This is a genomic window from Nocardioides zeae, assembly GCF_010686755.1.
GTDB classification, from domain to species: Bacteria; Actinomycetota; Actinomycetes; order Propionibacteriales; family Nocardioidaceae; genus Nocardioides; species Nocardioides zeae.
This window is the reverse complement of the sequence record NZ_JAAGXA010000004.1, coordinates 1-54,755: the sequence shown is the minus strand read 5'-3', so window position 1 is coordinate 54,755 and position 54,755 is coordinate 1. Positions and strand designations below refer to the sequence as shown.

Annotated in this window: 57 protein-coding genes and 1 tRNA gene (1 of these 58 running past the window's edge); 29 read left to right on the top strand and 29 right to left on the bottom strand. The window is 74.7% G+C overall.

Annotation, left to right across the window (positions count from 1 at the left end):
- The 3 genes in view from G3T38_RS06940 to G3T38_RS06930 are tightly spaced (at most 6 nt apart) and all read right to left on the bottom strand, a layout consistent with a single transcriptional unit that may run on beyond the window.
- Positions 1-392: the 5' end (the start) of a PP2C family protein-serine/threonine phosphatase gene (locus tag G3T38_RS06940; RefSeq protein ID WP_338037505.1), read on the bottom strand. It extends 1,249 nt beyond the left edge of the window; the window shows 392 of its 1,641 coding nt (coding positions 1-392); the start codon lies at positions 390-392; its stop codon lies off the left edge, out of view.
- Positions 393-398: 6 nt separating this feature from the next.
- Positions 399-872, bottom strand: a complete 474-nt coding sequence (locus tag G3T38_RS06935) for an FHA domain-containing protein FhaB/FipA (protein ID WP_163771386.1) — start codon at positions 870-872, stop codon at positions 399-401.
- Complete coding sequence (locus G3T38_RS06930; protein WP_163771385.1) at positions 869-1,588, bottom strand: FhaA domain-containing protein; 720 nt, start codon at positions 1,586-1,588, stop codon at positions 869-871. The genes G3T38_RS06935 and G3T38_RS06930 overlap by 4 nt, the downstream gene beginning before the upstream one ends.
- Before the next feature lie 222 nt (positions 1,589-1,810).
- On the opposite strand from G3T38_RS06930, the gene G3T38_RS06925 reads away from it, so the two are divergent.
- Positions 1,811-1,894 (top strand) — tRNA-Leu (locus tag G3T38_RS06925).
- Positions 1,895-1,999: 105 nt separating this feature from the next.
- Here G3T38_RS06925 and G3T38_RS06920 read toward each other — a convergent pair.
- The 6 genes from G3T38_RS06920 to G3T38_RS06895 all read right to left on the bottom strand — a co-directional run bounded on the left by G3T38_RS06920 (position 2,000) and on the right by G3T38_RS06895 (position 8,189).
- Entirely contained in the window at positions 2,000-2,920 is a 921-nt protein-coding gene (locus tag G3T38_RS06920) for an aldo/keto reductase (protein ID WP_163771384.1), read from the bottom strand.
- 86 nt (positions 2,921-3,006) lie between these two features.
- Positions 3,007-4,191 (bottom strand): hypothetical protein, encoded by a 1,185-nt coding sequence (locus tag G3T38_RS06915; protein ID WP_163771383.1) that lies wholly within the window; start codon positions 4,189-4,191, stop codon positions 3,007-3,009.
- Entirely contained in the window at positions 4,188-5,720 is a 1,533-nt protein-coding gene (locus tag G3T38_RS06910) for a WXG100 family type VII secretion target (protein ID WP_163771382.1), read from the bottom strand. The genes G3T38_RS06915 and G3T38_RS06910 overlap by 4 nt, the downstream gene beginning before the upstream one ends.
- A complete protein-coding gene (locus G3T38_RS06905; protein WP_163771381.1) occupies positions 5,717-6,004 on the bottom strand; it encodes a hypothetical protein in 288 nt (95 codons plus the stop codon). The genes G3T38_RS06910 and G3T38_RS06905 overlap by 4 nt, the downstream gene beginning before the upstream one ends.
- Positions 6,005-6,078: 74 nt before the next feature.
- Positions 6,079-6,708 (bottom strand): hypothetical protein, encoded by a 630-nt coding sequence (locus G3T38_RS06900; RefSeq protein WP_338037504.1) that lies wholly within the window; start codon positions 6,706-6,708, stop codon positions 6,079-6,081.
- 158 nt (positions 6,709-6,866) lie between these two features.
- Positions 6,867-8,189 carry a glutaminase gene (locus G3T38_RS06895; protein ID WP_163771379.1) on the bottom strand — a complete coding sequence of 441 codons (1,323 nt, stop codon included), beginning with the start codon at positions 8,187-8,189 and terminating at the stop codon, positions 6,867-6,869.
- A 96-nt stretch (positions 8,190-8,285) separates the two neighbouring features.
- Between G3T38_RS06895 and G3T38_RS22530 the strand changes: the two genes are divergently transcribed.
- Genes G3T38_RS22530 through G3T38_RS06875 form a run of 4 tightly spaced genes read left to right on the top strand, consistent with a single transcriptional unit; the run spans position 8,286 to position 11,842 of the window.
- Positions 8,286-10,370, top strand: a complete 2,085-nt coding sequence (locus tag G3T38_RS22530; RefSeq protein WP_163771378.1) for an ATP-binding protein — start codon at positions 8,286-8,288, stop codon at positions 10,368-10,370.
- A gap of 1 nt (position 10,371) precedes the next feature.
- Positions 10,372-10,899, top strand: coding sequence for a pyruvoyl-dependent arginine decarboxylase (locus G3T38_RS06885; protein WP_206675811.1), 528 nt, complete (start codon positions 10,372-10,374; stop codon positions 10,897-10,899).
- A complete protein-coding gene (locus tag G3T38_RS06880; protein WP_163771377.1) occupies positions 10,896-11,468 on the top strand; it encodes a hypothetical protein in 573 nt (190 codons plus the stop codon). Before G3T38_RS06885 ends, G3T38_RS06880 begins: the two co-directional genes overlap by 4 nt.
- Positions 11,465-11,842, top strand: coding sequence for a response regulator (locus tag G3T38_RS06875; RefSeq protein WP_163771376.1), 378 nt, complete (start codon positions 11,465-11,467; stop codon positions 11,840-11,842). Before G3T38_RS06880 ends, G3T38_RS06875 begins: the two co-directional genes overlap by 4 nt.
- A gap of 23 nt (positions 11,843-11,865) precedes the next feature.
- Here G3T38_RS06875 and G3T38_RS06870 read toward each other — a convergent pair whose 3' ends face one another.
- Together G3T38_RS06870 and G3T38_RS06865 are read right to left on the bottom strand one after the other, a co-directional pair.
- Positions 11,866-12,468, bottom strand: coding sequence for a maleylpyruvate isomerase N-terminal domain-containing protein (locus tag G3T38_RS06870; RefSeq protein WP_163771375.1), 603 nt, complete (start codon positions 12,466-12,468; stop codon positions 11,866-11,868).
- Positions 12,465-13,466, bottom strand: coding sequence for a sigma-70 family RNA polymerase sigma factor (locus tag G3T38_RS06865; protein ID WP_338037503.1), 1,002 nt, complete (start codon positions 13,464-13,466; stop codon positions 12,465-12,467). Before G3T38_RS06865 ends, G3T38_RS06870 begins: the two co-directional genes overlap by 4 nt.
- Before the next feature lie 154 nt (positions 13,467-13,620).
- On the opposite strand from G3T38_RS06865, the gene G3T38_RS06860 reads away from it, so the two are divergent.
- Positions 13,621-14,037 carry a VOC family protein gene (locus G3T38_RS06860; RefSeq protein ID WP_163771373.1) on the top strand — a complete coding sequence of 139 codons (417 nt, stop codon included), beginning with the start codon at positions 13,621-13,623 and terminating at the stop codon, positions 14,035-14,037.
- 30 nt (positions 14,038-14,067) lie between these two features.
- Positions 14,068-14,241 (top strand): hypothetical protein, encoded by a 174-nt coding sequence (locus G3T38_RS20870; RefSeq protein WP_174267726.1) that lies wholly within the window; start codon positions 14,068-14,070, stop codon positions 14,239-14,241.
- On the opposite strand, the gene G3T38_RS06855 is transcribed toward G3T38_RS20870, so the two are convergent.
- Positions 14,238-14,951, bottom strand: coding sequence for a pirin family protein (locus tag G3T38_RS06855; protein ID WP_163771372.1), 714 nt, complete (start codon positions 14,949-14,951; stop codon positions 14,238-14,240). The genes G3T38_RS20870 and G3T38_RS06855 overlap by 4 nt on opposite strands.
- A 51-nt stretch (positions 14,952-15,002) precedes the next feature.
- On the opposite strand from G3T38_RS06855, the gene G3T38_RS06850 reads away from it, so the two are divergent.
- Together G3T38_RS06850 and G3T38_RS06845 are read left to right on the top strand one after the other, a co-directional pair.
- Entirely contained in the window at positions 15,003-15,356 is a 354-nt protein-coding gene (locus tag G3T38_RS06850) for an ArsR/SmtB family transcription factor (RefSeq protein WP_163771371.1), read from the top strand.
- Positions 15,353-16,453, top strand: a complete 1,101-nt coding sequence (locus tag G3T38_RS06845) for a cation diffusion facilitator family transporter (RefSeq protein WP_163771370.1) — start codon at positions 15,353-15,355, stop codon at positions 16,451-16,453. The genes G3T38_RS06850 and G3T38_RS06845 overlap by 4 nt, the downstream gene beginning before the upstream one ends.
- Positions 16,454-16,515: 62 nt before the next feature.
- Here the strand turns inward: G3T38_RS06845 and G3T38_RS06840 are convergent, their stop codons facing one another.
- Positions 16,516-16,857: a winged helix-turn-helix transcriptional regulator gene (locus tag G3T38_RS06840; RefSeq protein ID WP_163771369.1), complete on the bottom strand. Its 342-nt coding sequence runs from the start codon at positions 16,855-16,857 to the stop codon at positions 16,516-16,518.
- A gap of 133 nt (positions 16,858-16,990) precedes the next feature.
- Between G3T38_RS06840 and G3T38_RS06835 the strand changes: the two genes are divergently transcribed.
- The 3 genes from G3T38_RS06835 (at position 16,991) to G3T38_RS06825 (ending at position 19,688) form a co-directional block, all read left to right on the top strand.
- Positions 16,991-17,839: an SDR family oxidoreductase gene (locus G3T38_RS06835; protein WP_163771368.1), complete on the top strand. Its 849-nt coding sequence runs from the start codon at positions 16,991-16,993 to the stop codon at positions 17,837-17,839.
- Positions 17,840-17,919: 80 nt separating this feature from the next.
- Positions 17,920-18,885 carry an ATP-binding cassette domain-containing protein gene (locus G3T38_RS06830; protein WP_163771367.1) on the top strand — a complete coding sequence of 322 codons (966 nt, stop codon included), beginning with the start codon at positions 17,920-17,922 and terminating at the stop codon, positions 18,883-18,885.
- On the top strand, positions 18,882-19,688 hold the full coding sequence (locus tag G3T38_RS06825) for an ABC transporter permease (protein ID WP_163771366.1): 807 nt from the start codon (positions 18,882-18,884) through the stop codon (positions 19,686-19,688). Before G3T38_RS06830 ends, G3T38_RS06825 begins: the two co-directional genes overlap by 4 nt.
- 86 nt (positions 19,689-19,774) lie before the next feature.
- On the opposite strand, the gene G3T38_RS06820 is transcribed toward G3T38_RS06825, so the two are convergent.
- A complete protein-coding gene (locus tag G3T38_RS06820) occupies positions 19,775-21,454 on the bottom strand; it encodes a cation:proton antiporter (protein WP_163771365.1) in 1,680 nt (559 codons plus the stop codon).
- A gap of 162 nt (positions 21,455-21,616) precedes the next feature.
- Here G3T38_RS06820 and G3T38_RS06815 point away from each other — a divergent pair, with 162 nt between their 5' ends.
- From G3T38_RS06815 to G3T38_RS06795, 5 genes are all read left to right on the top strand, one after another.
- Positions 21,617-22,369: a sulfite exporter TauE/SafE family protein gene (locus G3T38_RS06815; protein WP_338037502.1), complete on the top strand. Its 753-nt coding sequence runs from the start codon at positions 21,617-21,619 to the stop codon at positions 22,367-22,369.
- A gap of 86 nt (positions 22,370-22,455) precedes the next feature.
- Positions 22,456-23,181 carry a GAP family protein gene (locus G3T38_RS06810; protein WP_163771363.1) on the top strand — a complete coding sequence of 242 codons (726 nt, stop codon included), beginning with the start codon at positions 22,456-22,458 and terminating at the stop codon, positions 23,179-23,181.
- 42 nt (positions 23,182-23,223) lie between these two features.
- A complete protein-coding gene (locus tag G3T38_RS06805) occupies positions 23,224-23,559 on the top strand; it encodes a hypothetical protein (protein WP_163771362.1) in 336 nt (111 codons plus the stop codon).
- A complete protein-coding gene (locus G3T38_RS06800; protein WP_163771361.1) occupies positions 23,556-24,566 on the top strand; it encodes a hypothetical protein in 1,011 nt (336 codons plus the stop codon). Before G3T38_RS06805 ends, G3T38_RS06800 begins: the two co-directional genes overlap by 4 nt.
- Entirely contained in the window at positions 24,563-25,012 is a 450-nt protein-coding gene (locus G3T38_RS06795; protein ID WP_163771360.1) for a hypothetical protein, read from the top strand. Before G3T38_RS06800 ends, G3T38_RS06795 begins: the two co-directional genes overlap by 4 nt.
- On the opposite strand, the gene G3T38_RS06790 is transcribed toward G3T38_RS06795, so the two are convergent.
- A complete protein-coding gene (locus tag G3T38_RS06790; RefSeq protein WP_163771359.1) occupies positions 24,970-25,608 on the bottom strand; it encodes a hypothetical protein in 639 nt (212 codons plus the stop codon). The two genes, G3T38_RS06795 and G3T38_RS06790, sit on opposite strands and share 43 nt — an antisense overlap.
- A gap of 72 nt (positions 25,609-25,680) precedes the next feature.
- On the opposite strand from G3T38_RS06790, the gene G3T38_RS06785 reads away from it, so the two are divergent.
- Entirely contained in the window at positions 25,681-26,142 is a 462-nt protein-coding gene (locus G3T38_RS06785) for a PGPGW domain-containing protein (RefSeq protein WP_163771358.1), read from the top strand.
- A gap of 48 nt (positions 26,143-26,190) precedes the next feature.
- On the opposite strand, the gene G3T38_RS06780 is transcribed toward G3T38_RS06785, so the two are convergent.
- From G3T38_RS06780 to G3T38_RS06765, 4 genes are all read right to left on the bottom strand, one after another.
- On the bottom strand, positions 26,191-26,457 hold the full coding sequence (locus G3T38_RS06780; RefSeq protein ID WP_163771357.1) for a hypothetical protein: 267 nt from the start codon (positions 26,455-26,457) through the stop codon (positions 26,191-26,193).
- Positions 26,454-27,320 carry a hypothetical protein gene (locus tag G3T38_RS06775; protein WP_163771356.1) on the bottom strand — a complete coding sequence of 289 codons (867 nt, stop codon included), beginning with the start codon at positions 27,318-27,320 and terminating at the stop codon, positions 26,454-26,456. Before G3T38_RS06775 ends, G3T38_RS06780 begins: the two co-directional genes overlap by 4 nt.
- On the bottom strand, positions 27,317-28,204 hold the full coding sequence (locus G3T38_RS06770; protein WP_163771355.1) for a hypothetical protein: 888 nt from the start codon (positions 28,202-28,204) through the stop codon (positions 27,317-27,319). The genes G3T38_RS06775 and G3T38_RS06770 overlap by 4 nt, the downstream gene beginning before the upstream one ends.
- Positions 28,205-28,285: 81 nt before the next feature.
- Positions 28,286-28,945 carry a TetR/AcrR family transcriptional regulator gene (locus G3T38_RS06765; RefSeq protein WP_241728594.1) on the bottom strand — a complete coding sequence of 220 codons (660 nt, stop codon included), beginning with the start codon at positions 28,943-28,945 and terminating at the stop codon, positions 28,286-28,288.
- Between the two features lie 45 nt (positions 28,946-28,990).
- Here G3T38_RS06765 and G3T38_RS06760 point away from each other — a divergent pair, with 45 nt between their 5' ends.
- Positions 28,991-30,220 (top strand): oxygenase MpaB family protein, encoded by a 1,230-nt coding sequence (locus G3T38_RS06760; protein WP_163771354.1) that lies wholly within the window; start codon positions 28,991-28,993, stop codon positions 30,218-30,220.
- Between the two features lie 61 nt (positions 30,221-30,281).
- On the opposite strand, the gene G3T38_RS06755 is transcribed toward G3T38_RS06760, so the two are convergent.
- The gene (locus G3T38_RS06755; protein ID WP_206675810.1) at positions 30,282-30,764 is read right to left on the bottom strand and encodes a VOC family protein; all 483 of its coding nucleotides are present in this window, start codon (positions 30,762-30,764) and stop codon (positions 30,282-30,284) included.
- 91 nt (positions 30,765-30,855) lie between these two features.
- On the opposite strand from G3T38_RS06755, the gene G3T38_RS06750 reads away from it, so the two are divergent.
- Both G3T38_RS06750 and G3T38_RS06745 read left to right on the top strand, forming a co-directional pair.
- A complete protein-coding gene (locus G3T38_RS06750; RefSeq protein ID WP_163771353.1) occupies positions 30,856-31,215 on the top strand; it encodes an MmcQ/YjbR family DNA-binding protein in 360 nt (119 codons plus the stop codon).
- Positions 31,216-31,359: 144 nt separating this feature from the next.
- Positions 31,360-32,304: a hypothetical protein gene (locus tag G3T38_RS06745; RefSeq protein ID WP_163771352.1), complete on the top strand. Its 945-nt coding sequence runs from the start codon at positions 31,360-31,362 to the stop codon at positions 32,302-32,304.
- 12 nt (positions 32,305-32,316) lie between these two features.
- Here G3T38_RS06745 and G3T38_RS06740 read toward each other — a convergent pair whose 3' ends face one another.
- Positions 32,317-33,279, bottom strand: coding sequence for a PfkB family carbohydrate kinase (locus G3T38_RS06740; protein ID WP_163771351.1), 963 nt, complete (start codon positions 33,277-33,279; stop codon positions 32,317-32,319).
- 134 nt (positions 33,280-33,413) lie between these two features.
- On the opposite strand from G3T38_RS06740, the gene G3T38_RS06735 reads away from it, so the two are divergent.
- The 3 genes from G3T38_RS06735 to G3T38_RS06725 all read left to right on the top strand — a co-directional run bounded on the left by G3T38_RS06735 (position 33,414) and on the right by G3T38_RS06725 (position 38,856).
- Positions 33,414-34,235, top strand: a complete 822-nt coding sequence (locus G3T38_RS06735) for a PP2C family protein-serine/threonine phosphatase (RefSeq protein WP_163771350.1) — start codon at positions 33,414-33,416, stop codon at positions 34,233-34,235.
- A 168-nt stretch (positions 34,236-34,403) separates the two neighbouring features.
- Positions 34,404-34,877 (top strand): neocarzinostatin apoprotein domain-containing protein, encoded by a 474-nt coding sequence (locus tag G3T38_RS06730; protein ID WP_163771349.1) that lies wholly within the window; start codon positions 34,404-34,406, stop codon positions 34,875-34,877.
- A gap of 88 nt (positions 34,878-34,965) precedes the next feature.
- Positions 34,966-38,856, top strand: coding sequence for an HtaA domain-containing protein (locus tag G3T38_RS06725; RefSeq protein ID WP_163771348.1), 3,891 nt, complete (start codon positions 34,966-34,968; stop codon positions 38,854-38,856).
- A gap of 7 nt (positions 38,857-38,863) precedes the next feature.
- Here the strand turns inward: G3T38_RS06725 and G3T38_RS06720 are convergent, their stop codons facing one another.
- Positions 38,864-39,901, bottom strand: a complete 1,038-nt coding sequence (locus G3T38_RS06720; RefSeq protein WP_163771347.1) for an alpha/beta hydrolase — start codon at positions 39,899-39,901, stop codon at positions 38,864-38,866.
- Between the two features lie 127 nt (positions 39,902-40,028).
- Positions 40,029-41,363, bottom strand: coding sequence for a threonine ammonia-lyase IlvA (gene ilvA / locus G3T38_RS06715; RefSeq protein ID WP_338037501.1), 1,335 nt, complete (start codon positions 41,361-41,363; stop codon positions 40,029-40,031).
- A 57-nt stretch (positions 41,364-41,420) separates the two neighbouring features.
- Between ilvA and G3T38_RS06710 the strand changes: the two genes are divergently transcribed.
- The gene (locus G3T38_RS06710; RefSeq protein ID WP_163771346.1) at positions 41,421-41,789 is read left to right on the top strand and encodes a hypothetical protein; all 369 of its coding nucleotides are present in this window, start codon (positions 41,421-41,423) and stop codon (positions 41,787-41,789) included.
- Complete coding sequence (locus tag G3T38_RS06705; protein ID WP_163771345.1) at positions 41,782-42,210, top strand: hypothetical protein; 429 nt, start codon at positions 41,782-41,784, stop codon at positions 42,208-42,210. Before G3T38_RS06710 ends, G3T38_RS06705 begins: the two co-directional genes overlap by 8 nt.
- Positions 42,211-42,382: 172 nt before the next feature.
- Here the strand turns inward: G3T38_RS06705 and G3T38_RS06700 are convergent, their stop codons facing one another.
- The 3 genes from G3T38_RS06700 to G3T38_RS06690 form a co-directional block, all read right to left on the bottom strand.
- Positions 42,383-43,339: a hypothetical protein gene (locus G3T38_RS06700; protein ID WP_163771344.1), complete on the bottom strand. Its 957-nt coding sequence runs from the start codon at positions 43,337-43,339 to the stop codon at positions 42,383-42,385.
- A gap of 128 nt (positions 43,340-43,467) precedes the next feature.
- Positions 43,468-48,006, bottom strand: coding sequence for a DUF5979 domain-containing protein (locus tag G3T38_RS06695; protein ID WP_163771343.1), 4,539 nt, complete (start codon positions 48,004-48,006; stop codon positions 43,468-43,470).
- 167 nt (positions 48,007-48,173) lie between these two features.
- Positions 48,174-50,075, bottom strand: a complete 1,902-nt coding sequence (locus G3T38_RS06690) for a penicillin-binding transpeptidase domain-containing protein (protein WP_163771342.1) — start codon at positions 50,073-50,075, stop codon at positions 48,174-48,176.
- Between the two features lie 58 nt (positions 50,076-50,133).
- On the opposite strand from G3T38_RS06690, the gene G3T38_RS06685 reads away from it, so the two are divergent.
- Entirely contained in the window at positions 50,134-51,315 is a 1,182-nt protein-coding gene (locus tag G3T38_RS06685) for a phosphotransferase family protein (RefSeq protein ID WP_163771341.1), read from the top strand.
- Positions 51,315-52,007 (top strand): histidine phosphatase family protein, encoded by a 693-nt coding sequence (locus tag G3T38_RS06680; RefSeq protein ID WP_163771340.1) that lies wholly within the window; start codon positions 51,315-51,317, stop codon positions 52,005-52,007. Before G3T38_RS06685 ends, G3T38_RS06680 begins: the two co-directional genes overlap by 1 nt.
- Before the next feature lie 140 nt (positions 52,008-52,147).
- Here G3T38_RS06680 and G3T38_RS06675 read toward each other — a convergent pair whose 3' ends face one another.
- Positions 52,148-52,897 carry an SDR family oxidoreductase gene (locus G3T38_RS06675; protein WP_163771339.1) on the bottom strand — a complete coding sequence of 250 codons (750 nt, stop codon included), beginning with the start codon at positions 52,895-52,897 and terminating at the stop codon, positions 52,148-52,150.
- 24 nt (positions 52,898-52,921) lie between these two features.
- Positions 52,922-53,155 carry a hypothetical protein gene (locus G3T38_RS06670; protein ID WP_163771338.1) on the bottom strand — a complete coding sequence of 78 codons (234 nt, stop codon included), beginning with the start codon at positions 53,153-53,155 and terminating at the stop codon, positions 52,922-52,924.
- 135 nt (positions 53,156-53,290) lie between these two features.
- On the opposite strand from G3T38_RS06670, the gene G3T38_RS06665 reads away from it, so the two are divergent.
- Positions 53,291-54,499, top strand: a complete 1,209-nt coding sequence (locus G3T38_RS06665; protein ID WP_163771337.1) for an FAD-dependent monooxygenase — start codon at positions 53,291-53,293, stop codon at positions 54,497-54,499.
- On the opposite strand, the gene G3T38_RS06660 is transcribed toward G3T38_RS06665, so the two are convergent.
- Positions 54,496-54,755, bottom strand: a 260-nt coding sequence (locus G3T38_RS06660) for an integrase core domain-containing protein (RefSeq protein ID WP_163771336.1), incomplete at its 5' end; no start/stop codon positions are given. The genes G3T38_RS06665 and G3T38_RS06660 overlap by 4 nt on opposite strands.

Here is a 54,755-nt window from a genome sequence, read left to right as displayed (position 1 = left end):
CGCAGCTGGCCGATGGCCGTGCTGGAGGCGACGTCGCCGCGGGCCGCGCCGCCGACACCGTCGCAGACGGCGAGGAGGTGGGGGCCGGCGTACCCGGAGTCCTGGTTGTCCTTGCGGACCCGCCCCACGTCGGAGACCGCGGAGAAGTCGAGGTGGAGGCCCACGCGGTCGCCGGGGACCGCCGGGACCTCGCCGGTGGTCTCGTTGGGCCCGATCTCCGTGTAGTCGATCGGCTCCTCGGCCTCCGGCTCGGCGGCGACGACGGGACGGGGCGCGGTGTCGTCGGGCGCCGGGGCGAAGGCCTGGTCCTCGGGCTGGTCCTCGGGGCGGATCGTCGGCACCTCGCGGGTGCTGTCGTCCTGCTCGTCGGGCCCGTCGGGAGTGCGCGTCACGGCTGCCTACTTCCTCAGCTCGAGAATGGTCTTGCCGATCCGCACCTGGGCGCCGAGCGTGAGGGTGGTCGGCTGCGAGATGCGGGCGGTGCCGACGTAGGTGCCGTTGGTGGACCCCAGGTCCTCGACGAACCACTGGTCGCCCGACTGCGCGATCCGGGCGTGGCGCGTCGAGACGTAGTCGTCGTCGAGCCGGATGGCCGCGTCGTTGCCGCGGCCGATGAGGATGGGGCGACCGTCGAGCTCGGCCCGCGCCCCCGCGTTCACGCCCTGCACGACGATGACGTGGGTGGGCGCCCCCCGTCGCCGCGGCGGCGGCTGCTTCGGCGCCTTGCCCTTCGGTCCGGACTTCGTCTTCGCCGTCGCCGGCACGCGGGTGCCGAACATGTCGGCGCGCACCACCGAGACCGCGGCCAGCACGAAGATCCAGAGGATCGCCAGGTAGCCGCACCGCAGCAGGAACAGGGTCAGCTCGCTCATCGGGCTCCCTCCGCCACCAGACGCACCGTCATCGTCGTGTTGCCGATCCGCACCACCGAGCCGTCGTCCAGCGGCGACTGCGCCACCTTCTGGCCGTCGACCAGCATGCCGTTGGTCGACCCGAGGTCCACCACCGACACCTGGAGGGGCCCGCCGTGCTGGCTGCTGCCCACCCGGAACTCGATGTGGCGACGGCTCACGCCCGGGTCGTTGATGCGCACGTCGGCGTCGGTGCCACGCCCCACCACCGCACCGGGCGGGGTGAGGGGGTGCCGGGTGCCGTTGATCTCGAGGTACGCCGTCGCGCGACCCACCTGCGTGTTCGTCGCGTTGCTCGTGACCTTCGCCTGGGCGCGGCTCCGCACGCGGAGGCGCCCGGTGGGCAGGTCCTCGGCGACCTCGAAGCTGATCTGCACCGGCCCCGGGAACACGTAGGACTGCGCGTCGGCGTGGTCGCGGAGGCTGTCGGCCATCTCCTGCGACAGCGTCGTCGCGTAGGGGCCCAGCCGGTCCAGGTCGGTGCGCGAGAGCTCGACGTGGAAGTCGTTGGGCACGAGACGCCGGTCGCGGCTCAGGATCTGGGCGTTGTTGTCGACCTCGCGCTGCAGCGCCGCCGAGATCTCGACGGGCTGGACGGCGCTGCGGAAGGCACGGGCGAACACGCCGGAGATCATGGACTCCAGACGGCTCTCGAAACGCTGGAAGCCTCCGCTCATCACCCACCTCCTCCACCACGCCCGTCGGGCGGGACCACTCGTCGTCCGTCGGTCTGCTCGCGGCGTGCGGGCACGCAGCCGCCCCCGCGCTCGGTGGCGGGTGGTGCCGATCGTAACCATGGCGGGGTGGCGACGACGTCTCCCACGGCGGTGGGGCCTGATCGGGCCGTGTGCTCGGTTTGGGGATCGGTGGGGGCCTGGGATACCTTTCACCGGCATCACGCGCGAGTGGCGGAATAGGCAGACGCGCACGGTTCAGGTCCGTGTGCCCGAAAGGGCGTGGGGGTTCAACTCCCCCCTCGCGCACGTGAGACGAAGGGCCCCGGTCGACGACCGGGGCCCTTCGTGCTTCCCGCTCCGGCGGGTCGTGGCCCCAGCGCCACGGAAAACGGCGCGCTGGGGCCACGAGCCTCAGACGGTGAGGGCGGCGACCTCGTCCGCGCTCAGCTCGAGCGTCATCGCCTCGACCAGGGCGGGCAGCTGCTCGACGCTGCGGGCGCTCGCGATCGGCGCGGAGACGACCGGCTGGGCCCGCAGCCAGGCCAGCGCGACGGCGGTCGGCGTGACGCCGTGGGCCGCGGCGATCTCCCGCTGGGCGGCGAGGACCCGGTCGGCGCCGGGCTTCTCGGCGTACCCGGCCGCGGTGCCGGCGCGCGGGGAGTCGACGGTGGCTCCGGGGGTGTACTTGCCGGTGAGGAAGCCGCTGGCCAGGGCGGAGTACGGCGACTCGCTGATCCCCAGGTCCGCGAGCGTCGGCACGAGCTCGGCCTCGATCTCGCGGGCGAGGAGGTTCCAGCGGTCCTGGCTCACGGTGAATGCGGTGACGCCCTGGTCGGCGGCGACGGCCACCGCGGACCGGAGCCGGGCGGGCGCGAAGTTCGAGGCGCCGAGGTGGAGCGCCTTGCCCTCGGCGACGAGGGCGCCGAAGGCCGCGACGTACTCCTCCTGCGGGACCGACTCGTCGTCCACGTGCGCGTAGTAGAGGTCCACACGGTCCGTGCGGAGCCGCTCGAGCGACTCCTCGAGCGCGCGGCGGACGTTGGCGGGGGCGAGCCCCTCGCGGCCGTCGCCCTGGCCGACCTTCGTGGCGATGACGACCTGGTCGCGCACGCCGCGGTCGGCCACCCAGTCGCCGATGATCCGCTCGGAGTCGCCGATGGAGCGGCCGTCGACCCACTGGGGGTACATGTCGGCCGTGTCGATCGAGCGCCCGCCGGCCTCCAGCCAGGCGTCGAGCACCGCGAACGAGGCGTCGCGGTCGGCGGTCCAGCCGAAGACGTTGCCGCCGAGGGTCAGCGGGCCGAGGTCGAGGGCGTCGTGCGAGGAGGACACAGGTTGCTCCTGGGGTCGTCGGGATCGTCCGTACCCAGTGCCCAACACGCAGCGGCCCAGCGTGTTCCCGACGACGCGGATCCGCCTCAGGACGTCGCCGGCCAGAGCCGCATCGGCAGCACGGCGGGGGTGCCCTCGCGCACCGGGCCGGTGCCCCCGCACGCTGCCGGGTCGACGGCGGGCAGGTCGGCCAGGCCCGCGACGTACGCCTCCCCGGCCTCCCACCCGTCCACCGGCAGCACGACGTCGGCGCGCACGTCGGGGGTCGCGCCGAGCGCGGTGAGGGTGAGGGTGGCCGTGCCGGCCGCCGAGGTACGGCGCAGCGACGCCGCCGCCGGAGCCGCGGGGTCGCTCGGGTCGCACGTCACGTAGGTCGGCTCCCAGCCGTCGCCGGCGGTCGCGACCTCGGCCAGCACGGAGCGGAGCCGCTCGGCGGCGGTGGCACCGGTGACCTCGGGGAGCACCGCGGTGACCTGGGGGGCGTCGCGCTCCCAGTCGCGGTCGCTCGACCGCGGCAGCTCCAGCGGCGCGTCGAGCCCGGCCACCCAGCCGTCGGCGGCGACGTCCGCGACGAGGGCGCGGGTCGCGTCGGAGGCCTCGGTGCGTGGCCACTCCGGGCGCTCGACATCGGGGTCGCCCTCCGCCTCGTCGCCGTCGAGGATGCCGCTGTCCTCGCCGGGCGGGTCCACGAAGGGGCCGGCGGGCGGGACGCCGGTGGCGGGCGCCGAGGACTCCGTCGCGCCCGTCGTGTCCCCGCCGAGGCACGTGTCCGCCGGCGCGACCGCCCGCGGGGGAGCGGGCCACGAGCCGTCGCGGTGGTGGGGCACGAGCACCTCGACGGTCACCGTCGTGCCGGCGCCGTCCTCCCGTGCCTGCACCAGCGCCGAGCGCACGGTGTCGAGCTCGGACGGCTCGCCGTCCACGAGACCGGCGACGAGGTAGGCGGTCCCGGCGGTGCAGTCCACCGCGTGGAGGGTCCACCCGGCGGCCAGGCCCCCGGCGACCTCCGCGGCGAGCGCGGTGGTGAGGTCCGGCGTACCCCACGACGTCAGTCGCGTGCCCACGAGGCGCTCGGCGGCGTCGGGGCCGGACGTGGGGGCCGCCGTGCCGACGATCGTCGGCGCCACCCACGGGTCCTGCCACACGGCGACGGCGCGGTCGAGGTCGGTGGCGTCGGGGTACGTCGCGCCCGAGCCCCACGAGCAGCCCGCCAGCGCGCCCGTGAGGAGCAGGAGCCCGCCGGCCGCGGCGGCGCCGGTGCGAGGCCTCATCCGGTCGGGACCACGCCGAACCAGGCCTGGTCCCAGCCCGCCACGTCGAGCTCGCCGTCGGCGAACCGCTGGCGGGTGACCGTGTAGGTGTCGCCCGAGGCGGGGTCGTAGAGCTCGAGGGCGTCGCCGTCGGTGCCGGTGACGAGCACGATGTGCCGGGCGATGTGGTCGTCGCCGACGTAGAACGGCACGGCGTGGCCGTCCTCGCTGGCGTGCTGGATCGCGTCGTAGGTGGAGTCGGGGCGGTCCGGGTCGACGATGTCCACGCCGTACTCCGCCCCCGGCACCCCCGAGCCGTCACCGGCGTTCATCTCGTTGGCGAGGTTCCACGGCCAGGTCCCGATCTGCTGCGGGTAGGGCAGCTGGGGGTTGCCGTCGCGGTCGAGGAGGCCGTTGGTGCGGTCGTGCATCGCCAGCGCCTCGTCGGCGAAGCGGTCGGCCGGGCTGCGTCCGTCGGTCTCCCCCGTGGCGGGGTCGTAGCCGGTCTGCATCCACAGGGCGTACGCCGGGTCGTTGAGCATCCGCGACATCACCAGCGTCGAGGAGCCGCACGTCGTGCTGTCGGGCTGCTGGTACGGCGACGTGTACTGGCCCGTCGTCGGGTCGTAGGTGCGCGTGGCGTTCGCGAGCGGGTCGAGCGCCTCGATCTCCTCGCGCGACATCGTCGCCAGCTGCTCGACGTAGTTCGCCAGGGTCGTGCCGCTCATCCCGCTCGCGACGGCCTGGAGGATGTGGGCGCGCTCGAGGTCGCTGTCGGCGGCGGCGAGCGCGGCGTCCACCGCTGCCCGCTCCTGCGGGGTGAGCGCGGCGTACGCGTCGTCGTACGCCTCCAGCGTGTAGCCCCCCAGCGGGCCGCGGTCGTCGTCCCAGGCGTTGACCACGTCGACCGGGCTGACCCCCGACGGCAGGTGCGCGGGGAGCTCGATGCCGTCGACCGCCGTGCGGATCACCTGGTCGGCGGTCGTGAGCGCTGCCGCGGCGTCCTCGTAGGCGCCGACGAGGTCCTCCACCGCCGCGACCACGTCGCCGACGATGCCGCGCAGCAGGTCGACCAGGCCCCAGGGCGTCAGGTTGCCCCAGCTGATCGACAGGTGCGGGGTCAGTCGCGCCCGGGCGTCCGCGTGCTTCGCCCGCGCCTCGCCCATCGCCTCGCCGAGGGTGACGAGGGCGGGGTCGATCGCGGCCGTCGCCTCCGCGATCGTCGCGATCCGCTGGCGCGCCTCGCGCACGGACGAGCGGAAGGCGCTCGCGGACTCGCCCTCCCACGCGGTGGCGGGTACGGCGCCGGGCACGGCCTCGAGGTCGTCGACGGCGCCGTCGGTGCGCTGGTCGACCTGGCGCCACGCGGCGCGGGCGTCCTCGACGGCGTCGGGCGACGGGTCGGGCGGGTTGACTGCCACGTTCACGGCGCTCGCGACGAGGTCGACGATCTCGCCGGCGAGGTCCCACGGCGGCCAGAAGTCGATGTCCTGCAGACGGGCGAGGATGCTGCGGAGTTCCGCGACGACGTCGCCGAAGAAGTCGCTCATCCCTCGGCCCCCAGCTCGTTGAACGTGCCGGCCGACGCGCCGTCCGTGGCCTGGAAGTCGGCGATGCAGCTCTCGACGTTGCGGTCGAACTCCGCCAGCACCGCCGATGCCGTCGCCAGCGCGCCGTCGACCTGGGCCGCCGCGAACTCCAGCGTGGGCGCGAACGGCCCGGTGCTCGCGCCCGCCGCCGCACCGGTGTGGGCGCGCGCCTGGTCGATCTCGTCCTTCGCGGCCGTGCCGTGCTGCCAGCCGGCGCGCACCGCGGCCGGATCCATCGTGGTCATGCCCTACCCCCGAGAGTGAGACGTGGCCACCGTGGTGCCCGGGGAGCGGGGCAGGTCAAACCTGGGTCGTCGGATCAGACCAGGACGGCGATCTCCGTGCCCAGGGTCGCGCCCTGCTGCAGGTCGAGGTGGTCGCCCGACCAGAACTTGCCGGGGTCGTAGTAGTTCGTCGGGCGCTCGCCGTCGAGGAGCCCCATGGCCTGGTACGTCGCGGCCACCACCTCGGCGCAGTAGGTCTCCTCCACCCGGGCCGCCCGCCGCAGTCGGCCGCGTGCCCAGCGGCCGGCCAGCGCCGCCGTGGCGGGGAACGGGGTGCCGTCGAGCCGCGCGATGGTGCGCAGCACCGCCGCCTCCATCTCGGGCGTCACGCCGCTCTCGCCCGCCCCCGGCACGTCGAGCTGGCGGAGCCAGGCGTGCTGCTCGTAGCGGCCGCACCACTGCTCGACCGCCTCCCGCAGGTCGTGGAGCTGGACCCCGCGGTGGTGGCTGCCCGTCCACACGTCGAGGAGGCCCTTGCCGAGCTCGGCGTGCCACATGAGGGGCGGCATGTCCTCGAGCACGACGGCCATGCCGACGTGGTTGACCGGGGCGTTGGTGACCGCCCGGATCGCGCGGTCCGCGCCCGAACGGCCCCGGAAGAGCCACAGGTCGCCCGTGCGCGTGAGGTCGACCGCGCCCCGGAGGGTGAGGCTGTAGGCGTCCACGGGTCGCATCCTTGCAGGCGGAGTCGTCCGGCCCCGGTGTAACGCGGTGTCCGGGCTACTGGAGCAGTGGTCGACCACCGCACCAGTAGCACGAACACCGCGTTACACGAGGAGGGGCGGCACGGGAGGGGCCGGTTTGCCCAACGGGGCCGGACTGCCTACCGGCGCCGCCGCACCCGCGCCTGGATCCCGTCCCCCACGTCGACGAGGGGATCGTCGGCGGCCGACTCGGCGCCGTCGGGGCGGCCGTCGCCGTCGGCGTCGCCCTCGCCCGGGCCGGAGTCCCCGTCGGGGAAGGCGGCGAGCATGCCGTCGGGGTCGACGAACTCGACGTGGTGGCCGTCGAGGCTCAACCGACGGGCGCCCTCGAGCAGCATCCGCCGCCCGACGTCGCGCACCTCGTGGACCCGCGTCAGGTCGAGCACGACGGCCGACTCGCTCGGGGCCTCGTCGGCGAGCTCGCGGAGCAAGCGCTCCATGCCGACGAAGTCGACCGACCCCTGCAGCTCGAACACCTCGCCGTGGCCCTCGCCCGTGGGGAGGGGAGCCCGCTCGCGCACCAGGGAGCGGGCGGGGGGCGGCACCTCCATGAGGTGCATCCCCATGTCGGCCGAGAGCCGCTCGAAGACCTGCACGCCGCGGACCGAGTTGCCGTGCTTGTCGAGCCGCGGGGAGAGCACGGCGAGCCCGGCCCGCCCCGGCAGCGAGCCGATGAGCCCGCCGGAGACCCCCGACTTCGCGGGGATGCCGACGGTGGTGAACCAGTCGCCGGCGGCGTCGTACATCCCGCAGGTCGCCATCACGCTCAGCACCTGGCGGGCCACCCACCGGGGCACGACCTCCTCGCCCGTCACCGGCTGGGTGCCGCCGTTGGCCAGCGTCGCGGCCATCGCGGCCAGGTCGGTGACGTCGACGAGCAGCGAGCACTGCTCCGTGTAGCCCGCGACGACCTGCTGCGGGTCGTCCTCGACGATGCCGTGGTTGCGCAGCATGTAGGCGATGGCGCGGTTGCGGTCGGCGGTGGCGAGCTCGGAGGAGCTCACCGCCTCGTCCACCTCGAGCTCGCGGCCGGCGAAGGCGGCGAACCCGCGCCGTACCCGGTCCATGCCCACCAGTGCGTGCACGGTGATCGCACCCGCGTTGATCATCGGGTTGAGCGGGCGGCCGGAGTCCTCCTCGAGGGACATCTCGTTGAAGGCCTCCCCCGAGGGCTCGACGCCGACCTTCTCCAGCACGGCGTCGAGGCCGAGGTCGGCGAGGGCCAGCGCGTAGGCGAAGGGCTTCGAGATGGACTGGATGGAGAACCGCACGGCACCGTCGCCCACGGTGTAGCCCGTGCCGTCGACGGTGCACAGACCCAGCGCGAGCCGATCGGGATCGGCGGAGGCGAGCTCCGGGATGTAGGCGGCCAGCTCGCCGCTGGAGTCGGTGCCGCAGACCTCCAGCACCTCGGTCAGGTAGTCCGGCAACGGGGTGCGCACACCCCCACTCCATCACGCGGGTGCGTCCCCCGTGTCACCATGTGCCCACGGGGCGGGACTGAGGGGCGGCCGGCTGTGGGCATTTCTCGTGGGCACGTGGCGGGTCTCGTCGCGCTGGGTGCCTTCGCCCTGACCGCCGTGGTCATGCTGAGCACCGGTGATCCCCACCCGAGCATCGCCACCGTCTTCCTGCTGGCCGCCGGCGTCGCCGCCGCGATCGGCTGTGCCCTCCGGGCGTCCAGGAGCACCGGTCCCCGGCGTCGAGCCTGGACGATGCTGGCCGTCGCCGCCACGACCGCTGCCGCCGGCAACGGCGTCGTGGCGTTGCTGGTCGGCGGCTCCCTCGGCGGGCCCGCGGTCGACGCCACCGTCGGCATCGCCCTCCTCATCGCCATCGCCGGCATCCTCCGCTTCCCCCAGGAGACGCTCTCCCGCGTCGAGGCGACGACGCGGATCCTCGACGGGGTGGTCGGCGGCTGCGCCGCCCTCATCATCGCCAGCGCGCTCGTCTACTCCCAGCTCCTCGCCTCCACCGAGGGCGGCGGGCTGGAGCGCGCCGTCGTGCTCGTGATCCCGGTGCTCGACGTCATCGTCGTGACCGCGGCGGCGAGCCAGCTGCTCCGCGCCGGCGAGGCGGACCGTCCGGCGCTCGCGCTGCTGATGGTCGGCTTCTTCGGCTACGCCACCGGCGACCTGCACTACGCGGTGCTCGACGCGGAGGGCGCCTACACCTTCGGGACCTGGACCGACCTGGGGTGGATCCTCGGCTACCTGATGATCGCGGTCGCCACCGCGGTCCCCGGCCGGGCCGGGCGCGGCGGGCGGCGCCAGCGGCCCGGCGGCATCGCCAGCACCGGAGCGGTCTTCGCCATCATCCTCTTCGCCGGCGTCATCCAGATCGTCGCCGGCGTCCCCCGCGACGTCCGCACCGGCACGGGCCTGCTCTGGCTCCTGCTCGTGGTGGCCGCGGCGGCGCGACAGATGCTCCTCATCAGCGAGAACCACTCGCTCCGCCGCGGGCTCGAGCGCACGGTCGACGCCCAGACCGCCGACCTCCGCCACCTCCTGCGCGAGCGCAGCGCCCTCATCGACAGCGTCGGCGACGGCATCTACGCGGTGGACCGGGAGGGTCGGATCACGCTGATGAACCGCTCGGCGCGCGACATGCTCCGGCTGGGGGGCGAGCTCGACCGCACCACCCACGCGCACACGCTGTTCCACACCGACCTCGAGGGCACCGCCGACCCCCTCGCGGCCTGCTACATCACCGAGGCCATCCAGCTCGGGAGGACGACGGCGTCGGAGGACGACGTCTACGTGCGGGGCGACGCCGCGCGTCTCGAGGTCGAGATCACCGCCAGTCCGATCCTCGAGGACGACGGGTCCGTGAGCGGCGCCGTCGTGGCCTTCCGCGACGCGACGCAGCGTCGTGAGGTGGAGCGGATGAAGCGCCAGTTCCTCTCGGTGGTGGGCCACGAGCTGCGCACCCCGCTCACCGCGATCCAGGGCAGCCTGCAGATGCTGGACGACGGGGTCGCCGGACCGCTCCCCGTGCCCGGACCGCGCCTGCTCCGCATGGCCAGCGAGAACTCCGAGCGTCTCGGCCGGCTCGTCAACGACATCCTCGACGTCGAGCGCCTGAGCTCCGGCCAGATGCCGATGCAGATCGTCCCGCACCGGGTCGACGCCCTGATCGCCGACGGGCTCGGCGCTGTCGACGCACTCGCCGACGCCCGCTGCATCAGGATCTCCTCGGCGTCGGACGACTCGGTCGTGGTCGCCGACGCGGGCCGCTTCGGCCAGGTGGTCACCAACCTCGTGGGCAACGCGTTGAAGTTCTCGGAGCCCGGCACCGAGGTCAGGATCACGGCCGACGGGACCGGCGACGAGGTCGTGGTGGGCGTCCACGACCAGGGTCGGGGCATCCCCGACGACCAGATCGAGGCGATCTTCGAGCGCTTCCGCCAGGTCGACTCCTCCGACATACGCCGCGAGGGCGGCATGGGGCTCGGGCTCGCCATCACCCGCGAGATCGTCCACCAGATGAACGGCCGGATCTGGGTCACCAGCGAGGTCGGGGTCGGCACCAGCTTCTGGTTTACCCTCCCTCGGGCCGCCGGCACCGGTGCCGACGGCAGCGACGCAGCGCCGGCTGCGTCGAGCACGAGCACCGAGGAGTGAAGTGAGTCCCCACGACGACGCCCCCCCAGCCCCGAGCCGAGAGGGAGCGCCCCTGGTCATCTCGGTCCGGTCGGCGACCGGCACCGGCCAGACCCCGCTGTCGGCCTTCGACGACGCGCTGCACGCCGCGGGCGTGGGCGACCTCAACCTGATCCCGCTCTCGTCGGTCGTGCCGCCGAGCGCGGAGATCCGCCGCGGTGACCACAGCCCGTTCGCGGCCACGCACGGCGACCGGCTCTACTGCGTGCTGTCCGTGGCCCACGCCGAGCTGCGCGGCGCGTCCGCGTGGGCCGGCATCGGGTGGACCCACGCGGGTGCGGAGGGCGGCTACTTCGTCGAGCACCACGGCGGGAGCAAGGAGTCCGTCGAGGAGCTCATCCGCCTGACGCTCACCGATATGGCGAAGCGTCGCGGGATCCCCCTGGAGGAGATCCACCAGGAGATCGTGGGCGTGCACTGCGACGACCTCCCCGTCTGCGCGGTCGTGGTCGCGGCGTACGAGGCGCGGGGCTGGGGCGCGGCGTGGTGAGCGGGGCGGGACGGGTCGCCGTGCGGGTCGAGCGCCGCTCGGCGCTGGGTGCCTCGCCGGAGGAGGTGGCGCGGCTCTACGGCCTCTACGAGGCGGCGTTCGGGCCGCTGCGCGTGCGGGCCGCGGCCCGCCACGTGCTCACCCACGAGGAGTTCGCCGAGGAGATGGCGGACGAGCGGGTCGACAAGTACGTCGCGCTCGACCCCGACGGCGCCATCGTGGGCATCTCCACCTTCACCAACCAGCTCGACGCGATCGTCTGGATCAGCCCCGAGTTCTACGCCGCCCGGTTCCCCGAGGAGTCCGCGCGCGACGCGGTCTACTACCTGGGCTTCACGCTGGTCGACCCGCGCTTCCACCGGCACCGCGCCTTCGAGTCCATGGTCGAGACGATCGTGGAGCGGCTGCGGGCCGAGAGGGCCGTCTGCGTCTGGGACATGTGCTCGTTCAACCGCGACGAGCTCCAGCTGGAGGCGGGTATCGTGGCGATACTCGACCGGTCCGGAGGCGCGACGATGAGCACGCTCGACACGCAGACGTACGTCGCGGCGGACTTCCAGGGTCGATGACCTCCCCCCTCGCGCTCGTCGTGGACGACGACGACGACATCCGCCTGCTCGTGGAGCTGGCGCTGACGTCGTTCGCCGGGTGGCGGGTCGTCACCGCGACCGACGGGCGCGAGGCCGTCGCGGCGGCCCGGGAGCACCGGCCGTCCGTCGTGCTGATGGACGTGATGATGCCGGAGATGGACGGCCTGGCCGCCGCGGCGACGCTCCTCGCCGACCCGACGACCGCCGACATCCCCATCGTGCTGGTGACGGCGAAGCTGAACGTGCCCGGCGAGCCGGCCCCCTGGGAGCACCTCGCCGTGGCGGGCGTCATCGCCAAGCCGTTCGACCCGATCGGGCTCGCCGACCAGGTGCGTGCGCTCGTCGGCTGGTAGCCGAGGACTGTCGGCGGCGAGGCCTAGGGCCGCCGGCCGAGGAACCCGACGAGCCGGGCGCCGTACGACGCGGTCGGCGCCTGCGGCAGCGGGGCGCCGAACCGGTGGGGGCGGTCGTGCGGCGCGACGACGGCGCCGGCGATCGGGAGCAGCGCCCGCGCGAGGTCCTCGGGCGGCAGGGGGCGCCGAGCGTCGACGGCAGCGTCGACGGCAGCGTCGACGGTGGCCGCGACGTCCCAGCCGTGCACGGTGATCTCGAGGGCCGCCGTGGCGACGAGCGTGCCCGCCGCCAGGTGCGCCGACCCCGTGCGCACGGCGGGGAGGGTCGGTCGTGACCACGAGCCCAGCAGGGCGCAGGCCTTCGCCTGCAGCACGGGCACGAGCGGCACCGGGTGCTCCGGCGACCGTGCCGGCGGCAGGGGCACGACGAAACCCGCGGCGGCCTCGCTGAACGCGTCGAGGCCGTCCTCCATGTGGGCGAGCAGCTGCTGGAGCGTCCACCCGGCGCACGGCGTCGGGAGCGCGAGGTGGTGCGGCTCGACGGTCGCGAGCCGGCCGCCGGTCCACGCCAGCGCACGCTCCAGCAGGGCGACCTCGACCGGGACGGCCAGGTCGCCGACGGTCACGGCGTGCCCGCGGTGCCTGCGGTGCCCGACGTGCTCGGGTCGTGGTCGGCCGGCAGCCGTGGCGGGAGCCCGAAGGTCGCGAACAGCCGGGTGTCGAAGAAGGCGCTGACGTGGCGCACGCGGTCCCCGTCGAGGTCGAGCACCTGCAGGTGGAAGGGCTCGAAGTGGCCGGCGGGGGTGCGCATGTACAGACCGAAGGCCGGCGCGCCGTTGGCGTCGGTGCGCACCATCGGCATGTCGTAACCGCCGCCCGGGCACTTCGTGCCGATGAGCTCGGCGATGACGTCCGCGCCGACGTACCAGCCGGTGAAGGGAGGCATCTCCCAGCTCGCCTCGGTGGTGAGGAGGTCGACGATCTCGGTGAGGTCCTTGCGCCAGAACGCGTCGACGTAGCGGTCGAGGAGCCGCTGCTGGGCGGGGTTGAGGTCCTCGGCCACCGTCTCGTCGGTGAGGCCCTGCTGGTGCATCTGGGCGTGCGCGCGCTGGAGGGCCGAGTTCACCGCGGCCACGGAGGTCTCGAGCGCGGCGGCGGTCTCCTTCGCGCTCCAGCGGAGCACGTCGCGGAGGATGAGCACGGCCCGCTGGCGGGCCGGGAGGTGCTGCAGCGCAGCGACGAACGCGAGACGGATCGAGTCCCGCTCGGCGACGACGACCGCCGCGTCCGGCACGGGCTCCAGCCACGGCACCTCGGGGTCGGCGTCGAGCTCGCCGACCGTGGCGTCGGGGGTGCCCAGCGCGCTGGGCAGCGGCCGCTTGGGCTTGTTCTCCAGGTTGGTGAGGCAGACGTTCGTCGCGATCCGGTAGAGCCAGGTGCGCACCGAGCTGCGGCCCTCGAAGCTGCGCGACGCCTTCCAGGCGCGGAGGAAGGTCTCCTGCACCAGGTCCTCCGCCTCGTGGGTCGACCCGCTCATCCGGTAGCAGTGCGCGAGCAGCTCACGGCGGTAGCGCGCGGTCAGGGCGTCGAAGTCGTCGAGCTCCGTGGTCAGGTCGGTGGTCACCGGGCACTCCTGGGGGTGGGGCAGGGAGGGGCGACCATCATGACCCCGCCGGGGCCCGGAACTCATCGGTCCGGGGTCGATGAGTTCGCGCCGGCCGCCCGGTCGGAGCACACGACCGGCCCACGAGGGGCCGCACCACGAGGGGACCCCCACCATGACCACCACGCCGCAGGCCACCGAGCGGATGCTCTTCGTCAACCTCCCGGTGTCCGACCCGGCCGCCACCCGTGCGTTCTGGAGCGACCTGGGCTTCACGATCAACGAGGCGTTCAGCGACGACCGGGCCGTGTCGGTGCAGCTCAACTCGCTGACGTCCGTGATGTTCCTCGAGCACACCTACTTCCACTCGTTCCACGGCACCACCGCGCCCGTTAGCGGCACCGGGGCGCTCTACTGCCTCTCCGCCGGCAGCGCCGACGACGTCCGCGCCCTCGTCGAGCAGGCGCTCGCGCTCGGGGGCTCGCCGGCGGGCGAGCCGCAGGAGAACGGCCCGATGGTCGGCTGGTCGTTCCGCGACCTCGACGGCCAGATCTGGGAGGTCATGTGGATGGACCCCGCGGCGCTGGGCTGACCTGCCCCTCCCGCCGGGCACACTGGGTCCGTGAAGCTCTGGAAGGTGCTCGGTCTCGCCGGTCTCGCCGGCGTCACCGCGACCGGCGTCGTCATTGCCCGCGACCAACGCGCCCGCGCGCAGCTCACGCCCGACGAGGTGCGGGCCCGGCTGCACGAGCGGCTGGAGTCCGCCGAGTCCTCCGGGGCGGACCAGTCCGGCTAGCGAGCGGCTCCGAAGGACCACACGGCGAGCTCCGTCCGGTCGTCCTGGGGTACGACGACGAGCTCGCCCGCGTCCCGCAGTCGCCAGGCATCTCCCTCCCCGAGACCTGGCGCTGCGGGCGTGTCGAGGGCCCCACGCGCGACGTACAGGTGCAGGAGGGGGGCGTCGGGCAGCCGGAGGGGTACGCCGCGGCGCGGCCGCGCGATCCACAGGGTGGCTCCCCGGGTGCCGACCGGCGGCGCGTCGGGCCCGCCCGCGACGGGCACGAGCCCGGCGGCGAGGTCGGCGGGGTCGACGGTGGCGCGGGAGGTGCGCGGTCGGGCGCCGCGCTCGTCGGGACGCACCCACACCTGGAGGAAGCGGGTCGGTCCGGCGGCGGGGTCGACGAGCTCGCTGTGCCGGATGCCGCTGCCTGCGCTGGTGACCTGGACGGTGCCGGGGCCGAGCGTCGCGCTGCTGCGGGCCGGGTCGCCCGTGTCGGTGTGCGTGAGGGCGCCGTCGAGGACCCAGGTGACGATCTCGACGTCGGTGTGCGGGTGGTCGGGGTAGCCACCACCGGGTGCCACGCGGTCGTCGTTGTGGACGACCAGCGGGCCGAACCCGAGGTTGGCCGGGTCGTAGTGCGCCCCGAACGAGAAGGCGTGGGCCGTCGTGCGGTCGTCGGTGACGGTGCGGAAGGCGTCGGCGCCGCGTCGTACCTCGGCAGGCATGGGGCCACCGTAGGGGTTGGTGCGGGAGCATCCACGGCTTAGCATATGCGCATGCGTGCAGATAGGGCGGTGGCGGCGGAGCCCGCCGACGACGAGGTCGACCTGGCCGTCGAGATCTTCCGGCTGCTGGCCGACGCCACCCGGGTGCGGCTGCTGTCGACGTTGCGCGACGGCGAGCTCAGCGTCAACGACCTGGCCGAGCGCGTCGCCAAGCCACAGGCGGCGGTCTCGCAGCACCTCGCGAAGCTGCGGATGGGGCGGATGGTGACGACGCGGCGGCAGGGCAACCAGGTGTTCTACCGCCTGGCGAACGACCACGTCCGCACCCTCGTCGTCGATGCGCTGCACCACGCCGAGCACGCCGCCGGCGGCGTCCCCGCGCACCACGCTGGGGGCGCGCGGTGAGCGCGGGCCACGGCCACGGGCACGGCCACGGCCACGGGCACGGGCGGGCCCGTCCCGGGTGGCGGGCCCGGGTCGCCCACGTGCTCCGACCGCACAGCCACGACCCCGCGGACTCCCTCGACGCGGCGCTCGAGGCCAGTGCCGTCGGGATCCGCACGCTCAAGATCAGCCTCGTCGTGCTGCTGGTGACGGCGCTGGCGCAGGCGGTGGTGGTCGCGTTCACGGGATCGGTGGCGCTGCTGGCCGACACGGTCCACAACTTCTCCGACGCGTTGACCGCGGTGCCGCTGTGGATTGCCTTCGTGCTCGGGCGGCGGGCACCGACGCGGCGGTTCACCTACGGGTTCGGCCGTGCGGAGGACCTCGCGGGGCTCTTCGTGGTCGCGATGATCGCGCTCTCGGCGGTGGTCGCCGGCTGGCAGAGCATCGACCGGTTGCTGCACCCCCGCGCCGTCGAGGCGCCGCTGGCCGTGGCGGCGGCGGGCCTCATCGGGTTCGTGGGGAACGAGGCGGTGGCGGTCTACCGGATCCGCACCGGCCGACGCATCGGCTCCGCCGCGCTCGTCGCCGACGGCCACCACGCGCGCACCGACGGGTTCACGTCGCTCGCCGTGCTCGTCGGTGCCGTCGGCGTCGTGCTCGGCGTGCCCGCCGCGGACCCCGTCGTCGGGCTCGTCATCACGGCGATGATCCTCGTCGTGCTCGTGGGCGCGGCCCGCGACGTGCTGGGCCGGCTCCTCGACGCCGTCGACCCGGAGCTGACCGACGCGGCGCTGCGGTCGCTGACCGCGGTGGAGGGGGTGCGGGGCGTGGAGGACCTCCGCCTGCGCTGGACCGGCCACCGGCTCCGGGCCGAGGTGGCGGTGCTCGCCGACCCCGGCCTCGACCTCGCGGCCGCGCACGACCTGGCCCACGAGGCGCAGCACGCGCTGCTCCACGGCGTGCCGAAGCTCGTCGCGGCGACGGTGCACGTGGGCCCGGTGGCGGGGGAGCGCGATCCGCACGCCGGCGTCGCGCACCACCCGACCCCCGCGGGGCTGCCGGGGCTTCCGGGGCGCGGCACATTTCCCGGTCGACCGGGGAACACGTCACTTTGACCATCAAATCTGATGGTCAAAGTGACACTTTCCCCGGTCGACCGGGGAAAGTGTCGGCCCCCTCAGGCCCCCCGCACGCGGCCCTGGGCCCAGAGGGCGAGGGGGGCGAGCAGGGCGGCGGCGTCGCGGCCGGCGTCGGTGAGCGAGTACTCCACGTGGGGCGGCACGACGGGCCGGGCCTCGCGCAGCACGAGCCCGTCGACCTCGAGCGTCTGCAGCGTCTGGATCAGCATCTTCTCGCTGACCCCGGGGATGGCGCGCTTGAGCTCGCTCCAGCGCAGCGTGCGACCGTCGAGCTGCAGCAGCACCAGCAGCCCCCACTTGCTCGTCACGTGCTCGACGAGCTGGCGCATCTCGGGGCAGCCGGTGTCGAGGGTGGAGAGCCGGACGCCGGTGGTGGTCATGCCCTCCATCTTACTCGCAGGTGGGTACCCCACTTCAAAGTCAGTACCACCCCGTGGGAAGGGTTTCTCCCACGGACCCGTTGAGCCCGTCGAACAGCGCCGCACGAGGCGGCGCACGACGAGGAGGAACGACATGGCGATCGTGGTGACGGCGGCGAGCGGACAGCTCGGACGCCTGGTGGTGGAGAAGCTCCTGGAGCGCGGCGTGCCGGCGGGCGACGTGCTGGCGACCGCCCGCGACACGGCGAAGCTGACGGACCTGGCGGACCGCGGCGTACGCACCGCCCGGCTCGACTACGACGACGTCGACGCGTCGGTGCTCTCCGCGGGAGACGTGCTGCTGCTCGTCTCCTCGAGCGCGGTCGGCCAGCGGGCGCGGCAGCACGGCAACGTCGTGGAGGCGGCGAAGGCCGCCGGCGTGGCGCGGGTCGTCTACACCTCGGTGACCAACGTGGACAGCGCGACGCTCGTCGTCGCCCCCGAGCACAAGACGACCGAGGAGCTCCTCGTCGCCAGCGGCCTGCCGTGGACCTTCCTCCGCAACGGCTGGTACACCGAGAACTACCTCTCCGCCTTCGGCCAGGCCGCCCAGAGCGGCCAGGTCGCCGCGGCGGCGGGCGACGGTCGGGTCTCCAGCGTCGAGCGGGCCGAGCTCGCCGAGGCGGCCGCGGTGGTGCTCTCCACCGAGGGCCACGACGGCGCGGCCTACGAGCTGGTCGGCCAGGAGGCGTGGACCCACGCCGAGCTCGCCGCCGTCTTCGCGGACGTGCTGGGTCGCGAGGTCGCGTACGCCGCGCTCCCCGCCGACACCTACCGCGAGATCCTCGTGGGTGCCGGGCTCGACGAGGGCACGATCGGGTTCGTGCTGGCCGCGGACCAGAACATCGCGGACGGCGAGCTGGGCCGCACCAGCGACGACCTCGCCACGCTGCTGGGCCGTGCTCCCCGCACCATCGCGCAGACGGTGCCGACCTGGGCCTGATCCACCGATGAATCAGGACTGTCACCGGGGTCTGTGATCCTGACGTCCACGTGTGGTGGGCGCCCAGGGGAAGGACCGCGATGGCAGAGATGATCCGAGCAGAGGGCCTGGAGAAGAGGTACGGCGAGGTCCGAGCCCTCGCGGGGCTCGACCTCGCCGTGCCCGAGGGCACGGTGCTGGGCCTCCTCGGCCCCAACGGGGCGGGGAAGACGACGGCGGTGCGCATCATCGCGACGCTGCTGAAGCCCGACGGCGGCCGTGCCGAGGTCGCGGGCGTCGACGTGGTCGGCGACCCCGACGGGGTGCGGCGCCGGATCGGTCTCTCGGGGCAGTACGCCGCGGTCGACGAGCACCTGACCGGGTTCGAGAACCTCGAGATGGTGGGCCGGCTCTACGGGCTGGGCCGCGCCAAGGCCCGCGAGCGCGCGCGGGAGCTGCTGGAGCGGTTCTCGCTGGCCGACGCCGGGGACCGGCCCTCGAAGACCTACTCCGGCGGCATGCGCCGTCGCCTCGACCTGGCCGGGGCGCTCGTCGCGTCCCCGCCGGTGCTCATCCTCGACGAGCCGACGACGGGCCTCGACCCGCGCAGCCGCCTCGAGATGTGGGACGTCATCCGCGAGCTGGTCGGAGCGGGTTCGACGCTGCTGCTGACGACGCAGTACCTCGAGGAGGCCGACCGGCTGGCCGACGACATCGTCGTCATCGACCACGGCCGGGCGATCGCCCGGGGCACCGCCGACGACCTCAAGGCCCAGGTGGGCGGCGAGCGCATCGAGGCGGTGCTGCGGGAGCGCGGCGACGCCGAGCGTGCCCGCGCCATCCTGGCCGAGGTCGCGATGGGCGGCGCCGAGGTGCAGACCGACGACACGGGCCGCACCCTCACGGCGGCCGTCGACGACGGGGTGCCCGCCCTGCGGCGCGTGCTCGACGCCTTCGAGGGCTCCTCGATCGCGCTGCTCGACGTCGGTCTCCGCCGACCCACCCTCGACGACGTGTTCCTGTCGCTCACCGGCGCGGTGACCGACGAGAAGGAGGCCGGCCGATGAGCTCCCTCGCCCGCACCGCCAGCGACGGCTGGGTGGTCACCAAGCGCAACCTGATCAAGATCAAGCGGGTGCCCGAGGTGCTCGTCTTCGTGCTGGTCAGCCCGATCATGTTCATCCTGCTGTTCGCGTTCGTCTTCGAGGGCGCGATCGGCGCGGAGGGCGGGGTGGGCTACCGCGAGTTCCTCATCGGCGGCATCTTCGCCCAGACGGTCGTCTTCGGCGCGACGTTCACCGGCGCGGGCCTGGCCGAGGACATGCAGAAGGGCATCATCGACCGCTTCCGCTCGCTCCCGATGTCGCCGTCGGCCGTGCTCATCGGACGCACCACGTCGGACGTCGTCTACAACGTGCTGTCGCTGATCATCATGGCGCTCACCGGACTGCTCATCGGGTGGCGCATCCGGGAGGGTGCGGTCGACGCGTTCCTCGGGTTCGCGCTGCTGCTGCTGTTCGCCTACGCGATCAGCTGGGTGATGGCCTACATCGGCCTGCTGGTGCCGAGCGTCGAGGTCATCAACAACGCGTCGTTCATCGTCATCATGCCGTTGACGTTCGTGTCGAACGCGTTCGTGCCGCTCGAGAGCTTCAGCGGGGTGCTCCGCACCCTCGTCGAGTGGAACCCCGTCTCGACGCTCACCCAGGCCTGCCGCGAGCTGTTCGGCAACTACGACCCCTCGGTCCCCGTCGGTGACGCCTGGTCGATGCAGCACCCGGCGCTCTACACGCTGATCTGGGTCGGCCTCATCCTCGTGGTGTTCGTGCCGCTGAGCGTGCGGCAGTACCGGTTGTCGGCGGCGCGCTGAGGCTCAGCCCTCGGCGTTCGCACCGCGTGCCCCGGGACGTCATGCGATCCGGTGGTCGGGGGCGCCGCCACGCAGACGTCCCGGGATCAGACGTCCTCGACCGGGCGGCGGCGGAGCTCGATGCTGATCTGGTCGGCGTCGAGCACCGCCATCACGTCGCGCACCGCCGACGAGGCGAAGGCACCCTCGCGGGCGAGGTCGAGCAGCACACCCCGCTGGGCGTCGATGACGTTGGCGCGGTCGACGGGGCCATCGCCGGCCGTCTCCGCGTCCCGCCGGATCCGCTCGGCGGTCGCCTGGAGCACCTCGACCAGCTGGGCGCGGTCGCGGTCCAGGGCGGCCTCGTCGACGGCGGCGGGTCGCACGCGCCGTACGACCCACCCGATCGTCGCGCCCTGTCCCACGAGCGAGCCCGCCGCGACGAGGAACCCGAGGAACACGAGCAGCGAGCGGTCCGGGGTCTCGGGCGGCAGGGTCTGCGCGGCGGCCAGCGTGACCGCGCCGCGCAGGCCCGCCCAGACGACGACGGCGCCCTCGCGGGGGCCGAGCGGCTCGGCGATCAGGTAGTCGATGTCGGCGAGCCGGCGCCGTACGCGCACCCCGAAGCGCTCGACGCGCTCCGGCTCGAGGCGGAGCCGCTCGACCCGGGACGCCCCGCGCAGCCCCCGGGCGTGCTTCGTCGCCCGAGCCGTGAGGGCCGCGGCGAACCGGTCGGGGTCCTCGGCCAGCTCCCGCATCCGGTCGACGCGATCCCGCACGGCCGCGCCCCGCCTCGCCCGTCGCGACAGCGCCAGCAGGAGCGGCGCCACGAAGGCGGCGCGCACCAGCAGCACGATCACGAGGGCGGCGGCCGCGACCGCCACGGTGCGGCCGAGGTGGTGGTCGTCCTCGTCGAGGTCGACGAGCAGCCCGAACAGCTCCAGCCCCATCACCAGGAAGATCGCCCCCTCGAGCAGCAGCTCGACGGTGCGCCACACCTCGGCGTCGGAGAGCCGGTGCTGCGGGCTGAGCACCCGCGGCGCCCCCCGTCCCGTGACGAGCCCGGCGACCACCGCGGCGACCAGGCCGGACGCTCCGAGGTGCTCGGCGGGCAGGGCGGCGAGGAACGGTACGGCGAGGGAGAGCGCCGTGTTGACCGACGCCTGGACGGTGCGGGACCGCAGCCACAGGTTGGCCCGTCCCACCACGATGCCGATGGCGACCGCCACCACGACGGCGACGGCGAAGTCGCGCACGAGGCCGCCGATGCTCCACCCGGTGGCGGCTGCGGCGACCGACGCGCGGAGCAGCACGAGCGCCGTGGCGTCGTTGAGCAGCCCCTCGCCCTCGAGGATCGCGACCACCCGCGGACTGATCCCGAACCGCTTGACGATGGACGTCGCGACCGCGTCGGTCGGGCTCATGATGGCGCCGAGGGCGACCCCCCACGCGAAGCTGAGCCCCGGCACGACCAGCGTGAAGAACCAGCCGAGCACGAGGGCGCTGGCCAGCACGAGCACGACGGACAGCCCGCTGATCGCGCGCAGCTCGCGCCGGAACTCGATGGCCGGCATGTTGACCGCCGCCGAGTAGAGCAGCGGCGGCAGCACCCCCGCGAGGATCCACTCCGGCTCGACCGCCACGGCGGGCACGAAGGGCATCAGCCCGACGACACCGCCGGCGGCCAGCAGCAGGAGGGGTGCCGCGACACCGAGCCGGTTGCTGACCATGGTGACGAGCGCGATCGCCACGACCGCGAGCACGACGAGCGTGAGGGCCTGGTCCATGGGCCTGATTGTGCGCCCCCCGTCTCGTGTAACGCGGTGTCCGGGTTACTGGTGCGGTGGTCGACCACCTCCATGGAAGCCCGGACACCGCGTTACACCGGGCGGGGCCGCCGTGGCACGATCGCCCGAGCCCTCCGGGGAGGCTCGACGGGACGGGTGGACGTGGACGCGCTGTGGGTGTTGCTCGCCGGCTTCGGCGCCGGCGTGCTGACGGCGACCGTCGGCGTCGCCTCGCTGCTGAGCTTCCCGGTGCTGGTCGCCCTCGGTCTGCCGCCGGTCACCGCGAACGTCAGCACCACGATCGGGCTGGTCCCGGCCGGGCTCGGCGCGGCGGCCGGGTTCCGCGACGAGCTCCGCGCCCACCCGCGGCTCACGGCCCAGCTCCTCGGCCTCACCGCCGTGGCCGGGATCGCGGGCGCCGCGCTGCTCGTCCTCCTGCCCGCGGGGGTGTTCGAGGCGATCGTGCCGTGGCTGATCCTCGGCACGTGCGCGCTCGTCGCCCTCCAGCCACGCATCGCTGCCTGGCTCCGCGCGCGCCGCGGCGAGGACCGGGAGGCCCGGCTCCGGCTCACCCCGCTGGTGGTCGGCTGCGTGCTGCTGGTGGGGGTGTACGGCGGGTACTTCGGCGCCGGCGCCGGCGTCATGATGCTCGCCGTGCTCGCGCTCTCGCTCGACATCGAGTTCCACGTCGCGGGCGCGCTCCGCACCCTGACCGTGATGGCCGCGAACATCACCGCCGGCGTCGTCTTCGCCCTCGTCGCCGACGTCGACTGGGGTGTCGTCGGACTGCTGGCGGTGGGCTCCGTCGTGGGCGGCTACACCGGGGCGCGGATCGCGAAGCGCCTCCCCGTGGCGTGGCTCCGCGCCGCGATCGTCGTGGCCGGCACCGCCTCTGCGCTCGCGATGCTGCGCTGACGCCGACCCCGGTCCCGACCGAAGAAGCCCCGGTGCCGACCATCGGCTGATCCGCGCCGTACCCGTGCCTCCCTAGCGTCAGCCGCGTGGACCCCGTCACCCTCGCCGCACTGGCCGGCCTCGCCCTGGTCGACAGCACGAGCCTCGGCACGCTCGTGCTGCCGCTGCTCCTCCTGCTGGCGCCGCGGGTCGACGTGCGTCGGTACGCCGCGTACCTCGCCGTCGTCGGCGGTCTCTACGCCGCCGTCGGCGTGGCGCTCGTGCTCGGCGCGGGCGTGCTGCGCGACGTCGTGCTCGACCTGGGGGACGTGACGTGGCTGCGCTGGGCCCAGCTCGTCGTGGGTGTGGCCCTGCTGGCGGCGGGCGCGGTGGGCGACAAGGTCCTGGCGTGGTGGCGGCGCCGCACCGGGCACGGCGAGCCCGGGCAGCCCGGGAACCGTGCCGGCACGTGGGCGGAGCGCCTGGTGGGCCCGGACGCGTCGTACCGCGCCGTCGTCGGCGTCGCGCTGGCCGCCGTGCTCGTCGAGGTGGCGAGCATGCTGCCCTTCCTCGCGGCGGTCGGGCTGATCACCGCGGCGGACCTCCCCGTGGTGGGCACCGTCGGCGTCGTGGCGGCGTACGCCCTGGTGATGGTGGCGCCGGCCCTCCTGCTGCTCGGGGTGCGGCTCGCCCTCCGGGACCGCGTCGAGGCGCCGCTCGCGCGTCTCGCCGCCTGGCTGCGTCGCGTCACCGACGGGGCGGTCTATTGGGTGCTCGCCATCGTGGGTCTCCTGCTGGCCGGGGACGCCGCCGGGGCGCTCAGGCTCACCTGAGCGAGGTTTCGGAGCGGCTCGGGGCCGGAACATTGCTTCGCCATGGGCCAGATCCAGATCGCGGCGGACCACATCGCGGCGTTCCACGAGTACCTGCTCACCGTCTCCAACCAGACGATGGAGATCAGCAGCTACGTGTGGGACAACGTCGTCCTCAACGAGGAGGCCTTCGGGGAGGGGCTGCTCGCCCCGATCCGGGAGGCGATCCGGGAGCACGTCTACCCGCCGTTCGCTGACGGCCTGTCCGACGAGCGCGTGAAGCTGAGCGCCGTGCGGGACAACCTCTGGGAGGTCGGCGCGGCGCTCGACGAGCTCGACGGCGAGGTCGCGGACTACTTCGCGAGCACCGCCTCTTTCCAGGACAACGAGCCGGCATGAGCGTCCAGTACCCGGTCCCGAACGAGATGTCGGCGGTGCTCACCGCGCCGACGCCGGGCGAGGTCGAGCTGGAGATCGACAAGGACGACGACCGGTTCGACACGCTCAACGAGGCGATCGAGAAGGCGACGGAGTTCTACAGCAAGGCCCAGGAGCTCGTCTCGAAGCTCGGTTTCTACGACGGGGAGCCGATCGAGCCGACGAACGCCGTCGACCTCTTCATCACGCCGTTCTCCGGCGACTGGAACCAGCTGATCGCCTGCGGCGACGCGATGAGCAAGGCGGGCGCGGCGCTCCAGGACGTGGGCCAGAACCTCCTCGCCGGCATGGGGCAGCTCTTCATGGCGAGCTCCGCCGGGGACGGGGCCTGGGAGGGGGCAGCGGCCGACGCCTTCTACGCCCACATGGGCATCCACGTCGCGCTCTTCGAGGGCGCCGGGCTCGTGGTCGCCCAGGGCAAGGTCGTCTTCGACGGCATCTCGGAGGTGGCGCAGCACGTCGCCGGGCTCGTGGTCGAGCTCATCGACACGGCGCTCGACCTCGCCGTCTGGCTCCTCGAGAAGCTGGTGCGCTACGCCCGGCCGTGGATCGGCTGGGTCCAGCTCGGCTGGGACGTCGCCACCGACGGCTGGGACGCCGTGCAGGACGTCATCGACGGCATCACCGACCTCGCGGCCACGGTGCAGGCCGTCTTCGACCTCCACGACGCGGTGAGGTCGTGGGTCGAGACGGTGCCCGGCCAGTTCGACGTGTTCGCCCAGATCTGGGACCTCCTGGCGCAGATCCCCAACCTGGGATCGACGCCGATCCTCACCGGCCTGGAGGCGGTCAACATCGCCCAGGGGGCGGCGGCGGACCAGACGGACCTGAACGAGAAGCGCCAGGAGGCCGAGCAGCAGGCGGCCGACGCGCAGCAGACGCTGGACGAGCTGGCCGACGACGTCGAGGCACCCGGCGTCAGCCCCGAGATCCAGGACGTGGACGTCCCCGAGGTGGAGGACCGATGACCGAGGACGTCGAGGCGCTGCTGGCGAGCCTGCGGGCCAGCCGCGAGGACCCCCGACTGGCGATGGACGGCGTGCGGGAACGGATGCGCGCCGTACGCTCCCGGCACGCCGAGCGGGTCCGCAACGACCCCGACGGCCTGCCCGCGGCGATCGTCGAGGCGCTCGTCGCGGCGTCGGGTCCCGAGGCCCCCGTCGAGCTCCAGCGTGTACGGCGCCTGGTCGACGACGGTCTCCTCACCTGGCAGGCGCAGTACGCCGATCCCGAGGGCACCGCGGGCGTCGAGGGCCGCGCGCTCGTGCGCCGGGCCCAGCAGCGCGGCACCTTCGGCGTGCCCGCGACCGAGGAGGAGCTGCAGGAGCAGCAGCCACGGGGCTACCGGCCCCCGGAGGACCGGCCCCGCGATCAGGGCAGCCAGAGGAGCGGCGCGCCGCGGTCGAACCCGTAGGCCGTGCCGCTGCGCGCCCACGCGGCGACCACGGTCGCGTCGGCGGGCGCGACGGCGGTGACGCACACGTCAACTGTGGTGCCGGGCTCCTCGACCGGGCCGAGGCCCGGGTCGTCACAACCGATCTCGGTGTCGACGCCGGCGTCGGCCTTGCCGACGGCCGTGCCGTCGACGGCGCCGCCCAGCCAGGGCCCGACGGTGAGCCGCTCCTCGCCGTCCCAGCTCTCCACGGTGAGCGTCGCGTCGATGCGGTGGACCACGTCGCCGTCGTCGGCCCAGCTCGGCACCGGTGCCTCGCTCGGCTCGATCGCGGTGACGGTCACGCGCACGACGGCGGAACCGTCCCCGTTCGACCGGTCGAGCGGCACGAGGGCCGTGTCGCCGAGCCCGAGCACGCTCCCGGGCGCCGTCGTGCCGTCCGCCGCGGTCGCGGACGTCGGCGCGGGCAGCGGCAGGGCGCTCGTGCTGCTGCCGGCGTCGCCCGCACCGGGGTCGGCGTCCGGGTCGGCGTCGGGGTCGGAGCTGCACGCCGCGAGCGGCGCGAGGAGGACCACGGCGGCCGCGGTGGCGACGGAGCGACGGAGCGAGGTGCGCATGGTCGGCGAGGTTAGCCGGGCCCGGAGCGCGGAACGCCCTCCCCGTTCCCGGGTGTCTGGCAGGCTGCACCCGTGCGCGGAGCAGGCAAGCGGATCGCCCTCGAGATCGTCGGATGGACCCTCGTGGTCGCCGGCATCGCAGCCCTCGTGCTGCCCGGACCCGGTCTCCTCATGCTGTTCGGCGGGCTCGCCGTGCTCTCGCAGCAGTACGAGTGGGCCGAGCGTCGCCTCGCCCCCATCGAGCGTGCGGCGATGCGCACGGCCGCCGAGGGGGTCGAGACGTGGTTCCGCGTCGCGATGTCGACGCTGGGAGCGCTCTGCCTCACCGCCCTGGGCGTGCTGTGGATCGTGCAGCCGCCGGCGCCGGGCTGGTGGCCGGTCCGTGACTCGTGGTGGCTGTTCGGCGGCGTCGGCACCGGCATCACCCTCATCGCCTCGTCGGCGATCGCCCTCGGGCTGATCGTCTACAGCCTCCGGCGCTTCGGTCGCCCCGGGCACAAGATCGACCCCGGCCCGACGCCCGCCCAGCCCTGAGCCGTGGCCCCTGCGGGCCGCTTTCCGTAGCGCTGGGGCCACGACCGCTCAGGCGCTGACGGACTCCTGCGCCCGCACGTTCTCGGTCGCGACGGCCGCGGCCTGCTCGAGCGCGGTCGCCGCGGTGCGGAGGGACGCGACGTACGCCCCGTCCCACTCCTGCACGAAGCGCTCCCGGTCGGGGCCCTGCCAGGCCGCCTGCTGCAGGCGGGAGGTGAGCGTCGCCTCGAGCGTCCGGATCCGTTCGGCGACGGCGGTCATCCGGGTGCCGAGCGCCGCCACCTGCTCGGTGTCCATGCCGTGGAAGCTGCTCATCGCGCGTCTCCGCTCTCGGGGCTCGTGGGTGCGGCGTCCGCCGCCAGGGCGCGTACGTCGCGGCGCACCTGCTCGACGTCGACGGGGGCGATCCGGACCTGCCCGCTGCCCGCCGCGGTGCGCGCCACCCAGCACCCGCGCGGCCCGGTGAAGAGGCCGAGGAGCTCGCGGCCGTCGGTCGCGCCGGACCGCAGCACGGTCACGTCGGCGCGCAGGTGGGCCGCGCCCAGCTGGGCCATGAGCGCCGGGGGCGTGACGGCCACCGCGGCCGGACCGGCGACGTCGCCCGCCGGGACCGAGAGCGTGACCGGGTCGCCCGCCGTACCGCTCGCCGCCTCGGGGTGCAGGACCGCACCGACGAGGAGCTCGCCGAGGTCCGCCGCGCGACCGAGGGAGAACCGGTGCTGGCCGTCGGTGCCGACCTGCTCGACGAGCACGAACTCGGCGACGACGTGGGCGTAGAGGAAGTCCTGCACCGCGGCGCCCGTGCGGGCCGCCGCGACGACCGTGCTCGCCGCCCGGCGCAGCGTCAGCACGGAGAGCACGTCCTGCCGGACGAGCAGGTCGAGCTCGACGCGGTCGCCCTGCAGCTCCGGCGCGCCGTCGCCGCCGGGGGACGAGACGATGCCGCGGGCCAGCAGCCCGCGCAGCGCCGTCGCGAGCGCCTGGTCGCGGACGGCGCCGGCGAGGTCCGCGAGGTAGGGCGTCACCGCCGGCCCGTCCGCGTGGCCGAGCACGGCCAGCTCCTCGTCGGTGAGGGTGACGACCGGCTTCGCGAGGTCGGCCGGCGCGTCCGTCCCCGGCTCCGCGGTCACGGCGGTGCTCACGTCGGTGCTCACGTCGGTGGTCACGTCGGTGGTCACGAGCCCACCGCCGCTGACCGGCCGAACCCGAGGAAGCCACGGGCCCAGTCGCGGGCCGCGTCGAGCGCCCGGCCCGCCTGGTCGGACGCCCAGGTGGAGACGCCCTCGGCGGCACGCGTGACGAACTGCCCGATCGCGGCCCGGTTGTCGTAGACGTAGTTGCCGGCGCTCCACACGCCGTAGGCCGCGACCCCGATCGCCGCCGCCGTCGCGATCGGCGCCGCGAGGGCCGTGCCGCCGACGAGGAGCGTCACGGCGCCGACCGCGCCGACGCCCCCGACGATGCGCCCCACGGTGTCGCGCCACCCCTCGTAGCCCGTGCCGGCCACCGCCTGCCACGCCCCCTGCAGTGCGGTGAGGGGCAGCGAGATGCGCGACAGCATCCCCATGATGCCGGTCTTGCGCGTCGCGAGGAGGGCCTCGATCGCGTCGCGCACCTTCTCGAAGCGGGTCAGCGCACCGAAGCCGGTCGCCGGGTGGCGCAGCGCGTCGAAGAACCCGCGCAGCTGCAGGAGGCCCTTGCCGGCGCCCCAGATCTTCTTGAGCGCGTTGGCCGTCGCGATCCCGCCGGGCACGAGGGAGAGCCAGCCGTAGCCCTGCGGGGCCGTCGAGTCCGCGCTGCTGACGCCCTCCTGCTCGTCCGCGTTGCGGCCGACGATGCGCCCGGCCGTGTCGAGCGCGGCCGCGACGTCGGTGATGCTGCTCTGGGCGAGGGTGCCCCACTCGTCCTTGCAGCGGCGGGCGTCCGGGCCCTGCCAGCTCTCGGCCGCCGCGATCGCGCCGGACAGCTCCGACGACAGGTCCCGCAGCTCCCCGGCCCCCGCCTCGAGGTCGACCGCGAGCGCGCGGAGCTCCTCGACGTCGGCCCCGACGAACGTCGACATCGCCCGCACCTCCTCCTCGGTCGGCGACGGACCCCACGGTCGCCGCGCGATCCCGAACCTAGGCGCGCCACACGGGCGGCGTCACCCGGAGGTTTCCGGCGCGACCGCGACGTACCGGACGCCCATGGCGACCACCTCGTCCAGCAGCTCCTCCCGGGTGAGGGGCGGATTGGGGTCGAGCACGAACCGCACCGTCAGGAACTCCATGGTCAGCACGGCGACCCAGGCCATGCGGGCGGCGCGCGGGCGGTCGGCGGCCGGGAGGCGGACGGCGAGGTACGCCGCGAGCACGTCCCGCACGCGACGCTCGAGCAGCTCCCGGCTCGCCAGGTTGCGGGCGCCGGGCAGGTCCTCCCACACGAGCCGCAGCAGCGCCACGTCGGCGGAGAGCGCGGTGAGGAGGGCGTCGGCGGCGGAGCGGACCATCGCCGGCCCGGTGGCGTCGAGGCGGTCGAGGAGCACGCGGGTGACGTCCTCGCTGACCTGCTCGATCCACCGCTGGGTGAGGACGTCGACGAGGACGGCCTTGTCGGGGAAGTACTGGTAGAGCGAGCCGGGGCTCACGTCGGCGCGGGCGGCGACCCGGTTGGTGGAGAACGCGTCGTACCCGTCCTCGGTGAGCACGACGCGAGCCGCCGCGACGATCCGCTCGACCATCGCGCGCGAGCGCTGCTGGCGCGGCTGTCTGCGCAGGCCAGCGATGGGGCGCTGGGTCGACGCGGTCCGCGGCACGGATTCCATGACGCGAATTGTAAGCGAGTGATGACTCGCGTCAGGCTGGTGCGCATGAGCGCATCCCTCCAGCCCGAGGTCACCGGGCCCGCCGCGCCCCCGTCCCGCTTCCGCGCCGCCGAGGCCCGCGGCCGCCGGCTCGGCCGCACGCTGCGGGCCGTCGCCCGCGTGCGGGAGGTCGACGAGGACCTCATGGCCCGGATCGGCACCGGCTTCCGCCAGCAGGACGAGGTCGGGGCCCGGCTCGCCGCGGCGCTGCGGCTCCCCGCGGGCGACCCGCGTCGGGTGACCCACCGCCAGCTCCGGGTCGCCCTCGCGGACGGCGTCGGCGCCGTACCGGACGCGCCGGAGGCGCTGCGCACCTTCCTCGCCCACGTCGAGGCGACCCCCGCCTGGGTCGACCCCGCGCTCGTCGAGGAGGGCGCGCGGGTCTACCGCCGGCTCGGGCAGAACGCCGCCGACGTGCTCCTGCAGCTGTCGCTGATCGGCGGCTACCGCTTCGGCGGGCCGCCCGACCTCCTCGTCGCCACCGGCGGTCTCGTCGGCGACTCCACCCGCCGCCGGCTCGCCGAGACGCAGACGTGGACGGCCGCGCTCTCGCGACCGGGCGCGCTGCAGCGGGACGCCGACGGACGCTGGGGCGAGGGCTGGCGCCTCACCGTGCACGTCCGCGCCATGCACGCGCTGGTCAACGCGGGTTTCACGGACTCCTGGGACGTCGAGCAGTGGGGCCTCCCCATCAACCAGGCCGACCAGGCGGGCACGCTCGGTCTCTTCGACGGCGTCGTGCTCCTCGGGGCCCGGGCGCTCGGCGTACCGGTGACGCCGGCGGAGTCGCGCGCGGTCATGCACCTGTGGAAGTACGTCGGGTGGCTGCTCGGCGTCGACGAGCAGTGGCTGGTCGACGACGAGCGGGAGCGGCACCGGATCAACTACCACGTGCTCCTCGCCCAGGGCGACGTCACGCCCGCCGGCGCGCGGCTGTCGCAGGACATCGTCGCGATGCTGCGCACGCTGCCGCACGGGCGGTGGAAGGCGGAGCGCACGCTGAGCATGCTGTCGTTGTTCCTCGGAGCCGAGTCGATGCGCGACCTCGGGCTGCCCTGGCGCCCGCCGTGGGCGCACGCCTACGTGCTGGGGCTGAACACGTGGCGGTACCGGATCGACCGACGGCTCCCCGGCGGTCGGGCGCGGCTCGACCGGTGGGGCGACGCGGTGGTGGAGCGGGTGATGGCGGACTACTTCGGCACCGACGCCCCCGCCGTCGGCGCGTTGCCCGGGTGAGGTCGGTGCGGGGGAGGTCCGCAACTTTCCCCGGTCGACCGGGGAAAGTGCCGCCGCCCCCTCAGGCCCCCGGCTCGTCGCCGGAGGCGATGTTGAACATCCAGGCGATGCCGAAGGGGTCGGTGACCTGGCCGAACCAGGCGCCCCACACCTGCTTCGCCAGCGGTACGTCGACGGTCCCGGCCGCGCTGAACGCGTCGTACCAGCCGCGCAGCCGCGCCTCGTCCTCCACGTCGCCGTTGAGGGCGATCGCGAAGTCGGTGCCGTGGACGACCTCGTTGTCGGGGCCGCCGTCGGACGCCATGAGGCGGATGCCGTCGTCGGTGTGGAGGAACGCGTGCATGACGCCGTCGGGCATCGGCCCCTCCATGCCCATGTCGCCGAACGTCATCACGTCGAGGGTGCCGCCGAGGATCGACCGGTAGAGCTCCATGGCCGCGCGGGTCTCGCCGTCGAAGATCAGGTAGGTGTTCATGTGGGTCGTCACGGTGCGCTCCGGGGTCGAGAGCGGCCGCTGGTCGGCCGCGTCGGGGGAGCAGACCACGTCGCTCGCCGGAAGTCATCGGTCCGGCGGAGGACCTGAGGCGAACTTGTCGGTACCCCGCTCTGTCGGTGCCCTGTGGCAGCGTGCCGCCATGGCCCGCCGCCCCGACGTCCCGCCCGCGCTGCTCGAGCTCCTGCGCCCGGTGCTCGCGAGGTTCCCGGAGTGCGTCGAGGAGGACGCGTGGACGGGCGTGCGCTGGCGCGTCGCGGGGCGCACGGTGGCGCACGTCTTCGGGGGCGAGGACCAGCTGTTCCGCATCACGTTCCGCGCCGAGCCCGACGAGGTGATGGCGTTCCGCCACCTGGGGGAGCCGTACTTCGTGGTCGGGGGCAACGCCGTGGGCCTCGTCGTCGACGACGCCACCGACCCCGACGAGCTCGCCGAGCTGCTGACCGACTCCTACTGCCTGCAGGCCCCCGAGCGGCTCGCTGCGCGTGTGACGCGCCCCTGACGTCGAGAGCCCCGCTTCCTCGCCGCAGGGCCTCCCGCCGGGTGGTCTGGACCGCCTCGACGTCGACGGAGCCGACCTCGTCCCCCAGCCGTCCGACATCGGACCGGGTCAGTTGACCCGGCGCCCCACGACCTGGAGGAACCGATGAAGTCCGTCCCGTCCCCCGTCCGTCTCGTCGTCGCCCTCGTGATGACGAGCCTCGCCGCGACCGGGCTCGGTGCCTGCGCCGACAGCGAGCCCCACCGCGACGACGCGAAGCTGCCCGCCGTGGACGGAGATGCATCAGCGGTGTGTCCCGGCGGGACGCGCACCGATGGCGGCCTCATCACGTGTGCGGACCTCTTCGAGGACGGCGCGCCTCTCCGCCTGCCGGCCGACCCGAGCGACGCCGCGCGCTTCGGGGCCGTGGTGCGCGGGGGCGGCGGGCTGTGGACGCGGGAAGGCGTGGTGCCGCTCTCCGAGGCGGTCGCGGCCAGTGTGGTCGCGGAGAACACGACCGCTTCCGAGATCACTGCTGACGGCATGCCCTACGCGTCGCAGATCTACGGTGCGCTGATCGAGGGCGGCGAGGTCGTCGCGCTCCGTCCCGTGGTGCGCGTGTCCGAGGACACCATCGTCGCGCACACGTTCGCCGGCGCCGTGCTGGAGGGCACGATCACCCGGTTCGTCGACGGGGGCTACGACCAGGCGGATCCGCTGCCGGTCCGCATCGAGGTCGCTGACCAGGCGAACGACGGCACCGTCGAGGCCACCATCGTCAACGCGGACCGTGCGATCCGGTCGAGCACGGGGACGTGCTTTCCGGCGCTGTCCGGCGACGCGGCCAGCAATCCGCTCCGCGCACCGTTCACGGCCGAGATCGGTCTCGAGCGCTACCCGTCCATGCACGCCGACTTCGACGACGAGATGCTCCTGACCTGGGACGAGAGCACGAGCAACATGGGTGCTGCCTTCTACCCGAGCATGGCCACGCTCATGGGCGCCGACCCGCTGGGCGACCAGTGGGAGGTCGACATCCACGGCACCCCGACGGCGGGCCCGTCGCTCCGCCTCGTCAGGGTCGAGGGGGGCGGTGGAGCCTGCAGCTGACGGCGTGGGCGCTCAGGCCACACCCTCCGGCACGACCCGCCGCGACGCGACGAGCGCGGGCGACAGGGCGGGGTTGACGCTGCTGGCCGTCTCCGTGGTGAGGGCGGCGGCGGCAGCCCCGGACCGCACGGCGTCCACGAGGGGCACGCCGCGCACCAGGTCGGCGAGGGTGGCGCCCACGAGGGCGTCGCCGACGCCGTTGGTGTCGACGACGGAGGCCGGCACCACAGGGGTGCGCACGCGCACGTCGGCGTGGCCGACGACCTGGCCGGCGGGCCCGAGCGTCAGCACGACGGCGCGCACACCGGTGGCGAGGAGGGCCTCCACCACCGCGTCCGGGTCGGTGTCCCCGGCGCCGGGCGGGAGGCCGCGACCGCGGTCCGCGAGCAGCGCCCGCGCCTCCTCGACGTTGGTGAACAGCACGTCGATCGCCCCCAGGTCGGCCGGCAGCCGCGGGGCCTTCGACGTGGCGACGGTGTCGACGGCGAGGCGGAAGCCGCGGGTGCGGCGCGCCGTCGCCAGGCGGGTCTGCGTGGCGCTGGGGAGCGTCGCGTCGGCGAAGACCCACGCGCCGGGGTCGACGCGCGACAGCGGCTCGGCGACCCGGTCGGGGGTGATCTCGTCGAAGGCCCGCAGGTCGTTCGCGCCGACGACGAGCTCGCCGTCGGGGCCGCGCACCGCGGCGGACGTCGCCGTGGTCTGCCCGGCCAGCGGACGCACCGCCCAGCGGTCCACGCCGAGGCGGTCGAGGTCGTCGAGGAGGGCCCGGCCGGGGACGTCGTCGCCGACGACGGACACGAGGGCCGCGCGGGTGCCGAGCCGGCTGAGGTTCTCCGCGACGTTGCGTGCGACCCCGCCGAACGAGGTGGCGCCCGTGGCCGCGTTCGACGTGCCGAGGACGACGGGTCCGCCGAGGCGGTACGACCGGTCGACCACGGCGCCACCGATGCACGTCACGTGGGGCGAGGGGGTCACGTCGAGGACGGTACGACGCGACGGGCCCCCATAGCACGCCGAGGGCGCCAGGAGTGCCATGCGTCACACGCGCGGGGCGCCGTGGGGCCGTCGTCACGCACCCGGGCTCACCCGCGCGTGTCACGATGGACGGCATGCTGCGTTTCGTCGGTACGGGGGCGAGCCACGTCGGGCTCGTGCGGGACCACAACGAGGACGCCGCCTTCTCCTCGCCGTACCTCGCGCTCGTCGCGGACGGCGTCGGCGGGGCGGCGGCCGGGGAGGTCGCGTCGGCGACCGCGGCCTACGTCGTGGCCGCGACGACCCGCGCCCACCCCGAGCAGGACCCCGTCGTCGTGCTGGGCGACGCGATCCGCCGGGCCGTCGTCGACCTGCACCGCGGTGTCGCGCTCGACCCCGAGCGGCGCGGGATGGCCACGACGCTCACCGCCCTCGCCACGGACGGGCACCGTGTCGTGCTCGCCCACATCGGCGACTCGCGGGCCTACCTGCTGCGCGACGGCCAGCTCTCCCGCGTCTCCCACGACCACACGCTCGTGCAGGCCCTCGTCGACTCGGGCGACATCACGGCCGAGTCGGTGCGCCACCACCCGATGCGCAACGTGGTGATGCGGTCCCTCCACGCCGGCGCCGGCGACGAGGCCGACCTGCAGCCCGACATCCACGTGCTCGACGCGCGTTCGGGCGACCGCTTCCTCGTGTGCAGCGACGGGCTCACCGACATGGTCGAGGACCGCGCCGTCGCCCACATCGTCAGCACCCGTGACGCGGAGACCGCCACGCGCGACCTCGTGCAGGCGGCGCTCGACGGCGGCGGTCGGGACAACGTCACCGTGCTCGTGGTCGACCTGCTCGACGACCCCCAGACCGTCCGCCTCTCCGGTGACGGCCAGCTCCTCGGTGCGTTGCGCGACCCGCGCAACGTCGTCGACCCGGGCACGCTGCAGCGCCCCTGAGGTCGGGCGGCGCTGCCGCCGACCAGATCGTGGACCCCCCTTGCGGGTGAGCTGCGTCGTGCGCCAAGGTGCGCTTGCTCAGGTAAGCCTTACCTAACTCACAGGCTGCGGTCATCGGGTCCGCACACCTGGGTCGCGGCAACCGCCGCCATCCCACGGAGGTCCACCATGCGTCCATCTCCCCGTGCCAGCGTCCGTCGCGGCGCCCTGCTCACCGGCGCCGCCGGCCTCGCCCTCGGCGCCAGCCTCATGGCCGCGCCGGCGCAGGCCGCCACCGTCGTCGCCACGACGCCGACGACGGGCCTGGCCACCTCGGACACGGTCACCGTCACGGTCACGTTCGACCCGGCCACCGAGGCGCGCTACTCCATCGCGCAGTGCGACAAGAACGACCTGCCGCTCGGGCGGTCGTGCAAGGCCGCCGGGGCGGTGAGCACGACCGTCCCCGCGTCGGGCACCGTGACCCGCACGCTCGCGGTCGAGCAGTTCTTCACGAACACGAGCTTCGTGCCGGGTCTCTCGCCGAGCTCGCCCGACACCGACTGCGGCTCCATCGGTCCCGACGACTGCGTCATCGTCGTGCAGACCTACACCGCGGCGTACCTGCCGGTCGGCACGACGTACGTCGACCTCGCGTTCTGATCCACCGCGACGGGTGCCCGACGCCGCCGGCGTCGGGCACCCGTCTCCCGAGGACCCACCCGCAGCACAGCAGACGAGGAGCACCACGGTGACCAGCACGACCGCGCGACGCACGAGCGCCCGCCGCACACTCCGGCGAGCAGGGAGCGCCGCGCTCGGCGCCCTCCTCGTCGCGCCCCTGGCCGCCGTCGCGGGAGCGGCCGGACCGGCGCAGGCCGAGCCGGCGCCTCCGGCCACCGCCGCGGCCGCCGCGATCACGACGGGCCAGCTGACGTGGGGCATGAAGGCCTCGTGGCGCACCTACACGGCGGCGGACTCCGTCTGGGACGACACCGTCTCGGTGAACGGCGCGGGGGAGTACCAGTGGCCCCTCAGCGCAGGTGAGTACGACGCGGCGACGGGCACCACGACGCTCGCGTTCGACGGAGCGGTGCACTGGCGAGGCCACTGGTACCCGAAGGAGGCGCACCTCTTCGACCCGCCGGCGGGGTGGCAGGGATCGACGGAGCTCTACGTCCTCGACGTGCTGCTCGAGGACCCCGAGGTGACCATCGGGCCCGACGGGTCGACGCTGACCGCCGAGGTCGTCGCGCGCCACGCCGGCACCTGGGAGGTCGTCGACCACGGCCGCATCGTCATGGCCGACCTCGACGTCAGCGGTCTGACGCCGACGCTCGCCGACGGCGCCGTCACCTGGAGCGGCATCCCGAGCGCGTTGCCCGACTACCCGGCGCGCGAGGTCTTCGGCAACCAGTACCGGGCGGGCCAGACGCTCGACCCGGTCAGCCTCACCTACGTCGGCGAGGGCGGCGCCCCCGACCTCTCGGAGTCGTGGGACGAGCCCGGTTCCGCGGCGGTCACCCGCGGCGGTTCCGCCGTCCTCGTCAAGGACGTCCAGAAGGTCTGGCAGAAGCCGCTGTGGGAGGACCCCGAGCGCGGCATCGTGCACTCCCGGTGGTCCGACGAGACCGACACGTCCTACGCCCAGGCGCTCGACCTGCGGTCGATGCAGCCGCTCGGCGAGCCCGTCGTGGTGCCGGGACGCGCGGGCAACGCGCCGTACGTCGTCGACCGCGAGCAGCAGCGGATCTGGTTCGCGTCGGCGTCCGGGGCGACCGCCCCGGTGGACTCCTACCTCGCGTGGGACCCCGCGGCGCAGACCTACCGCACGGGCACCCTCGCGGTGCCGGTCACCCGCCGTCCCAACCAGACCATCGCGGTCTGGGACGAGCAGCGACGCCGGCTGCTGACGGTGAACCGCGAGGTGCCCGGCGGGGTCGCGAGCAGCGCGTTCGAGCAGCACCTCTGGTTCCTCAACGTGCTCACGCCCCAGGACGACGGCAGTCTCGCGGAGCAGCGTTTCCCGTTGCCGGCCGCCGCCGAGTCCCGCGCCAACCGCTTCGCCTACGCCCCCACCAACGTCCCCTTCACGGACGGCGCCGCCGAGGTGGCCGCCGATGGCTCGCTGCTGTTCAAGCAGACCGCCTACACCCCCACCGGCTCCACCACCGCTGTCGCCACCCCCGTCCGCCGCATCACCCTCGTCGACGGTGCGGCCCAGGTCACCGACCTGCCCGGCAGCGCGAGCACACAGGCCGTCGGCGTGCTCACGAGCCCGCAGGGCCACATCGCCCTCGCGACGCAGGGCTCCCTCTACTTCGACGACATCCGGTCGACGGTGCGCAGCTACGGGCTCACCGACACCGGCGCCATCGAACCCCTCGGCGACTGGGTCGACCTCGCGCCCCGTCTCATCGACGACTACGAGATCGACCCGGCCGACGGATCGGTCTGGGGCCAGACGGCCAGCACGCAGCGGCTCGTGCTCGTCCGCGACGGCCGCGTCGTGCTCGACCGCCGCGACGACCTGCTGAGCGCACGCTCCGCCGGGCTCGTCGTCCCGGGTGACGGCACCGTGTGGGCGCAGGGCAGCGACGGGGAGGCCTACACCTGGGACACGCCGTACGGCCACGGGTACGTCGGCTTCACGCTCGACGGCATCGTGCCGACTCCCACCACGCAGCCGGCCCCTCGCACCGTGCGCATCGGCACCGCCGGCGGCACTGCCACGGCCACGTTCACCGCGGAGGCCATCGGAACCCCCGCGCCCACCACCCGCTGGCAGGTCAAGGCCCCCGGCAGCTCGCGCTTCGTCGACGTGCCCGGCGGCACCGGGGCGACCCTGGAGGTGGTGGCCGGTGCTGCGCACCAGGGCTCGGTCTACCGCGCGGTCCACACCAACGCCGCCGGATCGGTCGCGTCCACCGAGGCGGTCCTCACCGTCGAGAGCGCGCCCGTGGTGGCCGCGCCGCCCGCCTCCGTGGTGGCGACGGCGGGTTCGCCCGCCCGCTTCTCCGTGCTGACCACCGGCCACCCCGAGCCGACCGTGACGTGGCAGCGCCGCGTCGGCGGCTTCTGGACCGACGTGGCGCCCGACGACGACGTGCACGTCGAGTCCGCCGAGGGCAGCTCGACGCTGACGGTGCTGGCGACGGAGGTGGAGCAGTCGGGCGCGCAGTTCCGCGCGCGGGCGGTGAACAGCGCCGGCACGACCACCACCCGCACCGCGACGCTGACCGTCACCCCGGCGGTCGAGGTGCCCGAGGAGGGTCTCGACCTCGAGGGCGTCGTGCTCGACTGGTCGGGCTCCGCCGAGCTGCAGGCCCGGCCGCCGTTCGGCACGTCGAGCTACTTCAGCGCGGGGGTCTCGGACGGCAAGCCGGCGACGTACGCCGCGAGCTCGGGCGACGTCGAGATCCTGCACGTGGCGGCGGACGGCAGCGAGGCCGCGGCCACCTGGGAGACCCGCGCGGCGCAGACGTCGGGCGACGTCACGCAGGTCGCCCGTCTCGGGGGCGGCGTCGCCGAGCTCGAGGCCGACGGCGCCGCGGTCGTGCGGTGGGACGGCGCGTGGTCGGTGAACTTCTACGACGGACTGGTGCCCTTCACGCTGACCGACCCGGTGCTCACGGTCGCTGCCGACGGCACCGGTGCACTGACCGCCGACATCAGCGGCTACGCCTCCTCGGCGTCGGACCCCGGCACGCGCACGCCGCTGGAGCCGGTCGCCGACGTCACCGTCGCGACGTTCTCCGGCGTCGAGATCGACCCCGCCGGCACCGTCGAGGTCGTCCCCGACTACGCGGGCGTCGAGGTCGTCACCCCCGCCGACCACGCCGCCCAGGACCGCACCGTGGACGGCTGGGGCTCCTGGCCGCAGGGGTTCGTCGACGTCCACGGCCGCACCGGGCTGGCGTCCTACTGGTACTCGAGCGGCGGCGCCGCCGACCCCCGCAAGCCCGCCGCACCGTTCACGGTGGACCTCACCGACGCCGAGCCCGTGGACGGGCCGGGGGAGGCCGTCGCGCCCACCATCACCCGGCAGCCGGTCGACGTCGGCGTCCGCGCCGGCCAGGACGCCACCTTCGCGGTGGCGGCCGACGGCGTGCCCGCGCCGACGGTGCGGTGGCAGGTGCGCTCGAACGGCGGCGCGTGGCACGACGTGGCCGGGGCGGACAGCCCGACGCTGGTGCTCCGCGCGGTCTCGGTGGCGGACTCCGGCACGCGCTACCGGGCCGTGGCCACCAACGCCGCGGGCGCGGTGACGAGCGCCGAGGCGATCCTCACCGTCACCCCGGTGGCCCCCGCTCCGGGGTCGGTCGCGGTCGGCAGCACGGTGCGCTGGGACCCGCTGGCGGCGTACGGCACCGTCGGCCGCGCCAAGGGCTTCTCCCTGTGGCTGGCGGGCCACGACGGCAAGCGGGTGCACGGCACGGTGTTCGTCACCGCGCGCCTGGTCGGCACGAGCCGGGTGCTGGCGCGGGCGTGGACCTACGAGGGGCGCACGACCCGCATGGCCACCCCGGTCCTGCCGGCGCGCGGGAACTGGCAGGTCAGGATCGTGTTCGTGCCCAGCGACCCGGCCTACCGCACCGTCACGCGGTCACGCTCGCTGTGGGTGACGACGACGGGCCGCTGAGGAGGGCTCAGGCGATGTCGGCGGCGACGCCGTCGGCCGCGGCGAACGCGCGCTCGACGAAGCCACCGATGCTCTCGATGGCCTCGCCGGCCTCCTCGAGGAGGCCGGCGGCGGCCTGGAAGACGTGGACCTGCTTGTCCCAGACCTCGAGCTCGACCGCCGTGCCCGCGTCGGCGAGGGCCTCCGCGAGACGCACGCCGTCGGCGTACAGGCTCTCCGAGGAGCTGACCTGCACGAGCGTCGGCGGGAGGCCGCGGCGCACGGCGTGGGTCGGCGACTCGATCGGGGTGTCGCCGAGGCCCTTGCGCCGGTTGACCCGGGCCGCGAGCTGCTGGAAGCGTGCGATGGCGCCCCGGGGGAAGAGCGTGCAGCCCGGGTAGGGCAGCTCGGGGGCGAGGAAGTCGACGAGCGGGGACATGGCGACGATGCCGGCCGGCCGGGGGAGACCGGCGCGCTGCACGGCCACGGCGAGCATGACGGCCAGGAACCCGCCGGCGGAGTCGCCCATGAGCACCGTGCGGGCGGGATCGGCGCCGTGGGCGAGGGCGTGGCGGTAGGCGTCGAGCGCGTCCTCGAGCGCGTCGGTGACGGAGTGGCGGGGGAGCTTGCGGTACTCCGGCGCCAGCACCGTCGCGCCCGTGCGGTGGGCGACGCGGCTCAGCAGCTGGCGGTGGAGGTGGTTGCCGCCGACGAGGAACGCACCGCCGTGCAGGTAGACCACGGTCGTGCCGCTCTCCGCCGACGCGGCGGTCGTGATGCGCGTGGCGGAGCAGTGGGGGAGGCGGTAGCGCGCGAACGTCGTGCCCGGCAGCGGGCGGAGCAGGCGGCCGAGCTGGTCCACCGCGGCGTACGGCCACGGCAGGCCCGGCGCGAGGCTCCACGCCGAGATGAGCGGGCGCACCGTCGCCCGCAGCGTCAGGTCGAGCGCCGTGGAGCGCACTCCGCCGCCGCCGAGGTCGCGCCGCACGAGCAGGGATCCCGCCGGAGCGGCGGAACGGGTACGGCGCGCGGTGCCGCGTCGTCGCTGCGTCCCGGTCGTCGTCATGGCCACCTCCTGTGCGCCGGTCTGGTCGGACCGTTCGTCTCGCGTGGAGGCCAGTGTGCCCCACGTCACCCAGACGTAACACGGGATCGGCGGCAGCGGGTCCGACCTGAGGCCGGAGCGCGAGGTCTCAGAGCACGAACCCGAACAGCGGGCTGTCGGGGTCGACCTTCTCGACGCGGAGGTTCGACGTGCGCATGCGCTCCACGAGCCCGTCGAGCTCGGTCGGGTCGCCCAGCTCGACGCCGACGAGGGCGGGTCCGGTCTCGCGGTTGTTGCGCTTCGTGTACTCGAACAGCGTGATGTCGTCGTCCGGGCCGAGGACCTCGTCGAGGAAGCGACGCAGCGCGCCGGGCTCCTGGGGGAACTCGACGAGGAAGTAGTGCTTCACGCCCTCGTGCACGAGGGCCCGCTCGACCACGTCGGCGTAGCGCGACACGTCGTTGTTGCCGCCCGAGACCACGCAGACGACGGTGCTGCCGGGCGCCAGGCCGCCGGCGGGGTCGGCCACCACCTGGCGGAGGGCGGCGCTCGCCAGGGCCCCCGCCGGCTCGGCGATGATCCCGTCGGCCTGGTAGAGGTCGAGCATCTCGACGCAGATGAGCCCCTCGGGCACGGCCACCGTGGTGAGGTCGATCGGGCCGCCGCCCTCGCTGCGGGCGGCGTCGACCGCGGCGTACGTCACCGCGCCGACCCGGCGCACCGCGGCCCCGTCGACGAACGGGTCGACCTGCGCCAGGTCGGTCGGGCCGCCGGCATCGAGCGCCGCCGCCAGGGACGCCGCGCCCGCGGGCTCCGCCGCCACGACCCGCATCCCGGGCGCACGCTCCGCGAGCAGGGTCACCGCTCCGGCGAGGAGCCCGGCGCCGCCGACCGGTACGACGATGGCCGCGGGCGCGAGGCCCGCGTCCGCCGCCTGGTCGACGACCTCCGCGGTCACGGTGCCCTGGCCCGCGATGGTCTGGGGGTGGTCGAACGCCGGGACGACGGTGGCCCCGGACGCCTCGGCGAACTCGGCGCAGGCCGACGCCGCGTCGTCGTACGCCTCGCCGGCGATGACCACCTCGACGAACGAGCCGCCCAGCGTCGCCACGCGGTCGCGCTTCTGCCGCGGCGTCGTGCGCGGGAGGAAGATCGTGGCGCGCACGCCCGCCCGGGCGCACGCGTAGGCGACGCCCTGGGCGTGGTTGCCGGCGCTCGCGCAGGTGACGCCCCGCTCGCGGGCCGCGGCGTCGAGACCGGCGATGACCGTGTAGGCGCCGCGCACCTTGTAGGACCGCACCGTCGTGAGGTCCTCCCGCTTCAGCCACACGTCGAGCCCCGTCGCCGCCGACAGCCGCGCGCTCCGCTGCAGCGGCGTCGGGGAGATGACCGGCGCGAGCAGGGCCGCGGCGGTCTCGACGTCGTCGGCGGTGGGCAGCGCGGTCGGGGCCTGCGGGGCGGTCGGGGTGGTCGGGACGGTCACCGCCTCAGGGTAGGGCGCGCCCGCGGACCTCCTCGACGGGCTCCTACGATGGCCGCCATGTGGGACCCGCTCCAGATCGCCGTCGTCGCGGTCTCGTTGGCGGCGGCGGCGTGGTGTGCGTGGTACGTCGTGCGCGACCTCCGCCCCGACCCGAAGCTCGCCGCCCCCCTGTGGTTCGTCGAGCTGCTGCTCGTCGCGCAGCTCGTGGTCGGCGTCGTCGAGGTCGTGCGCGGGGCGCCCGAGGGCGTCAACGTCGTCACGTTCATCGGCTACCTCGTCGCGCTGCTCCTCGTCATCCCCGTCGGCATCTGGTGGGCCGGCGGCGAGCCCGGCCGCGCCGGCACCGGCGTGCTGCTCGTCGTGCTGCTCGTCATCCCCGTCCTCGTCGTGCGCCTCGAGCAGATCTGGAGCCCCGCCGGTGCCTGAGTCGACCCCGTCAGCCGCGCCGCGGCGTACCTCCTCGGGCTGGGGCCGCGTGCTCGTCGCCGTCTACGCGATCCTCGCGCTGTCCGCCACCGGGCGCTCGTCGGTGCAGCTCGCCACCCACGCCGACGAGGCCCTCGTGCCCTACCTGCTGTCGGCGTTCGCGGCGCTCGTGTACGTCGCGGCGACCCTCGGCCTCGCCCGCTCCGGCGCGGCGTGGCGCCGGGTCGCGTGGACCGCGGTCTGCGTCGAGCTCGTCGGCGTCATCGCCGTCGGCACGATCAGCGTCGTGCACGCCGACTGGTTCCCCGACGACACCGTGTGGTCGGTGTTCGGGCAGGGCTACGGCTACCTGCCCCTGCTGCTGCCGTTCCTCGGCGTGGCGTGGCTGCTGCGCACGCGGCCTCGTTCCCACTTCCCCTGACCCCGGTCGTGGCCTCTTGCCCCGGTCGTGGCCCCTTGCCCCGGTCGTGGTGTGAGACCTGCGGAAAGTGAGGGTCTGGCACCACGATCCGGTGCCCCGCTCGCGGTCGTGGTGTGAGACGTGCGGAAATTGGAGGTCTCACACCACGACCCAGGGTGGGGGAGAGCGTGGGTCAGGCTGCCGCAGCGGTACGGCGCGGCACACCCAGCGCGCGGAGGTCGGCCGCGATCCGGTCGGGGTGGTCGCGCAGCTCCTGGGCGGTGCAGCGGACGACCAGGTAGGTCGGCGAGGTGAGGGCGCGCTGCCGGGCGATGTCGTCCGCCCACTGCTGGGCGTCGCGGTGGAACGCCCCGTCGACCTCGAGCGCGACGGTGATGCCGGACGGCGTCACCCACGTCGCATCGATCCACCGCACGCGGCCGTCGCGGTCGCGCCGTCGCTCCTGGCGGACGGGATCGGCCAGGTCGTGCTCGCGGCACATCCGACCGACGTCGATCTCGGCCATGGACTGGGCTCCGCCGCCGATGTCCTGGAGCGTGCGTCGGAGGTGGGCCGACCGTGCGAGCGGACGCAACCGCTCCAGCCAGTCGAGGAGCACGTCGCTGTCGACGAGCTGTTGCTGGACGCACGCGGCGAGCACGCCGCCGGCGGCTCGTTCGGTCGGCAACCGCGCCGCCAGCAGCAGGGCGGCCGGTGCTAGCCCTAGCACCGGGAGGCCGTCGACCTCGGTGCACCATTCCTCGAAGGGTCTCCGCGTGCGGTGGAGCCGCACGCCCGGTTGGTCGAGCGGCTCGAGGTGCAGACCCGCACGGACGATCGCGGTGACGTCGCCGCCGTCCCAGCCGCGCAGCCCGTGCACGGCCAGCGCCGTGCGACCCGAGAGCGCCGCCGCTCCCGGGGGGTGCAGCACCGCCAGGCGTCGCCGCTGCCGATCGGTCAAGGTGCCCGTGGTCAGGGAGACGACCGTCGGGCTGACCACGGACCACCGGCCGGAGCCGACGCGGCGGCGCACCGCCGCATCGCCCACCCCCTCCGCGCGCAGCTGGGCACGCGAGACGAGGCCGTCCTGGGTGGCGGCCACCGCAGCCACGGCGGCCAGACGCTCACGGAGCTCGGGATTCGCGGTCACGCGCCCCAGCGTCGCGCTTCTGGCGCCCAGGTGCGCGTGGTCCTCCACAGGCGCCGTACCCCCGGCGCGGTCGTGGTGCGAGACCTGCGGAAAGCGGTGGTCTCACACCACGACCGACGGGGGGCGGGCTAGAGACGGAACCGCGTCCAGAGCGCGCCGGCGGCGAGGAGCAGGAGGCCGCCGAGGGCGAGGGGGAGCACCGGTACGTCGCGGCCCCCGTCCTCCTCGTCGCTCGCCTCGCTGCTCGCCGGGGCCGCGAGGCCCAGCTCGCCGTCGGGGTCGTCGTCGGTCGTGGTGCGCGTGGCGGGGTCGCCCGCGGGCGGCACCGGGCCGGTCGGCGCCTGGCCGGGGACCGTCACCGACGGGTCGGCGAGGCCGCCCGACAGGCCGGCGAACCCACCGGGGCCGCGGACGCCGCCGAGGCCGACGGTCTCGAGCAGGCCGCCCACGGCCGCCTGCCCGGCGGGGGCCGCGCCGACGAGGAGGTCGAGGTCCTGCACCCGGGCGCCGCCGTCCGCCGCCACGGCCAGGGCGCCACCGGCGCTGACGCGGTGGGCGCGGTCCGTGGGTGCGGCGTCGCAGCTGGTGCCGGCCGGCAGGAGCACGTCGCGCCCGCCGTCACGGGCGACGGCCGTCGCGCCGGGCGCCACCCGCACCTCGCCCGACCACGCCACCGCACCCTCGCGGCGGCAGGTCACGGCGACGCGGGCGTCGTCGTCGAGGTCGTCGCTCGCGGTCACGCGCACCCGCCCTGCCGAGTAGACGCCGTGGGTCGACAGCAGGCTCTCCCCGTCGGCGACGGCGGTCGCGACCACGGAGCCGCCCGGCACCTCGTCGGCGGGCGCCCCCGACGCCTCGGTCGACGTGCAGAGCGCGCCGACGGGCAGCTGCGCCGTGAGCCCGACCCGCTCGCCCCGGCCCATCTGCACCTGCAGCGGGAATCCCGGCAGGGTCTCGTCGCGCCAGCGGCACGTCACGGAGACGAGGGCCGTCGCCGGCGCCATCGCGGCCCCGACGCCGGACACCCGCCGGTCGACGACGACGCGCGCCAGGTCGAAGCGGGTGGTCACGACGAGCGCCCCCTGGGGCGTCTCCGGGGTGACCCGGGTGCCGGTCGCGGGCGAGACCGCCACGTCCGTCGCGCCCTGGTCCTGCGTGACGCCGCCCGAGCAGACCGCGCCGTACGGCACCGGCAGCGCCGCGCTGGTCTGGCCGTCGGCGAGCTGCAGCGTGCGCGGGAAGCCGTGCACGGGCACGCCGCCCCGCACGCAGTCGACGCGCACGGCGGTCGGGCCCGCGGCGTACACCGGCGCACCGTCACCCTCCGCCTGGTGCGTCACGGTGAGCTGGCCGGACGGCACGTTGACCTCGGCGCAGACGCCCTCGCCCTCGGGGCACGGGTTCGGCAGGATCGCGCCCTCGACGACGAAGCGGCTCAGCAGGCTGCCGGCGGAGTACGCGTCGGGCTGGGCGGTGAGCTGGATGTCGCGCGTCTCGTAGGGCGCCAGCTCGAGCTGCGGCCACGTCACCTCGCTGCCCGCGCTGCGCGGTTGCGTGGGGTCGAACCCGGGCTGCACCGGCGTGACGGGCAGTCCGGGCAGGGTCGGCACGGTCTCGTCCGCCGGCCCGACGAGCTCGCCGAGCAGTCCCCCGGTCAGGCCGTCGAGCACGTCGAGGAGGAGCCGTACGACGGCGCCGGCGGTGGCCGCGACGAAGTCGAGACCGACGGGCAGCGTGCCCACGGGGGCGGCGGTCGTGATCGGGTGCGGGCCGGGGTTGGCGAGCCGCACCGTGTAGGTCACCGGCTCGCCGGGCCCCGCGTAGGCCCGGTCGGTCTCCAGCGTCACCACCGGGGGCAGGTCCTCGGCGTACGGCGTCAGCCCGACCTTCGCGCTCTCCACCGGGGGCAGCGTCGAGCCGCTCCAGGCGTTGCGTGCCGTCGCGGCGGCCGTGTTCCAGGCGACGGAGCCGACGGCCACGTCGTCGGGGAGGCCGACGGTGAGGGTGACGTCGAAGCCCTCCCCGATGTCGTACGTCGCGCCCGACGTCACCCGCAGCGCGCGGGCCCCGTCGAGGTCATCGCCGTCGCGCCAGGCGGCGCAGCCCTCCGCCTGCGGCTCGGTGCCGAGGGAGTGGCAGATGTCGCTGTCGTCGGCGGTCGCGACGCGCACGCCGTCCGGCGCGTCGACGTCGAGCAGCTCGACCTCGAACCCGCTGCCGCGCGGGGAGCCCGACGCGGCACCGGCGAGGAGGGTGTCGTCGCGGGTGGGGAGCACGTCGTAGAGCGTCACGTCCTTGAGCGGCGTCGTCGCCGTGTTGCGCCACCGCAGCGTGTAGGTCGCCTCGCCGTCGTCGGCGAGGCCCAGCGACGGGGCCGCCTTGGGCTCCTCGTCGGCGTCGCCCTGCACCTGCACGTCGACGGAGAAGGACGCGGCGCCGTCGCCGGTCTCCACCTGCACGGTGCTCGTCGCGAGGCACCCGGGCGCGGTGTGCGCCAGGCCGGTCGCCGAGGTGGGGACCGAGCGCGACGTCGTGGCCGGACGCTGCGCGCAGACCTGGGAGATCGGCGTGCCGGGCGCCACCAGGCGCGCCTCGTGGGCCAAGAGCCCGGGTCGGGTCGCGACGACGGGGAGGGACACCTGCAGGCGCACGCGGGCGCCGGTCTCGCCCGTCACCTGCGCGGCGAGCTCGTCGGCGTCGAGCACGGCGCGCACCAGCGTGCGGCCGCTGCCGCCCGCGTTGCGGGCCACGAGCAGCGGCAGCTGCACCTCGCGCTCGGTGACGGTCTGGGCGCGGCCGCCGCCCCGGTGCGTGACCGCGAGCGTCGCGGGGAGCGTGGCCGGCACGGCGCCGTGCCAGTCGAGGCCCTCGGGGAGCCGCTCCGCCAGCACGAGGTCGGTGTCGGAGCCGGCGGGGAGCAGCGCGCCGCCCGTGACGTCGAGCGTCGTCGTGGCCCCGACCTCGGGGAGGCTCGGGGCGGCGTACGACGCGTCGACGCCCAGCTGCGGCCGTGCGACCACGGTGAGCACGGCGTCGCGGCTGCTGAGCTGCGTGGTGTCGTCGCCGTACGTCGCGGACGCGGCCGAGCGGGCCACCACGACCTCGCCGGGGTCGACCTCGGGGTCGACGTAGCCGAACACCGCCCAGCTCATGGTGTAGGACTCGATGCCCGTGCTCGCGGGGAACTCGATGGCCCGGACCCGGCCGACGGCGGAGTCGGGGACGGAGAAGCCCACCCACTGGCCGCGGTCGTCGAGGGCCGTCGTGCCGCCGGTGCGGTGGAGGGTGACGCGGCGACCGTCGGTGAGCACGGCCCGCGCGCGGTAGCCGCCCGGCACGGCCTCGCCGGTCGAGCCGTCGGCGTCGTTGTCCACCCACAGGGCCGCGGTCGTGGCGTGGAAGGCGGGGGCGCAGGAGCCGCTGGACGGCTCGTGCCGGGTGCCGCTGCCCAGGCACGGCATCTGCTGGGCGACCCCGACGGCGTAGCCCGACCCGTCCTCGATGTTGTTGTAGGAGGTCTTGAAGCCCGCCTGGGTCAGCCCCGTCGCCCCGTTGGGCTGGAACTGCTCGAGCGAGAACGCCGGCTGTTCCGGGAGGACCCCGAGCCAGTTGCCCGGGTACGTCGCCTGCGAGCGGTCCTCGGCGGTGCCGTCGTCGGACGTGCTCGTGCGGACCTGGCCGAACGCGCCGGCGAACAGCGAGCCCGGGCTCGCGCCCGGCGCGCCCATGACGGTGACCTGGGCGCTGTCGGTCGCCGGGTCGCCGGTCCAGCGGTGACCGCCGCCGGCCGTCGTCGGCGTCACGCGGAGCGACAGCGGCAGCTGCGCACGATCGGTCTGGCCCTCGTCGATGCGCGCCGTGACGGTGCCGGCGACGACGCCGTCGGCGCCCCGCTCGCGGCAGCTGGCGGGCAGGGCGTCACCGGTGGGCGTCCACGTGAGGGTGCGGCCGGAGCCCTGGGCGCCGGACGGGGTCGACCCGACCAGCGTGAGGCCGCGGGCGAGCTCGGCCTTGATCTCGAGCCGTCCGGGGAACCAGTTGCCCGCGTCGGGCTGCACGCAGGAGACGCGGATGTCGAACGTGACCTCGTCGCCGGGGCGGCGCAGCGCGGAGTCCGTGAGGCCCACGTGGGCGACCGCCGTCGTCGACGCGTCGACGTGGGCGGTGACCTCCTCGTCGTACCCCGGCGGCGCGTGCCGGCTCGTGTGCGCGTTCGAGCTCGTCGCCTCGGGCTGCAGCTCCCAGCTCGTGCCGTCGGGGGTGGTGTCGTTGGGCGGGGTCAGCGAGAACTTCGCGAGGGCGGTGCCGCCGGCCGGGAGCGCGCCCGCGAGCGTGACGACCAGGTCGTCGTCCTCGACGGCCTGGGTGACCGTCACCCCGGCGGGGGCGGCCGCCGGCTCCTCCGACCGCTGGTAGCCCGCGGCGTCGCCCAGGGGGATCCGCGCCACCACGTCGGCGCACGCGTCCGTGGAGCGCGTGCAGACCAGCGCGACCTCGTAGTGGAACGGCCTGCCGGACGCCAGCGTGTTGCCGGACGTCAGGCGGATGCCGACCTCGAGGCCGCTCGTCGCCTGCGCCGGACTGCCCGTCAGGACGAGGGCGACGAGCAGCAGCACGAGGGCGAGGCCGCCCCGGACGAGGGGACGGAGGCGCGCGGACCCGGACACGTGTGGACTCCCCGAGAGAGGGCCACGGCCCCGCGCCGACCGGCGTCAGACGACGTCGGCGGGCCCGAGACCGCGACGGAGCTGATGCGTGGACCAGTGAAGTTACTCCCCGGAAGCCGCGAGCGACACCCCTGAGAGGTGACGGCTGCGTGACGACCGGGTGCCGATCAGGCCGCGCCGGCGAGGAAGGAGCGCAGGATCGGCCCGGCCGTGCCGGAGCCCGAGGGACCCTCCTCGACGAAGACGGCGACCGCCAGGTCGCCCTGCGTGGCGATCATCCAGGCGTGGGTGGCCGGCGGCGTCGTGGTGCCGAACTCGGCGGTGCCGGTCTTGGCGCCGACCGGTGCCCCGGGCAGGTCGGCGAGGAGCCGACCGCTGCCGTCGGTGACGACGGCCCGCATCAGGTCCTGCAGCGCCGCGGCCTCGTCGGCGGTGAGCGGCGCCGCGGCGGGCACGGCGTCGGCGGTGTGCTCGGGCAGCAGCGTCGGCAGCACCGCGCGGCCCTCGGCGACGGACGCGGCGACGGTCGCCATCGCCATCGGGGAGGCGAGCACCCGGCCCTGCCCGATGGTCTCGGCCGCGGCCTCCGTCGCCCCCTCGGGCGCGGGCACCTGCCCGAAGTACGCCGGGAAGCCGAGGTCCTGGTCGACGCCCAGCCCGAGCGCGGCGGCCGCCTCCGCGAGGGCCCCGTCGGGCAGCGCGTCGGCACTGCCGATGAAGGCCGTGTTGCACGAGCTGGCGACGGCCTCCCGGAGCGTGATCTCACCGATGCCGGCCGCCGGGTAGTCGTCGTAGTTCTCGAACACGCGGCCGTCGACGGTGATCTGCGCCGGGCAGGCGACGGTGTCGTCGGGGCCGACCCCGGCGCGCAGGAGGGCGAGCGAGGTGACGACCTTGAAGGTCGAGCCCGGCGCGTACTGTCCGAACGTCGCGGCGTTCTGCCCGCCGGTGCCCGGACCGTTCGCCGCCGCGAGGAGTGCGCCGTCGGAGGGGCGCACCGCCACGATCGCGCTCGCCGGACCGACGTCGGCGAGCAGCCCCTCGGCGAGGCCCTGGAGGTCGATGTCGAGCGTCGTGGCGAGCGGGGAGCCCGCGACGGCCTCGGCCGTGTGGAGCTCGCGGGGCTCGGCGTCGGAGCCCTCGGCCGGCACGACGACGACCCGGATGCCGTCGGTGCCGCGCAGCTCCGCGTCGTACCGCCGCTGCAGGCCGCCGAGACCGACGACGTCGCCGGCGCGGACCGCGCCGGCGGACTCCTCGACGATCTCCGCGGTGGCCTCGCCGACCGACCCGAGGATCGGCGCCGCGAAGCCCCGCGACGGCGCCAGCGGCACCTGGTCGGGGATCGCGGCGACCCCCGGCGTCCCGCCCAGCAGGTTGAGGTCGGCCTCCTCGGCGCGGAGGACGATCGCCTCGACGTACGCCCTCTCCCCGGCCGCCGCCACCCGCTGCACGAACGCGTCGGCGTCGAGGTCGAGGGTCTCGGCCAGCGTGCGGGCGGACGCCTGCGCGGTGGCCGCGTCGATGCGGGACTTGTCGATGCCGAAGCGCACGACGTCGCGCAGCGTGACGATCGGCGTGCCGTCGCCCGCCAGCACGTCTCCACGGACGGCGGCGGTCGTGTCGGCCCGCAGCACCTCGCCCTCGGCGAGCGACGACTCGACGATCGTGGGCGCCCAGGTGACGCGCCACTCGTCGTCCTCGTCGCGCAGCGCCACGGTCGAGGTGTGGCTCCACGTCTGACCGCCGAGCACCCAGGCCCACTCCACCTCGGCGGTGCCGCGGTCGCCGTCGACCTCGACCGCGCCCACGGTGACCTGCGGCTCGACGTCGCCGAGACCGGCCACCACCGTCTCCAGCTCCGCGGTCGCCTCCTCCGGGGTCGCACCGGTGAGCGGCACGTCCGCGAGGTCGCCGGACGCCAGTCCCTGGCGCAGGCTCTCGACCGTCCGCGCCGCGTCCTCGCGATCGCCGTCGTCGGAGCACGCCACCAGCAGCGACCCGGCGACGAGCGTCGCCACCGTCCCCGCCAGCGCGCGCGCTGTGCGGCCCCGAGCGCCACCCGTCATCGTGCTCCCCCTGTGAGTTACCTGATTCCCGCCTGCGGGCCTGATTGTCTCCGACACAATGCTGAGGTCCACCCCCACTCCGGGCACGGCGAAGGAGAACGGCATCCACCACGACGACCTCGAGCGGGGCAACGCGTCGCGTCCGGTGCGTGACGAGGACGCGATCGACGTCGCCGCGCTCGACGCCTGGCTGCGTGCGCACGCGCCGGCGGAGGACCTCCCGCCCGGCCTGCCCGAGGTGCGCCAGTTCCCCGGCGGCGCGTCGAACCTCACCTACGCCCTCCGCTACGGCTCCGGCGCCGCGGCACGTGACCTGGTGCTGCGCCGCCCGCCGCACGGCGCCCGCGGCGGCAGCGCCCACGACATGGGTCGTGAGTTCGACATCCAGCGCTCCCTCCGCCCGGCGTTCGACCTCGTGCCGAGGATGGTGGCCCACGCCGGTGACAGCTCTGTGCTGGGCGCCGACTTCTACGTGATGGAGCGTGTCGCGGGCACCATCCTGCGCGGCGAGCTGGACCCGGACCTGGCAGCGGTGGTCGGTCCCGCGGACCTCGACGGCCTCTGCGCGCGCTTCGTCGAGGTGCTCGGCCGGCTCCACGACGTCGACGTCGTCGCGCACGACCTCGAGCGGTTCGGTCGCGGCGGGGAGTCGGTCGCCCGCCAGGTCGCCGGCTGGACCCGCCGGCTCGAGGCGGCCCGCACCCCCGACGTACCCGACTTCTCCGCCGTCACCGCGTGGCTGCACGCGGAGCAGCCGGCCGACGTGGGCTCGTGCCTCGTGCACAACGACGTCCGGTTCGACAACCTCGTGCTCGCCGGCGGCCCCGGCACGGGCGCGCCGTGGGAGGTCGTCGGGGTGCTCGACTGGGAGCTCGCCACCGTCGGCGACCCCCTCGCCGAGCTCGGCAGCGCCCTGGCCTACTGGGTGCAGGCCGACGACGAGCCCGTCTTCCGCTCCGCCCGCCGGCAGCCCACCCACCTCGAGGGGATGTGGACGCGGCAGCAGGTCGTCCAGGCGTACGCCGCGGCCCGCGGCCTCGACGTCGACGCGGACGCCTGGCGGTTCTACGAGGTCTTCGGCCTGTTCCGCCTGGCGGTGATCGCGCAGCAGATCTGGGCGCGGTACGTCGCGGGTGCCACCACCAACCCCGCCTTCGCGGGCCTCGGCGCCATGATCGGGATGCTGGCCCGGCGCTGCCGCACGGTGATCGACGACGGCCCGATCGGCTGGGTGGACTGATGGGCACGCTGCTGCTCGTGCGCCACGGCCAGTCGTCCTGGGGCGGGGCCGAGGACGGGACCGACGAGGAGGCGCTGACGCCGCTCGGCTGGGAGCAGAGCCGGTTGCTCGGCGCCGCCCTCGCCGCTCGGGGCGTCGCGCCGGACCTCGTCGTCCACGCCGGCCGCCGGATGCACCGCGAGACCGTCGAGGCCCTCACCGTGACGGGTGCCTGGGGCGCCCGCACCACCGTCGACGAACGTTGGGCCGACTACGACCACGGCGAGGTGCTCCGCGCCCATCTGCCCACGATGGTCGGCGGCGGCGACCCCGACCCGCAGCAGTTCCAGCAGTGGCTGCAGATGGCGATGATGCGCTGGACCAGCGGCGACCACGACGACTACGCCGAGTCGTTCGCGGCGTTCACGCGCCGTACGCAGGCCGCCCTGTCCGACGCCGCCGACCGCGTCGGGCGCACCGGCACGATCGTCGTCGTCACCTCGGGCGGTCCCGTCGCGTGGCTGACCGCCGCGATGGTCGGCCTGTGGGACCCCGCGTCCGACCCGGCCGAGCTCGCCGGCCCCTGGACGCGCCTCACGCCGGTGGTCGTCAACACGTCCCTCACCAAGGTGACGGTCGGGCTGCGCGGCGTGCGGCTCGTGTCGTTCAACGAGCACAGCCACCTCGAGACGGGCCCCGCGCCCGTCTGTTGAGGGGGCGGCACTTTCCCCGGTCGACCGGGGAACACGCCGCTTTGACCATCAACGTTGGTGGTCAAAGCGGTTGGTTCCCCGGCTGACCGGGGAACCGACCGCTTTACCCACCAACCTGCCGCCCGAGCGCTCGCTCGGGCTCAGACGAGCTTGCGGAACAGCGGCATCGGGGCGTGCTTCATCACGACGCTCAGGGGCGCCCAGGGCAGCGGGGGCACGCAGGCGGAGTCCTTCTCCTTCTCGATCGCGGCGACCATCGCGCGCACGCCCTTCTCCGTCGAGACCAGCATCGGCGGGTTGCCACCGGTGCCGTCGTTCATCTCCGAGGCGATGAAGCCCGGGTAGAGCACCGTCACCTTGATCGGCGTGCCGTGCACCTCGGCCCGGACGCCCTCGGCGAGGTGGGCGACGCCGGCCTTCGTCGCGGCGTACGTCGTCGTCGCCCCCGGCATCCCGCGCATCGCCGCCATCGAGGAGATCATCACGAGGTGCCCCGCGCCCTGGGCGCGGAAGACCTCGAGCGCCGCGTCGGTCTGGGCGAGCGCGCCGAGGAAGTTGGTGACCGCGGTCTGGCGGTTGGCGTGGTGCTTGCCGGTGCCCAGCGGCGCGCCCTTGCCGAGGCCCGCGTTGACGACCACGCGGTCGAGGTGGCCGAAGGTGCCGGCCAGGTCGGAGAAGACCGCGGCGACGGCGTCGTCGTCGGTGACGTCGAGCTCGCGGACCTCGACACGGCGGTCGGGACGGGCGGCCGTGATCTCCGCCCGCAGCTCCTCGAGGCGGTCGAGGCGGCGGGCGCAGAGCGCGAGGTCGTGGCCGAGCGCGGCGAACTGGCGCGCCATCTCAGCGCCCAGGCCCGAGCTGGCGCCCGTGATGAGGATCGTCTTCGTCATGCGGACCAGTGTGGACCCGCCGGGTCAGCGCGAGACGTCGACGACCTGGGTGTCGACGGTCGGGGCGTCCGGGGCGTGGTCGGCCGGCTCCTCCACGGAGGCGGGCCGGAGGACCCCCTGCCCCTCCGGGTGCGGCTGCGGCAGCAGCATCGTGGCGAGCACCAGCAGCAGGCCCAGCAGCAGGGCGACGGCGACCGACGGCCACAGGGGTGACGTGGCGCGGAGCGTGGTGCTCCCACGGCCGGGTGCTTTCTGCATGCGGTGGTTCCTCCTCGGGGGCGGTGCGGTGTGCTTCCTCCTCCAAGGACGCGTGAGACACCCCGACGGTTGCAGATGCCTCCAACCGACTGCGTCACACCGCGGGTCTTGGCAGGTCCTCCTACCGTGACGGCCATGAGTCGTCGTGCCCTGGTCTCCGGCGGGAGCGTCGCGGGCCTCACCGCGGCGTACTGGCTCGCCCGCACCGGCTGGACCGTCACCGTCGTCGAGCGCGCGTCGTCCTTCCGCGACGGCGGGCAGAACGTCGACGTCCGGGGCGAGGCGCGCGCCGTCGTCGACCGGATGGGCCTCACCGCGGCCGTCAAGGAGGCGACCACCACCGAGGAGGGCACCCGCTTCGTCGACGAGCAGGGGGCGACCGTCGCGGAGTTCCCGGCGCAGGAGGGCGAGGACGGGCCGACCGCCGAGCTGGAGGTGCTGCGCGGCGACCTCGCCCGCATCGTGCTGGAGGCGCTGCCGGCGGGCGTCGAGGTGCGGTACGGCGACACGATCGCCGCCGTCGACGACGGGCCCGGGGCGGGCCCGGTGCAGGTGAGGTTCGCGTCGGGCGCCGTCGCGGAGTGCGACCTGCTCGTCGTCGCCGAGGGCGTGCGGTCGTCGACGCGGGCGCTCGTGCTCCCCGCCGACGAGGAGCGCGACGCGCTGCGACCGCTCGACGTGACCGTCGTCTACGGCACGATCCCGCGTCGCGACACCGACGACCGGTGGTGGAGCTGGTGCACGGCCACGGGCGGCCGCCAGGTGATGCTGCGCCCCGACAACCGGGGCACGACGCGGGCGATGCTCGCCTACGCCAGCGACCGCCACGACCGCGACGACCTCAGCGGTGCCGACGCGGAGCGTCGGGACGGCGTGCTCCGAGAGCTCTTCGACGACGCGGGGTGGCAGGCGGAGCGGATCCTCGAGGGACTCGCGACGTCGGAGGACGTGTACGTCGACGCCCTCGCCCAGGTCGTCCTCCCGCGCTGGTCGGTCGGGCGCGTCGTGCTCGTCGGCGACGCCGCCTGGTGCGTGACGCCGCTCGGGGGAGGGGGCTCGTCGCTGGCGCTGCTCGGCGGGTACACGCTCGCCGCCGCCCTCTCCCGGCACGCGGAGGTGGCGGAGGCGCTCGATGAGTACGACGCGTGGATGCGCCCCGTGGTCGACCGCACCCAGGGCCTGCCCCCCGGCTTCCCGCGCCTGGCCTACCCGGAGACGCGCCTCGGCGTGGGCGCCCAGCGGCTCGCGGCCCGGATCGCCGGGAGCGGACCCGTCCGGGGCGCGGCCGGACGCCTCGCCGGGTCGGTCGCGACGTCGCAGCGGGACCTGCTCGAGATCGCCTAGGTGTGATGTCCAGGCACGTTGGTCAGCCGGGTGATCGGTGGCCGGCCTCCGATCGCGGAGTGGGCGCGGTGGTGATTGTAGAAGTGGAGCCAGCCCGGGAGGGCTGTGTTGCGCTGTTGGGTTGACTCGTACAGCCGGGCGTAGGCCCAGCCGTCGGCCAGGGTGCGGTGGAAGCGTTCGATCTTCCCGTTGGTCTGGGGCCGATACGGGCGAGTGTGCTTGGGTGTGATCGCAAGGTCTTTGCAGGCGTCGCGCC

What these genes read in the sequence shown, in the direction of transcription:
- G3T38_RS06935 (WP_163771386.1), bottom strand. Translation starts at nt 872, where the DNA reads ATGAGCGAGCTGACCCTGTTCCTGCTGCGGTGCGGCTACCTGGCGATC.
- G3T38_RS06930 (WP_163771385.1), bottom strand. Translation starts at nt 1,588, where the DNA reads ATGAGCGGAGGCTTCCAGCGTTTCGAGAGCCGTCTGGAGTCCATGATC.
- G3T38_RS06915 (WP_163771383.1), bottom strand. Translation starts at nt 4,191, where the DNA reads ATGAGGCCTCGCACCGGCGCCGCCGCGGCCGGCGGGCTCCTGCTCCTC.
- G3T38_RS06910 (WP_163771382.1), bottom strand. Translation starts at nt 5,720, where the DNA reads ATGAGCGACTTCTTCGGCGACGTCGTCGCGGAACTCCGCAGCATCCTC.
- G3T38_RS06905 (WP_163771381.1), bottom strand. Translation starts at nt 6,004, where the DNA reads ATGACCACGATGGATCCGGCCGCGGTGCGCGCCGGCTGGCAGCACGGC.
- G3T38_RS06875 (WP_163771376.1), top strand. Translation starts at nt 11,465, where the DNA reads ATGACCTCCCCCCTCGCGCTCGTCGTGGACGACGACGACGACATCCGC.
- G3T38_RS06860 (WP_163771373.1), top strand. Translation starts at nt 13,621, where the DNA reads ATGACCACCACGCCGCAGGCCACCGAGCGGATGCTCTTCGTCAACCTC.
- G3T38_RS06855 (WP_163771372.1), bottom strand. Translation starts at nt 14,951, where the DNA reads ATGCCTGCCGAGGTACGACGCGGCGCCGACGCCTTCCGCACCGTCACC.
- G3T38_RS06850 (WP_163771371.1), top strand. Translation starts at nt 15,003, where the DNA reads ATGCGTGCAGATAGGGCGGTGGCGGCGGAGCCCGCCGACGACGAGGTC.
- G3T38_RS06840 (WP_163771369.1), bottom strand. Translation starts at nt 16,857, where the DNA reads ATGACCACCACCGGCGTCCGGCTCTCCACCCTCGACACCGGCTGCCCC.
- G3T38_RS06835 (WP_163771368.1), top strand. Translation starts at nt 16,991, where the DNA reads ATGGCGATCGTGGTGACGGCGGCGAGCGGACAGCTCGGACGCCTGGTG.
- G3T38_RS06830 (WP_163771367.1), top strand. Translation starts at nt 17,920, where the DNA reads ATGGCAGAGATGATCCGAGCAGAGGGCCTGGAGAAGAGGTACGGCGAG.
- G3T38_RS06825 (WP_163771366.1), top strand. Translation starts at nt 18,882, where the DNA reads ATGAGCTCCCTCGCCCGCACCGCCAGCGACGGCTGGGTGGTCACCAAG.
- G3T38_RS06820 (WP_163771365.1), bottom strand. Translation starts at nt 21,454, where the DNA reads ATGGACCAGGCCCTCACGCTCGTCGTGCTCGCGGTCGTGGCGATCGCG.
- G3T38_RS06805 (WP_163771362.1), top strand. Translation starts at nt 23,224, where the DNA reads ATGGGCCAGATCCAGATCGCGGCGGACCACATCGCGGCGTTCCACGAG.
- G3T38_RS06800 (WP_163771361.1), top strand. Translation starts at nt 23,556, where the DNA reads ATGAGCGTCCAGTACCCGGTCCCGAACGAGATGTCGGCGGTGCTCACC.
- G3T38_RS06795 (WP_163771360.1), top strand. Translation starts at nt 24,563, where the DNA reads ATGACCGAGGACGTCGAGGCGCTGCTGGCGAGCCTGCGGGCCAGCCGC.
- G3T38_RS06790 (WP_163771359.1), bottom strand. Translation starts at nt 25,608, where the DNA reads ATGCGCACCTCGCTCCGTCGCTCCGTCGCCACCGCGGCCGCCGTGGTC.
- G3T38_RS06780 (WP_163771357.1), bottom strand. Translation starts at nt 26,457, where the DNA reads ATGAGCAGCTTCCACGGCATGGACACCGAGCAGGTGGCGGCGCTCGGC.
- G3T38_RS06770 (WP_163771355.1), bottom strand. Translation starts at nt 28,204, where the DNA reads ATGTCGACGTTCGTCGGGGCCGACGTCGAGGAGCTCCGCGCGCTCGCG.
- G3T38_RS06765 (WP_241728594.1), bottom strand. Translation starts at nt 28,945, where the DNA reads ATGGAATCCGTGCCGCGGACCGCGTCGACCCAGCGCCCCATCGCTGGC.
- G3T38_RS06760 (WP_163771354.1), top strand. Translation starts at nt 28,991, where the DNA reads ATGAGCGCATCCCTCCAGCCCGAGGTCACCGGGCCCGCCGCGCCCCCG.
- G3T38_RS06750 (WP_163771353.1), top strand. Translation starts at nt 30,856, where the DNA reads ATGGCCCGCCGCCCCGACGTCCCGCCCGCGCTGCTCGAGCTCCTGCGC.
- G3T38_RS06745 (WP_163771352.1), top strand. Translation starts at nt 31,360, where the DNA reads ATGAAGTCCGTCCCGTCCCCCGTCCGTCTCGTCGTCGCCCTCGTGATG.
- G3T38_RS06735 (WP_163771350.1), top strand. Translation starts at nt 33,414, where the DNA reads ATGCTGCGTTTCGTCGGTACGGGGGCGAGCCACGTCGGGCTCGTGCGG.
- G3T38_RS06730 (WP_163771349.1), top strand. Translation starts at nt 34,404, where the DNA reads ATGCGTCCATCTCCCCGTGCCAGCGTCCGTCGCGGCGCCCTGCTCACC.
- G3T38_RS06720 (WP_163771347.1), bottom strand. Translation starts at nt 39,901, where the DNA reads ATGACGACGACCGGGACGCAGCGACGACGCGGCACCGCGCGCCGTACC.
- G3T38_RS06710 (WP_163771346.1), top strand. Translation starts at nt 41,421, where the DNA reads ATGTGGGACCCGCTCCAGATCGCCGTCGTCGCGGTCTCGTTGGCGGCG.
- G3T38_RS06690 (WP_163771342.1), bottom strand. Translation starts at nt 50,075, where the DNA reads ATGACGGGTGGCGCTCGGGGCCGCACAGCGCGCGCGCTGGCGGGGACG.
- G3T38_RS06685 (WP_163771341.1), top strand. Translation starts at nt 50,134, where the DNA reads ATGCTGAGGTCCACCCCCACTCCGGGCACGGCGAAGGAGAACGGCATC.
- G3T38_RS06680 (WP_163771340.1), top strand. Translation starts at nt 51,315, where the DNA reads ATGGGCACGCTGCTGCTCGTGCGCCACGGCCAGTCGTCCTGGGGCGGG.
- G3T38_RS06675 (WP_163771339.1), bottom strand. Translation starts at nt 52,897, where the DNA reads ATGACGAAGACGATCCTCATCACGGGCGCCAGCTCGGGCCTGGGCGCT.
- G3T38_RS06670 (WP_163771338.1), bottom strand. Translation starts at nt 53,155, where the DNA reads ATGCAGAAAGCACCCGGCCGTGGGAGCACCACGCTCCGCGCCACGTCA.
- G3T38_RS06665 (WP_163771337.1), top strand. Translation starts at nt 53,291, where the DNA reads ATGAGTCGTCGTGCCCTGGTCTCCGGCGGGAGCGTCGCGGGCCTCACC.